Annotated in this window: 46 protein-coding genes (2 of these 46 only partly in view); 22 read left to right on the forward strand and 24 right to left on the reverse strand. The window is 67.5% G+C overall.

Annotated features, from left to right (window positions below; all coding sequences use genetic code 11):
• Positions 1-222, forward strand: the 3' portion of a protein-coding gene (locus tag AC1PMG_RS05525; protein ID WP_481110930.1) for a sensor histidine kinase. It extends 1,113 nt beyond the left edge of the window; only the last 222 of its 1,335 coding nucleotides appear in the window; the start codon falls outside the window, past its left edge; it ends in the stop codon at positions 220-222.
• A 107-nt stretch (positions 223-329) separates the two neighbouring features.
• On the opposite strand, the gene coaE is transcribed toward AC1PMG_RS05525, so the two are convergent.
• Genes coaE through AC1PMG_RS05540 form a run of 3 tightly spaced genes read right to left on the reverse strand, consistent with a single transcriptional unit; the run spans position 330 to position 3,102 of the window.
• On the reverse strand, positions 330-959 hold the full coding sequence (coaE, locus tag AC1PMG_RS05530) for a dephospho-CoA kinase (protein WP_481110931.1): 630 nt from the start codon (positions 957-959) through the stop codon (positions 330-332).
• Between the two features lie 13 nt (positions 960-972).
• Positions 973-1,836 carry a prepilin peptidase gene (locus AC1PMG_RS05535; protein ID WP_481110932.1) on the reverse strand — a complete coding sequence of 288 codons (864 nt, stop codon included), beginning with the start codon at positions 1,834-1,836 and terminating at the stop codon, positions 973-975.
• 6 nt (positions 1,837-1,842) lie between these two features.
• On the reverse strand, positions 1,843-3,102 hold the full coding sequence (locus AC1PMG_RS05540; protein ID WP_481111614.1) for a type II secretion system F family protein: 1,260 nt from the start codon (positions 3,100-3,102) through the stop codon (positions 1,843-1,845).
• 372 nt (positions 3,103-3,474) lie between these two features.
• Between AC1PMG_RS05540 and AC1PMG_RS05545 the strand changes: the two genes are divergently transcribed.
• Genes AC1PMG_RS05545 through AC1PMG_RS05555 form a run of 3 tightly spaced genes read left to right on the forward strand, consistent with a single transcriptional unit; the run spans position 3,475 to position 6,282 of the window.
• Positions 3,475-3,867 carry a pilin gene (locus AC1PMG_RS05545; protein WP_481110933.1) on the forward strand — a complete coding sequence of 131 codons (393 nt, stop codon included), beginning with the start codon at positions 3,475-3,477 and terminating at the stop codon, positions 3,865-3,867.
• An 18-nt stretch (positions 3,868-3,885) separates the two neighbouring features.
• Positions 3,886-4,383, forward strand: a complete 498-nt coding sequence (locus AC1PMG_RS05550) for a pilin (RefSeq protein ID WP_481110934.1) — start codon at positions 3,886-3,888, stop codon at positions 4,381-4,383.
• A gap of 51 nt (positions 4,384-4,434) precedes the next feature.
• Entirely contained in the window at positions 4,435-6,282 is a 1,848-nt protein-coding gene (locus tag AC1PMG_RS05555) for a hypothetical protein (RefSeq protein WP_481110935.1), read from the forward strand.
• Positions 6,283-6,303: 21 nt separating this feature from the next.
• On the opposite strand, the gene AC1PMG_RS05560 is transcribed toward AC1PMG_RS05555, so the two are convergent.
• The 4 genes from AC1PMG_RS05560 to AC1PMG_RS05575 form a co-directional block, all read right to left on the reverse strand.
• A complete protein-coding gene (locus AC1PMG_RS05560) occupies positions 6,304-7,431 on the reverse strand; it encodes a glycosyltransferase (RefSeq protein ID WP_481110936.1) in 1,128 nt (375 codons plus the stop codon).
• A gap of 68 nt (positions 7,432-7,499) precedes the next feature.
• Positions 7,500-8,450 (reverse strand): lysylphosphatidylglycerol synthase domain-containing protein, encoded by a 951-nt coding sequence (locus AC1PMG_RS05565; RefSeq protein ID WP_481110937.1) that lies wholly within the window; start codon positions 8,448-8,450, stop codon positions 7,500-7,502.
• A complete protein-coding gene (locus AC1PMG_RS05570; RefSeq protein WP_481110938.1) occupies positions 8,447-9,235 on the reverse strand; it encodes a class I SAM-dependent methyltransferase in 789 nt (262 codons plus the stop codon). The genes AC1PMG_RS05565 and AC1PMG_RS05570 overlap by 4 nt, the downstream gene beginning before the upstream one ends.
• A 22-nt stretch (positions 9,236-9,257) precedes the next feature.
• Positions 9,258-10,115 carry a glycosyltransferase family 2 protein gene (locus tag AC1PMG_RS05575; protein WP_148828470.1) on the reverse strand — a complete coding sequence of 286 codons (858 nt, stop codon included), beginning with the start codon at positions 10,113-10,115 and terminating at the stop codon, positions 9,258-9,260.
• 130 nt (positions 10,116-10,245) lie between these two features.
• Between AC1PMG_RS05575 and pilB the strand changes: the two genes are divergently transcribed.
• Positions 10,246-11,979 carry a type IV-A pilus assembly ATPase PilB gene (gene pilB / locus AC1PMG_RS05580; protein ID WP_481110939.1) on the forward strand — a complete coding sequence of 578 codons (1,734 nt, stop codon included), beginning with the start codon at positions 10,246-10,248 and terminating at the stop codon, positions 11,977-11,979.
• A gap of 151 nt (positions 11,980-12,130) precedes the next feature.
• On the opposite strand, the gene AC1PMG_RS05585 is transcribed toward pilB, so the two are convergent.
• Entirely contained in the window at positions 12,131-13,519 is a 1,389-nt protein-coding gene (locus AC1PMG_RS05585) for a sigma-54-dependent transcriptional regulator (RefSeq protein ID WP_481110940.1), read from the reverse strand.
• Positions 13,520-13,601: 82 nt separating this feature from the next.
• Complete coding sequence (locus AC1PMG_RS05590; protein WP_342074112.1) at positions 13,602-15,215, reverse strand: sensor histidine kinase; 1,614 nt, start codon at positions 15,213-15,215, stop codon at positions 13,602-13,604.
• Positions 15,216-15,603: 388 nt separating this feature from the next.
• Between AC1PMG_RS05590 and sucC the strand changes: the two genes are divergently transcribed.
• The 4 genes from sucC to AC1PMG_RS05610 all read left to right on the forward strand — a co-directional run bounded on the left by sucC (position 15,604) and on the right by AC1PMG_RS05610 (position 22,514).
• Positions 15,604-16,773 carry an ADP-forming succinate--CoA ligase subunit beta gene (gene sucC, locus AC1PMG_RS05595; RefSeq protein ID WP_010342227.1) on the forward strand — a complete coding sequence of 390 codons (1,170 nt, stop codon included), beginning with the start codon at positions 15,604-15,606 and terminating at the stop codon, positions 16,771-16,773.
• Positions 16,774-16,795: 22 nt separating this feature from the next.
• The gene (sucD, locus tag AC1PMG_RS05600) at positions 16,796-17,671 is read left to right on the forward strand and encodes a succinate--CoA ligase subunit alpha (protein WP_010342226.1); all 876 of its coding nucleotides are present in this window, start codon (positions 16,796-16,798) and stop codon (positions 17,669-17,671) included.
• 339 nt (positions 17,672-18,010) lie between these two features.
• Complete coding sequence (locus AC1PMG_RS05605) at positions 18,011-20,107, forward strand: pyrroloquinoline quinone-dependent dehydrogenase (RefSeq protein WP_481110941.1); 2,097 nt, start codon at positions 18,011-18,013, stop codon at positions 20,105-20,107.
• 769 nt (positions 20,108-20,876) lie between these two features.
• Complete coding sequence (locus AC1PMG_RS05610) at positions 20,877-22,514, forward strand: NAD+ synthase (RefSeq protein ID WP_481110942.1); 1,638 nt, start codon at positions 20,877-20,879, stop codon at positions 22,512-22,514.
• A gap of 175 nt (positions 22,515-22,689) precedes the next feature.
• On the opposite strand, the gene egtD is transcribed toward AC1PMG_RS05610, so the two are convergent.
• The gene (gene egtD / locus AC1PMG_RS05615) at positions 22,690-23,673 is read right to left on the reverse strand and encodes an L-histidine N(alpha)-methyltransferase (RefSeq protein ID WP_481110943.1); all 984 of its coding nucleotides are present in this window, start codon (positions 23,671-23,673) and stop codon (positions 22,690-22,692) included.
• A complete protein-coding gene (egtB, locus tag AC1PMG_RS05620) occupies positions 23,670-24,959 on the reverse strand; it encodes an ergothioneine biosynthesis protein EgtB (protein ID WP_481110944.1) in 1,290 nt (429 codons plus the stop codon). Before egtB ends, egtD begins: the two co-directional genes overlap by 4 nt.
• Positions 24,960-25,029: 70 nt before the next feature.
• Between egtB and AC1PMG_RS05625 the strand changes: the two genes are divergently transcribed.
• Positions 25,030-26,238 (forward strand): aminotransferase class V-fold PLP-dependent enzyme, encoded by a 1,209-nt coding sequence (locus tag AC1PMG_RS05625; protein ID WP_481111615.1) that lies wholly within the window; start codon positions 25,030-25,032, stop codon positions 26,236-26,238.
• 232 nt (positions 26,239-26,470) lie between these two features.
• Here the strand turns inward: AC1PMG_RS05625 and AC1PMG_RS05630 are convergent, their stop codons facing one another.
• From AC1PMG_RS05630 to AC1PMG_RS05645, 4 genes are all read right to left on the reverse strand, one after another.
• Positions 26,471-27,973, reverse strand: coding sequence for an ABC transporter permease/substrate-binding protein (locus tag AC1PMG_RS05630; protein WP_481110945.1), 1,503 nt, complete (start codon positions 27,971-27,973; stop codon positions 26,471-26,473).
• Positions 27,970-28,707, reverse strand: a complete 738-nt coding sequence (locus tag AC1PMG_RS05635; RefSeq protein ID WP_481110946.1) for an ATP-binding cassette domain-containing protein — start codon at positions 28,705-28,707, stop codon at positions 27,970-27,972. Before AC1PMG_RS05635 ends, AC1PMG_RS05630 begins: the two co-directional genes overlap by 4 nt.
• Before the next feature lie 52 nt (positions 28,708-28,759).
• Positions 28,760-29,716, reverse strand: a complete 957-nt coding sequence (locus AC1PMG_RS05640; protein ID WP_481110947.1) for a hypothetical protein — start codon at positions 29,714-29,716, stop codon at positions 28,760-28,762.
• A 327-nt stretch (positions 29,717-30,043) separates the two neighbouring features.
• Positions 30,044-30,919 carry an outer membrane protein assembly factor BamD gene (locus tag AC1PMG_RS05645; protein ID WP_017910377.1) on the reverse strand — a complete coding sequence of 292 codons (876 nt, stop codon included), beginning with the start codon at positions 30,917-30,919 and terminating at the stop codon, positions 30,044-30,046.
• A 116-nt stretch (positions 30,920-31,035) separates the two neighbouring features.
• Here AC1PMG_RS05645 and rluD point away from each other — a divergent pair, with 116 nt between their 5' ends.
• From rluD to AC1PMG_RS05670, 5 genes are all read left to right on the forward strand, one after another.
• Positions 31,036-32,043, forward strand: coding sequence for a 23S rRNA pseudouridine(1911/1915/1917) synthase RluD (gene rluD, locus AC1PMG_RS05650; protein WP_342074103.1), 1,008 nt, complete (start codon positions 31,036-31,038; stop codon positions 32,041-32,043).
• 112 nt (positions 32,044-32,155) lie between these two features.
• On the forward strand, positions 32,156-32,929 hold the full coding sequence (pgeF, locus tag AC1PMG_RS05655) for a peptidoglycan editing factor PgeF (RefSeq protein ID WP_481110948.1): 774 nt from the start codon (positions 32,156-32,158) through the stop codon (positions 32,927-32,929).
• A complete protein-coding gene (locus AC1PMG_RS05660; RefSeq protein ID WP_481110949.1) occupies positions 32,914-33,456 on the forward strand; it encodes a DUF4166 domain-containing protein in 543 nt (180 codons plus the stop codon). The genes pgeF and AC1PMG_RS05660 overlap by 16 nt, the downstream gene beginning before the upstream one ends.
• Complete coding sequence (locus AC1PMG_RS05665) at positions 33,443-33,886, forward strand: thiol-disulfide oxidoreductase DCC family protein (RefSeq protein ID WP_267119353.1); 444 nt, start codon at positions 33,443-33,445, stop codon at positions 33,884-33,886. The genes AC1PMG_RS05660 and AC1PMG_RS05665 overlap by 14 nt, the downstream gene beginning before the upstream one ends.
• A gap of 248 nt (positions 33,887-34,134) precedes the next feature.
• Positions 34,135-34,887: a hypothetical protein gene (locus tag AC1PMG_RS05670; protein WP_342074099.1), complete on the forward strand. Its 753-nt coding sequence runs from the start codon at positions 34,135-34,137 to the stop codon at positions 34,885-34,887.
• Positions 34,888-34,923: 36 nt separating this feature from the next.
• Here AC1PMG_RS05670 and AC1PMG_RS05675 read toward each other — a convergent pair whose 3' ends face one another.
• From AC1PMG_RS05675 to AC1PMG_RS05700, 6 genes are all read right to left on the reverse strand, one after another.
• Entirely contained in the window at positions 34,924-36,777 is a 1,854-nt protein-coding gene (locus tag AC1PMG_RS05675; protein WP_481110950.1) for a methyl-accepting chemotaxis protein, read from the reverse strand.
• Between the two features lie 315 nt (positions 36,778-37,092).
• On the reverse strand, positions 37,093-39,564 hold the full coding sequence (locus AC1PMG_RS05680; protein WP_481110951.1) for a membrane-bound PQQ-dependent dehydrogenase, glucose/quinate/shikimate family: 2,472 nt from the start codon (positions 39,562-39,564) through the stop codon (positions 37,093-37,095).
• Positions 39,565-39,868: 304 nt separating this feature from the next.
• Positions 39,869-41,239, reverse strand: coding sequence for an alpha,alpha-trehalose-phosphate synthase (UDP-forming) (gene otsA, locus AC1PMG_RS05685; RefSeq protein ID WP_017916188.1), 1,371 nt, complete (start codon positions 41,237-41,239; stop codon positions 39,869-39,871).
• Positions 41,236-43,017 carry a glycoside hydrolase family 15 protein gene (locus tag AC1PMG_RS05690; protein WP_342074097.1) on the reverse strand — a complete coding sequence of 594 codons (1,782 nt, stop codon included), beginning with the start codon at positions 43,015-43,017 and terminating at the stop codon, positions 41,236-41,238. The genes otsA and AC1PMG_RS05690 overlap by 4 nt, the downstream gene beginning before the upstream one ends.
• Positions 43,018-43,093: 76 nt before the next feature.
• Complete coding sequence (gene otsB / locus AC1PMG_RS05695) at positions 43,094-43,846, reverse strand: trehalose-phosphatase (RefSeq protein ID WP_481110952.1); 753 nt, start codon at positions 43,844-43,846, stop codon at positions 43,094-43,096.
• A gap of 327 nt (positions 43,847-44,173) precedes the next feature.
• Positions 44,174-46,612, reverse strand: coding sequence for a TonB-dependent receptor plug domain-containing protein (locus AC1PMG_RS05700; protein ID WP_481110953.1), 2,439 nt, complete (start codon positions 46,610-46,612; stop codon positions 44,174-44,176).
• 244 nt (positions 46,613-46,856) lie between these two features.
• Between AC1PMG_RS05700 and AC1PMG_RS05705 the strand changes: the two genes are divergently transcribed.
• From AC1PMG_RS05705 to AC1PMG_RS05725, 5 genes are all read left to right on the forward strand, one after another.
• Positions 46,857-47,336 carry a DUF3574 domain-containing protein gene (locus AC1PMG_RS05705; RefSeq protein ID WP_481110954.1) on the forward strand — a complete coding sequence of 160 codons (480 nt, stop codon included), beginning with the start codon at positions 46,857-46,859 and terminating at the stop codon, positions 47,334-47,336.
• Positions 47,337-47,406: 70 nt separating this feature from the next.
• Positions 47,407-47,775 (forward strand): GNAT family N-acetyltransferase, encoded by a 369-nt coding sequence (locus tag AC1PMG_RS05710; protein ID WP_481110955.1) that lies wholly within the window; start codon positions 47,407-47,409, stop codon positions 47,773-47,775.
• 190 nt (positions 47,776-47,965) lie between these two features.
• Positions 47,966-49,564: a hypothetical protein gene (locus tag AC1PMG_RS05715; protein ID WP_481110956.1), complete on the forward strand. Its 1,599-nt coding sequence runs from the start codon at positions 47,966-47,968 to the stop codon at positions 49,562-49,564.
• A 54-nt stretch (positions 49,565-49,618) separates the two neighbouring features.
• Complete coding sequence (locus AC1PMG_RS05720) at positions 49,619-50,824, forward strand: lysozyme inhibitor LprI family protein (RefSeq protein WP_481110957.1); 1,206 nt, start codon at positions 49,619-49,621, stop codon at positions 50,822-50,824.
• A 139-nt stretch (positions 50,825-50,963) separates the two neighbouring features.
• Positions 50,964-51,797 carry a DUF3014 domain-containing protein gene (locus tag AC1PMG_RS05725; RefSeq protein WP_481110958.1) on the forward strand — a complete coding sequence of 278 codons (834 nt, stop codon included), beginning with the start codon at positions 50,964-50,966 and terminating at the stop codon, positions 51,795-51,797.
• A gap of 124 nt (positions 51,798-51,921) precedes the next feature.
• On the opposite strand, the gene AC1PMG_RS05730 is transcribed toward AC1PMG_RS05725, so the two are convergent.
• Complete coding sequence (locus AC1PMG_RS05730) at positions 51,922-52,893, reverse strand: IS110 family RNA-guided transposase (RefSeq protein ID WP_481109034.1); 972 nt, start codon at positions 52,891-52,893, stop codon at positions 51,922-51,924.
• A 407-nt stretch (positions 52,894-53,300) separates the two neighbouring features.
• A complete protein-coding gene (locus tag AC1PMG_RS05735; protein WP_481110959.1) occupies positions 53,301-54,005 on the reverse strand; it encodes a glutathione S-transferase in 705 nt (234 codons plus the stop codon).
• 218 nt (positions 54,006-54,223) lie between these two features.
• Between AC1PMG_RS05735 and clpB the strand changes: the two genes are divergently transcribed.
• Both clpB and AC1PMG_RS05745 read left to right on the forward strand, forming a co-directional pair.
• A complete protein-coding gene (gene clpB, locus AC1PMG_RS05740) occupies positions 54,224-56,809 on the forward strand; it encodes an ATP-dependent chaperone ClpB (RefSeq protein WP_481110960.1) in 2,586 nt (861 codons plus the stop codon).
• Positions 56,809-57,459 carry an HAD-IA family hydrolase gene (locus tag AC1PMG_RS05745; RefSeq protein ID WP_295964641.1) on the forward strand — a complete coding sequence of 217 codons (651 nt, stop codon included), beginning with the start codon at positions 56,809-56,811 and terminating at the stop codon, positions 57,457-57,459. The genes clpB and AC1PMG_RS05745 overlap by 1 nt, the downstream gene beginning before the upstream one ends.
• A gap of 65 nt (positions 57,460-57,524) precedes the next feature.
• On the opposite strand, the gene AC1PMG_RS05750 is transcribed toward AC1PMG_RS05745, so the two are convergent.
• Positions 57,525-57,671, reverse strand: partial view of a hypothetical protein gene (locus AC1PMG_RS05750; protein ID WP_043091771.1) — the end only. 606 nt of this gene lie beyond the right edge of the window; only the last 147 of its 753 coding nucleotides appear in the window; its start codon lies beyond the right edge, outside the window — the gene reads right to left on this strand; the stop codon is at positions 57,525-57,527.

Raw genomic sequence — 57,671 nt, forward strand, 5'->3', positions numbered from 1 at the left:
GACGCGGTGCAGGTGATCGATTCCGGCCCGGGTCTGAGCGAGGAGGACGCGGCCAAGCTGTTCCAGCGCGGTTATCGCGGCACCCACGCCGGCCATTCCCAGGGCGGCGGCATCGGCCTGTCGATCGTCAGCCGCCTCTGCGATCTCTATGGCTGGCAGGTCAACGTGCGTCCGGGCGCCACCAAGGGCGTGGTGGCGACGCTGTGGTTCAAGCCGGCCTGAGGCTGGCGCCGACGCTTCGGCCATCACTTGGAGCGGCTTCAGCCGCGACCGGGCGTTCCCGGTAAGGATTGATCGCGGCTGATCCCAGAGGGAACAAGGGCGACGACCTACAAAGACGCTGACGCCTTTGCCGCAGCCAGCGCACGGTACTGCGTGTCCAGCTTCTCCACCGCTTCCTGCAGTGCCGTCGCGGCGCCGTCGTTGACCACCACGTCGTCGGCGATGGCCAGACGCTCTGCGGGGGTGGCCTGGGCCGCCAACATGCGCTGCGCCAGGTCGGCGGTGATGCCGTCGCGTTGCATCAGGCGTGCACGCTGCAGCGCCTCCGGGGCGTCGATCACCAGGATCCGGTCGAGCCAGGGATAGGCGGTGCGTGCACCGACCTCGGTCAACAAGGGGATGGCGGCGATCGCGTAGGGTCCGGCGGCCGCGCGACACTGTTCCTGCAGCAACCGGCGAATGGCCGGATGGGTGATCGCTTCCAGGTTGCGGCGTGCCGTTGCGTCCTCGAAGATCCGCTGGCGCAAGGCGGCGCGGTCGAGTTGTCCATCGTCCTGCAGGATCTGCGGCCCGAACCGCGCCACGATCTGTGCCAGGGCCGGATGGCCGGGCGCGACCACCGCACGCGCGGCGAGGTCGGCATCGGCGACGACGATGCCCTTGGCCTCGAAGCGGCGGCTCAGTTCGCTCTTGCCGGAGGCGACGCCTCCGGTCAGGCCGACGACGAAATCAGTCAAGCCTTGGGCTCCGTCAGCGTAGTCCCGACCAGCGCATGTAGGTCTCCACGATCTCCGTGCCCCAGAAGAAGGTGATCCAGCCGGCGATCGTCAGATAGGGGCCGAACGGGATCGGCGTGGCGCGGTCGCGGCCCTTGGCCGCCAGCCACAGCGAGCCCAGGATCGCGCCGACCAGCGAGGAGATCAGGATGGTCGGCAGGATGCCCTTCAAGCCGCACCAGGCGCCGATCGCGGCCAGCAGCTTGAAATCGCCATGGCCCATGCCTTCCTTGCCGGTGATCTGCTTGAACAGCCACCACACCGACCATAGCGAGAAGTAGCCAACCGCAGCGCCGAGCAGGGCGGGTTTGGCCGGCATGTACAGGTTGTCCATGCTGCCGATCAGGCCGAGCCACATCAGCGGCAGGGTCAACTGGTCCGGCAGCAGGCGGGTACGCAGGTCGATGCCGGACAGCGCCACCAGGAAACAGCTGAACACGATCGCGCCGAAGCCCTGCCAGCCGAAGCCGAAGCGCCACACGCTGGCGACCACCAGCAGGCTGGTGAGCAGTTCCACCAGCGGGTACTGCGGCGAGATCGGCGCATGGCAGTAGCGGCACTTGCCGCGCAGCGCCAGCCAGCTGAACAGCGGGATATTCTCGAACCAGGCCAGCTTGTGCTTGCAGTGCGGACAGTGCGACGGCTCCACCACGATGCCGGGCGGCGGCGGATCGTAGATGTCCGGCAGCTCTAGGATCTCGCGCGAATCGCGCTTCCACTGCCATTCCATGCGCTTGGGCATGCGCAGGATGACCACGTTGAGGAAGCTGCCCACCAGCAGGCCGAGCCCGGCCGCGGCCGGGAAGCCCAGGCCGGGGTGTTGATCGAGAAATGCCATTAATGCTTATCCAACGACGGAGGCCAGCTTGAAGATCGGCAGGTACATGCCGATGACCATGCCGCCGACGATGGTGCCGATGAACACCATGATCAACGGCTCGATCAGGCTGCTCAAGGCATCGACCGCATTGTTCACTTCCTGCTCGAAGTATTCGGCGACCTTGAACAGCATGGCGTCCAGCGCGCCGGCTTCTTCGCCGATGGCGGTCATCTGGATGACCATGTGCGGGAACAGATTGGTCTGCTTCATCGCCACATTGACCGGGTAGCCTACCGCCACGTCGTCGCGCATGCGCAGTACAGCCGTCTCGTAGACGCTATTTCCGGTGGCGCCTGCGACGATGTCCAGGGCCTCCACCAGCGGTACGCCGGCGCGGAAGGTGACCCCCAACGTGCGCGAGAAGCGCGCCACTGAACTGTTGTGCATGATCTGACCGATGATTGGCACCTTGAGCACCAGTCGATCCATTCCATGCTGCATCGCAGGCGAGCGTTTGTAGGCGAAGATGAAGCCGCCGATGCTGCCGATCAGCCCAATCAGCATGACTAGCCAATAGGACACCATGAAGCGCGAAGCTTCCACGATCATCTGAGTGAAGGCGGGAAGCTCCGCGCCGAAACCCTTGAACACGTCCTCGAACTGCGGCACCACCCAGACCAGCAGGATGGAGCTCACGATCAGGGCCACAGCCATCACCATGGCTGGATAGAACAAGGCCTTCTTGATCTTGCCCTTCAGTGCCTCGATGTTCTCCTTATAAGTGGCGACCGTCTCCAGCACCGTCTCGAGCACGCCGGCGCCTTCGCCGGCCTTGACCAGATTGCGGTACAACTCGTCGAACTGAACCGGATGCTTGCTGACCGCTTCATAGAGCGAGGAGCCGCCCTCGATATCGGTGCGGATCTGATCGACCATCTTCTTCATCCGCGGGTTCTTGTGCCCGCTGGCGATGATTTCCAGTGCGCCCACGATCGGGACGCCCGACTTCATCATCGTCGCCATCTGGCGGCTGAAGAAGGCGATGTCCTTCGGGGTGATCTTCTTGCCTGCCGCGCCGAACAGCGGTTTGGGCTTGGGTTTGACGACCGATGGCGTGATGCCCTGGCGGCGCAGTTCTGCGCGTAACAGGTTGGCGTTCTTGGCGGTCTGCTCGCCCTTCATCTTGATGCCGCGCTTGTCGGTACCTTCCCAGACGAAGGGCATCTGTTGACTGGTATTGCGCGCGACCGACTCTTTCTTGACTGCGCTGCGAGTTGCGGACATCAGGTGGTCTCCCCCGTCCGGCCATCCCCAGGCGGACATGCCGAGCATGGTATCGGTTTCCTTGGCGTCTGGCACCCGGAGGCGCTGCATCTGCACGATCCTTCGTCCATCGATGTGACCCTGGGCGTCACTTTTTGCCGAAATTTGGCAGAGGGTCCATTCTGTCGCAAATTGCCGATTTATCTGCCTTTTGCCGCGCCTGATAGGGCATGATGCGCCACGAGGCCTGAAGCAGGATGGCGTGGGAAGTTGGCACGTATTCTGCTTGTATTACCTCGCACGTGGCGCTTCGCCGCGGCGCTCGGGGAGTAGATCCGCGGGCGAGTGCCTACATCACCACACCACTTCACATTCCATCTCTAGGGGCATGTTATGAAGAAACAGCAGGGCTTTACCCTGATCGAACTGATGATCGTGGTTGCGATCATCGCCATCCTGGCGGCCATCGCGCTGCCTATGTACCAGGACTACGTGGCCAAGTCGCAGGCCACCGCTGGTCTGGCCGAAATCACCCCGGGCAAGACGCAGTTCGAAGTCAAGAAGAACGACGGAAGCACCCTTTCCACGGCAGCTCAGATCGGGTTGCAGGCCAGCACTTCGCGTTGTGCCATTACGGTGAGCAATACCACCATTGCATGCAAGCTGAAGGGTAATGCAAGTAAGATTCAGGATAAGGTCATCACCCTGACCCGTGCTGACAGCGGTACCTGGACCTGCAGTGGCGGTGCCCTGGACGCGAAGTACAAGCCGACCGGTTGCACCTAATAGCATTAGGCACGGTTGATGGAAAAGCCCCGCTCTATGCGGGGTTTTTCTTGGGTCGAAATTGGATTTCGAATCTTCTGGAGCAACCATTCCATGAAGAAACAGCATGGTTTCTCCTTGGTGGAGCTTATGGTAGTTGTCGCCATCGTTGCTATCCTGGCCGCGATTGCGCTTCCGCTTTACCAAGGGTATGTGGCGCGTGCGCAAGTGGCGAGCGCGCTGGATGAAATCACCATCGGCAAGGTGGGCTACGAGACGCTCATCAGTCAGGGGGCGGAAGATTCGAGTTACACCAACGATCGGCTAGGGGTGCATACCGCTACCGTGCGTTGTAGCCAAATTGGCGTGTACGCTCCGTCGGGCGGTTCCGCCGTGCCTGCGATTTCCTGCAGCATGGTCGGTTCCAGGGGGGTGGACGGTGAGGTCATCAGATGGGATATGGCTAACGATGATGTGTGGAGCTGCAGCACGACCGTCGATGCACGATATGCACCCGTCGGATGTAAGGTCATCTAGTTCGTGGCGCAGAGTTGTGTCTGACGTTTCTTCGTATCGAGGTCATGCCGAGTGAAGTCGCGCTTTTTCTTTTTATGCGCTTTGTGCGCCGCGATGATGGCTTGTGCCGTCTTCATTCCGGGGGTAGGCGGTGGTTTTCTATTCGACGATTTTCAAGCGGTTGTATTGAATCCGCAGATTCATTTAGAGCACTTGACGATCGAAGGTCTTGTTGCAGCATGCAAGGCTTACGGCGGTCCCTACGGTCGGCCTGTTGCGACGCTGAGTCTGGCGTTAAGCTACTGGTTGCACGGAATGGATGCGTCGGCCTTCAAGGTCGGGAACCTTGCTATTCATTTCATCAACATCGTGCTGTTGAGCTACTTGCTGCGTAGCTTGCTTCAATTGGCTTGGCCTTCTCTCCAGGAAAAATCCAGGGATCGGTATTCTCTCGTGATCGCCTTGGCTTGGGGATTGCATCCTCTCCAAGTATCGGCGGTGCTATACGTCGTGCAGCGTATGGAGCTGCTGGGATATACGTTTACTTTTCTATCCCTTCTTGCATACGTTCATGCCAGAAATAAGCAGATCCTTGGGGGGCGATCTTGGCCGCTGTTTGTGATAAGTGGCTTGGCTTGCTTGCTCGGGCTGTTGTCCAAAGAAAATGCAGTGCAGTTGCCGCTCTATACGTTGGTATTGGAAGTGGTGCTATTGCGTTTTAAGGCGGGTCGCAGCGCTGCTTCCTCTTTTCTCAAGTTGAGCTATGCAATTGTTTTTTTTGTTGGCGTATCGGCATTTGCATGGTTTGTGTTGTCGCGCGCCGCAGATCAATTTATTGTGCGTGACTTCGGGATGTGGGAGCGCGTGATCAGTCAATTTCGCGTACTGCCTATGTATCTTTACTGGGTGATCTGGCCATCGCCAAGTAACTTGAGCTTCTATCACGATGACTTTTTGCCGTCCCAAGGATTGCTTGCTCCATGGACCACGCTTGCGGGTCTGGCGCTGTTGACATCTTTTGTCGCTTCGGCTGTTTTGGCTCGCAAACGCTTTCCGCTCATATCCCTTGCCATTCTTTTCTTCTTTGCATCGCATGCAATTACCAGTGGGCCGCTTCCTTTGGAGTTGGTTTTCGAGCATCGCAATTACTTTGCGTTGCTTTCTCCGCTTCTGGTGATCGCATCTTTTGTGCGATGGGGAGTCGAGTCGGGACAGCGCTTGGTGGTGTCTGCGCTGGTCGTAGCCTTGTTGATTGGTTTTGGCTTCGCATCTGTTTTGCGTAGCGCTATCTGGGGGAATCCTGAACTCTTCGCCAACTCAGCTACCATCGACAACAAGAATTCCGCCCGCGCTGCGTATGAGTTGGCAACAATCTACTTGCAGAAGTCGGGAGGGGACGCTAATTCGCCTTCCTACATGTTGGCAATGGCTGAATTGGAAAGAGCGGCGATGTTGCCTCGTTCGTCTCCGCTTCCGGAGCAGGCAATCATTGTGACCAAGATAAAGCTCGGGCAGCCGGTGGAATCGGAATGGTGGGTTCGTATGATAGGGAAGTTCAAGCATCAGGCCCTGAGTCCTCAGGCATTTAGTGCTTTCTATACGTTGCAAAGTGAGCGCATGGATGGTGTGGAAATACCTGACGACAAATTAAAAGAGATCAGCGAGACATATGTCGCGCGCCAGCCAAATTCTTTTGAGGCGCATATCCTGTATGCAGATTATGCCGGAAGGGTGTTGCGCAATTTTGATTTGGCCGCTCGTGAGTACTGTGTTGCGATAAAGTTGAAAAAAGATGATCCTGGCTATGGATTGCGTTTGACTTCTTCGCTCGTCAAGCAAGGGCGAATTGGTGAGGCCAAAGCTTTGTCTCCATGCGTTCTGTCGGCTCAACCTGCAGGGAACGTATCAGTTGGTCGTTAGGGAATTGCCGGGAGTTGATTTCTAGGCTTCCATGGTGCTGAGGATATGTTTCCAGCTTGATGTGATGCTTGCCTCTCCTAGATGCTGGACGTAATAGGATCGCGCTTTTCCGCCCAATTCCGATCGAAGTTGGGAATCCTCTGCTAGCGATAAGATTCCGTTCGCAATGTCCACGGCTGTTGCACGGACAGTATGGGCTGGGAGGGGGGGGCAGCCTTCGGGAAGGCTATAAAACTCCTGCGTCACGACAGGCTTACCAGCGGCAAGTGCTATATATATCTTAAAAGGCAGTACGCGGGATGCCTTGTCTCTTCCGCCGAAGACGCCTAGGCAGATGTCTGACTCAACGATATGTCGTTTGATATCATGGAGCGCCATCCAGGTGCGTAGCCATTTCACCCGGGGATGGTTCATTAGATAAGTTTCTGCTGCTTCTGCAGCTTGCCCATCTCCAATAAGTAGAAATTCGAGATTGGTGCGATCGCGTAGTAGCTCGATTGCCTGCGCGATTTTTGTCGTGCCTTGCAAGGGAACGAAGGTTCCAAAGAATAGCACTCGAATGGGCGCGTCTTTTTGCCGGCTGTGGACCATTTCCATGTCTGTAGTTATATCTTCGGGCATGGCGAGCGGCAGGGCGTGTATGCGGTGACGCTCTACGTTAAATGTTGCAGCCACGTGGTCGGCGTTTTTACTGGTATCGACGATCAATCCGGTGGCACATTTCAAAGCGCGTGATTCGAATCTGAGTGCCAGGTTCGACAGCCATCCTCCACGTGTCCCACCTAGTCCCCGATCCTGATAGATCGTGTCCCAGATCGTGATGTATGCATCACATATGCATCGTGGCCTTATGGCTCGAGGAATCCAGGAGAGTAGCCATAGTAAAAGCGCGCCTGGGTACGGAATGTAGACCATGTCGTTGCGCCGAGTGTGTGCTAATATCTTGAGAGCAGATTTCGCGTTCCGAACCGCCAGTTTGCCTAAGGCGACAGCTGCTTGCCAGCGGGGCAGTTTCGTCAGTTTCCAAAGGTGGAACTCTTCGGGAAGCCAATGGCAGAGATCCATGACCTCTATGTCCGCATTTCGAAGAATGCGCACAGTGTTCCACGCGTTGGGATAGCCGCTGCCGCGAAGTGCGGCTCCGCCCACGATCAGTCTTCGTGGGGGCGCGCCGGTACCGGGCCATGTCTTGTTTTTGCTCGATGGCGCGCGAGGGTTCACTGGATTCGGTTCTCTTCGTGCACAGAACGAGTCGTCGCTAGTGACAGCAGGAAGACAAGAATATCTCCCAGAATACTGGCAACTCTGGTCAGGAGTACGAGCAGCAGGATCTTTTCCTGATTGTGCTGGTTTTCAAGGATGAGCAGCATGATGCCTTCACGTGCGCCCAATCCTGCTGGTGCACCCGGAGCAAGGAAGCCAAGAGTCCAGGAAAGCGCGAAGGCCGCAATCGCCATGGCAAGGTCAACATCTGCTCCAAGGCTCCAGGACAGCAACCATATTCCGATTCCAACGGCCAGAAAGTTGGTCATATAGGCTGAGAGCGCAGCTAATGCGACCTTTGGTCCTGGCAAGCCGCCGGCTCGTCCAAGGATTCTCAATATCCATAGCTTGCTTCGTTCGAGTGATGCCGCGGAGAAGTCGAGGCAGAGCAGCCCAGCACCCGCAAAAGCGGCGAAAGACAGGGCATAGAGGGTCTTGGCGTGCCCGTGTGAGACGAGCGCTTGCGCTCCGTTCGGCGATAGTGCCAGTGCGGCTGTGCCCACGCAGAGGCTTGCGGCAACGGTGAGGAGTGCTTCCTGACCGGCGCTGACGACGTAGACTTTCGCGGTGATGCCTTGCTTCATGGATAGCGCGGCACGGGACACATGTTGAGCAATATTGCCTGGAATGTACTTGGCTAGTTGGGTTAGGCCGATGATGCTTGTGAGCAGAATTGCCGAATACACCTGGCCCTGTCTTACAAGTAGCTGCTTCCAGGCAAAGCCTGTCAATGGGTAGATCAGACAGTAGCAGAGGGCAGCGGCAAGGGTGGCAAACATCACTTCCCGGTTCGACAGCGCGCAGCGGATTTCCTGGATGCCAAGATGCGTCGCAGCAAACCACAGGACATAAAGCGTCAGTGCCGCCGCGACCAGCCTGGATGCCCACCGCCAAAGGGAGTTCATCGCTTCCTAGCGGCGATCAGGTAGCCACTGCCCCAGTCCGTGTTGCGCGCAAGCGATTGCATCGCCATTGCCGTGCGCAAGCCCAGACGGCCTGGCAATGACGAGATCAGCGTGGCCAGGCGAGAATAGCCTCGCCGATCGATGCCGCTGGCGTGCGTTGCTGCCATCTTTGACAGGTCACCACGCTCCTCAATCATTCTCCGATAACTGAATTCCCCAATCCATTCGGTCAGGTTTGCGGCAGGGAAGCCGTAGCATTCGAAATGTACACAGTCCAGTTGCTGAGATTCGAGCAGGCGCGTGAGGCCAACGCGATCGTACCGGCGCCAATGGCCGGCCCATTCATCACCGGCGCCCCAGCGTTGGGGATGCGCTGGTACAGATAGGACCATAGTGCCACCCGGGGCTAGCCATTGGTTCCATTCCTCCAGGGCTGCACCATCGTGCTCGATGTGCTCGAGTACGTCGAAAGCGCAGACGACCGTGAATTTTTCGGCCCAGCTTTCGTCAGCCTTTTCTTCTATCGTATGTCGTTCTTGATCGAGTGTCGCAATCGTTCTCGCTATCGCAAGTGCTGATTCTGAACTCTCCAGCCCAGTTGTCTGAAATCCGAGCCGATCGAAGTCACATAGCAGGGCGCCAGCGCCGCACCCCACTTCCAACAGATTTCCTCGCGGCAAGTCCTTTACGATATCGAGAACTCTCGCTCTCCGGAGCAAATAGCGGATGGGCGGGGTCCATCCTGCTTCGGGGGCAAAAATGCCCAGCGATGTCGAATAAATCATGGCTTCTGCTTTGGAGAGAGCGTCAATGGTCGCGGCGGTAGGTCAAATTGGTGATTTGCTCTGAGATCAGTCCGATCAAAAAAACGATTACTGCTGCGCTGAACAGCAGCGTGCTCATGTTGGTGAAGCGGTGCATCGTTGCGAACGTGTAGCCGTAGTAAGCCAGTCCAGTGACGAAGAAGGCGACGGAGACCGGAACGAACAACTTCAGTGGCGAGTACAGCGTGGCGATCTTGAAGATAATGAGCAGGAACCGGATGCCGTCTTTCAATGGCCGGATATGGCTTCCCGTCCCGACGCGCTTTGCTACCGGAATAGGGACATATGCAACGGGATAGGCGCTTCGGAAGAAGGCCATGGTGCTTGTGGTGGGGTAGCTGAAGCCGTTGGGAAGCAGATGCAGGAACTCGCGAAATCGTTCTGCGCGGACGGCACGGAAGCCCGAGGTGAGATCCTTGACCTGGAAGCCTGTCATGCGGCTCGCCAGCCAGTTGTAGAAACGGTTGGCGAAGCCGCGATGAATGCTGGCCTGCCCGCTACGGTCACGTGCCCCAACGACCATGTCGTAACCCGCATCGAGCATCGTCAGGAGCTTGGGGATGTCTTGGGGGTCGTGTTGTCCATCCGCATCCATGAATACCAGGATGTCGCCGGTTGCTGCGCGCGCACCACGTTTGATTGCGGCGCCATTGCCCATGGAGTAGGGGCTGCCAAGTACCCGTGCGCCGTGATCTCGTGCAACTTGGGCGGTCGCATCGGTGGAACCGTCATCGACGACGATGACCTCCGCTTCCGGCAGGCAGTCGCGCAGCTTTGGCAGCGTGCGTGCCAATCCTGCGACCTCGTTCTTGGCCGGAAGAATAATGCTGATTCTGTCCATTGATCGGTCCCCTTTCCCGCTCGCTATGTTAGTCCTGGTCATCGCAGGCTTCATGCCGGCGAGGCGGTAACATTAGAGGCATCTTGCCGGATATGCAGTATCTTTGCCGCCAGGCATGGAGAACTCGGACATGAACGTAGCTGTATCGGCCAATCTTGTCGGCATCACCGGGATCGCCCGCCGCCTCGTGCAGGACGGCGCGCTGGACGAAGCCGCGGCGCGGACCGCGATGGCCCAGGCGGGCGAGGCCAAGGTGCCGCTGCCGCAGTGGTTTTCCGAGAAGAAGCTGGTCACCGCCGCGCAGCTGGCCGCCGCCAATGCGGTGGAGTTCGGCATGCCGTTGATGGATGTCTCGGTCTTCGATGCCAGCCAGAACGCAATGAAGCTGGTCAGCGAGGAGTTGCTGCAGAAGTACCAGGTACTGCCGCTGTTCAAGCGCGGCGGCCGCCTGTTCGTCGGCATCAGCAACCCGACCCAGACCCGGGCGCTGGACGACATCAAGTTCCACACCAACCTGACGGTGGAGCCGATCCTGGTCGACGAGGATCAGATCCGCCGCACCCTGGAGCAGTGGCAGGCCAGCAACGACGCGCTCGGCAGTGCCTTGGGCGACGACGAGGGCATGGACAACCTCGATGTCGGCGGCGGCGACGAGGACATGGGCAGCGGTGGCGACACCGGCATCGACGCCAAGGGGGAGGACACCCCGGTCGTCAAGTTCGTGAACAAGGTGCTGGTCGATGCGATCCGTCGCGGCGCGTCCGACATCCACTTCGAGCCCTACGAGGACGACTACCGGGTGCGCCTGCGCATCGACGGCCTGCTCAAGAGCGTGGCCAAGGCGCCGGTCAAGCTCAACCAGCGCATCGCCGCGCGCCTGAAGGTGATGGCGCAGCTGGACATCGCCGAGAAGCGAGTCCCGCAGGACGGCCGCATCAAGCTCAACCTGTCCAAGAACAAGCAGATCGACTTTCGCGTCAGTACCCTGCCCACGCTGTTCGGCGAGAAGATCGTGCTGCGTATCCTCGATGGCAGCGCGGCCAAGCTGGGCATCGACAAGCTCGGCTACGAGCCCGAGCAGCAGAAGCTGTTCCTGGATGCGATCCACAAGCCGTACGGCATGGTCCTGGTCACCGGTCCCACCGGCTCGGGCAAGACGGTGTCGCTGTACACCGCGCTGGGCATCCTCAACGACGACACCCGCAACATTTCCACCGCCGAGGATCCGGTCGAAATCCGCCTGCCCGGGGTCAACCAGGTGCAGCAGAACAACAAGCGCGGCATGACCTTCGCGGCGGCGCTGCGCTCGTTCCTGCGCCAGGATCCGGACATCATCATGGTCGGCGAAATCCGCGACCTGGAGACCGCCGAGATCGCGATCAAGGCCGCGCAGACCGGCCATATGGTGCTGTCCACCCTGCACACCAACGACGCGCCGCAGACCATCGCGCGCCTGATGAACATGGGCATCGCGCCCTACAACATCACCAGTTCGGTGACCCTGGTCATCGCCCAGCGCCTGGCCCGTCGCCTGTGCAACAACTGCAAGCGTCCGGCCCAACTGCCGGAAAATGCCTTGCTGGCCGAGGGCTTCACCGAGGCGGAAATCGCCGCCGGCATCCAGTTGTACGAGGCGGTCGGTTGCGACGAGTGCACCGAGGGCTACAAGGGCCGCACCGGCATCTACCAGGTGATGCCGATGAACGACGAGATCGCCGCGATCGTGCTGCAGGGCGGCAATGCGATGGACATCGCCAGCGCCGCGCAGAAGATCGGGGTCAAGGACCTGCGCCAGTCGGCCCTGCTCAAGGCCCGCAACGGCATCACCAGCCTGGCCGAGATCAATCGGGTGACGAAGGATTGAGGGGCGGGGATTCGGGATTCGGGATTGGCAACAGCGGCACAGCGGCCTACGCCGCCGTCTGTCGCCTAGGCACTTCGCCGAGTGATCGGGGCTCGGAATCCGCTCTTCGCTCTTACGAATCCCCAATCCCGATTCCCCAATCCCGGCTCCTCTACTCCATCCCCAGCTTCTTCAGCTTGTAGCGCAGCGCGCGAAAGGTGATGCCCAGCTGCGCGGCGGTGCGGGTCTTGTTCCAGCGGTTCTCTTCCAGCGCCTTCTGGATCGCGGCGCGTTCGAGCTGCTCGATGTAGGACGGCAGGGCGGAGGAGCTCGGGTCGATGTCGACCACGCCGCGCGGCAGTGCGGGAGCGGCCTCGGCGGCGCTGCGGGCATGGTTGCCGGGTTGCGGCAGGCGCAGGTCGGCGGCGCTGATCTGGTCGTCCTCGGCCATTGCCAGGGCGCGTTCGAGGATGTTTTCCAGTTCGCGCACGTTGCCGGGGAAGGCGTAGCTGCTCAGGGCGTCCAGGGCAGAGGGCGACAGCAGCGGGGTGGGCCGGCCGTGGCTCTTGGCCAGCCGCGCCAGGATCGCCGCGGCCAGTTGCGGCAGATCGCCGCCGCGCTCGCGCAGCGGCGGCACGCGCAGCTCGATCACGTTGATGCGGTAGTACAGGTCGTGGCGGAAGCGGCCCTCGGCGACCAGGTCGGCCAGGTCCTTGTGGGTGGCCGAGAGGATGCGCACGTCCACCGGTACCTCGGTAGCGGCGCCGACCGGGCGCACCGATTTTTCCTGGATCGCGCGCAGCAGCTTGACCTGCATCGGCAGCGGCAGCTCGGCGACCTCGTCGAGGAACAGGGTGCCGCCGTGCGCGGCCTGGAACAGGCCGGCCTGGTCGGCGTGGGCGCCGGTGAAGCTGCCCTTCTTGTGGCCGAAGAACTCGCTTTCCATCAGTTCGGCCGGGATCGCGCCGCAGTTCACCGGGACGAAGGGGCCGGCGGAGCGGGCGCCCTGTTCGTGGATGGTGCGCGCGACCAGTTCCTTGCCCACGCCGGATTCGCCGAGGATGTAGACCGGCGCCTGGTTGCGCGCGACCTTGGCGATGGTGTTGCGCAGGGCGTCCATCGCCGCCGAGGCGCCGAGCAGGCGGCTGGCCTGTTCCGGGGCAGGCTGCGGCGGCGCGGCGCGGCTTTCGTTGTTGAGTTCCAGCGCATGCTTGACCAGGCCGCGCAGCACCTGGATGTCCACCGGCTTGCTGACGAAGTCGAAGGCGCCGGCCTTCAGCGCCTCCACCGCCAGGTCCATGCTGCCGAAGGCGGTGATCATCGCCACCGGCGTGCGCGGGTAGTGTTTGGCGATCTCGCTGACCAGCTCGATGCCGTTGCCGTCGGGCAGGCGCATGTCGGTGATGCACAGATCGTAGGGATTGCTCGCCAGCAGTTCGCGCGCTTCGGCGAGGTTGGCGGCGGTGCTGATGCGCAGCCCCATCCGGCCCAGGGTCAGGACCAGCAACTCGCGGATGTCGCGCTCGTCGTCGACGACCAGGGCGCTTCGGGTTTCGTTCATGTGCAGGGAAGATAACGTAGGAACCGGGGCATGCGCCAATTTACCGGCGCCGGCCGCGCGCTGGCGGAGCGATTCTCACCTGTCAGCCGCTGAGCATGGCGTGCGGGCCGGGCAGGGCGACGCGGAAGCAGGCGCCGCCGGCCGGTACCGGCACGTACTCCAGCCGCGCCTGGTTGGCCCGACACAACTCGCGGGCGATGTACAGGCCCAGCCCGGTGCCGTGCTCGGAGGTGGTGAAGAACGGCCGGAACAGCTGTGCCGCCACTGCCTCGGGGATGCCCGGGCCGCGGTCCATGACGTCGACGATGGCGTTGCGCTCCTGCAGCGCCACGCGCAGGCGCACCCGCGCCGGCTCCTCCATCACCCGCCCGTACTTGAGCGCGTTGTGTACCAGCGCGCTGAGGATCTGGTGCAGGTGTTTGGGATCGACCAGCGCGTGCACCGGCTGCGGGGCGAGGATGGCCTCGAGGCTGTCGGTCTCGATCGACAGGGTCTGCCGATACTCCAGGACGAAGCGGCGCACGAACGCGCCCAGGTCCAGGTTCTCCGGATTGGAGCGCTCGCGCCGGGCCAGGCCGAGCACGCTCTCGACGATGCCGTTGGTGCGCTGGCACTGCTGGTGGATGATCTGCAGCAGACGGCGGTCGGCATCGCCGATCGCCGGCGATTCCTCCAGCAGCTGCGAGGCGTAGTTGATCGCGGCCAGCGGGTTGCGGATCTCGTGGGCCAGGCTGGCCGAGAAGCGGCCCAGCGCCGACAGCGTCAGCGATTCGGCGCGCCGCGAGACCACCGTGGCATCGTCGAGGAACACCAGGGTCAGGTCGCCTTCGGCCAGCAGCCGGGCGAAGCGCGGCTGCACCTCCGGCTGGTCCGGCGACAGCTGCAGCGGGCTTTCGTCCTGGTTCCAGCCGTTGCGCCAGCGCTGCAGGCGCCGGGCCAGTTCCGGCGCGGCGCTGGCCAGGTCCAGCCGGCCGCTGCCGCTGTTGCCGTCGGTATCGCCGAGCAGGGCCGACGCGGCCTCGTTGGCCAGTGTCACCCGGTTCTGCGCGTCCACCACCAGCACCCCGGTGCGCATGCGGCGGATGATCAGTTCGTTGATTTCGTAGAGATTGGCCACCTCGGCGCCGCGGCGCTCGGCCAGGCGCTGGCTGGTGCGCGCGCGCTGGCCGATCCGGTTGCAGATGTAGGCCACCGCCAGGTAGCTGGTGGCGAACATCGCCAGTTCGGCCAGGCTGCGGGTGTTGTCGGCGCCGTCCAGCACGCTCCAGACGTATTCGGCCAGCGTCGCCGCCGAGGCGGTCAGGGCGATGGCGATGCCGCCGCGCAGGCGCAGCAGCATCGCCGCAGCGGCGACGTTGAACAGCAGCATCATCGCGATGCCGGCACTGGCCGCGGGCAGGGCATGCGCGGCCAGGGTCGCGGCGACGATGTCGGCCAAGGCGCTGAAACCGACGATGGGCGCCAGGTGCGCCTCGTTGCGCCCCCACATCAGCAGCGCCAGCGCCACCGCCAGGTAGGCGGTGGACAAGGTGGCGGCCAGTTGCGGGTAGCGCGGTTCGCCCACCAGCACGCCGAGCGGGCTGAACACCAGGGCGGCGATCAGCCCGGCCACCAGCACCCGGTACAGCGCGAAGAAGTACAGCTCGCGGCGCGGAATGGACTCGATGCGATCGATGAGCGAGGCGCTGGTGGGCAAGCCGGACTCCGGGCGGACAGCGGACGGCGCGAGTATAGGGGCGGCGCCGTCTACGCGGAGGGCGAACGGGGCGGTGGCGACCTGGGCCGTCACCGCCAACGGCGGGGAAACCGCGATTGTCGTCGCCGGCGGTCCGGCGCCGGATCGGGGCAAGGGCCAATGGACAAGGTCGCGGGATGAGGGCAGCAAGGCGTGGGCAGCCGGGTGCCCGCTCCACCCGGTGGCGCCACCACGGACATCGCCGGAGGCCTCGGCCGGGTCAGGCCGCCGGCGCTTTTGCGCCGCCGCCCTCGGTCGGCGACAATAGGCGTCCCGTCCGTACCGCTCCCGGCCGCCACTCAGGGCCCGGATCGCTGCGGGACGGCCGTTCCTTTTCCCACGGTGACGCATGAATTTCCACGAATATCAGGCAAAACAACTGCTTGCCGAGTACGGCATCCCGGTCCCGGCCGGCAAGGTCGCGGCGACTCCGGAAGAAGCGGTTGAAGCCGCCAAGTCGCTTGGCGCTGGCCCTTGGATGGTCAAGGCGCAGATCCACGCAGGCGGCCGCGGCAAGGCTGGCGGCGTCAAGTTCTGCAAGACCACCGACGATGTGAAGGCCGTTGCCGAGAAGCTGCTCGGCACCAAGATGGCCACCTACCAGACCGCCGGCGTCGAGCTGCCGATCAACCTGGTGCTGGTGACCACCGCCGGTGAGATTGTCAAGGAGCTGTACCTGTCGGTGCTGGTCGACCGCGGCACCCGCACCATCAGCTACATCGCATCGAGCGAAGGCGGCATGGAGATCGAACAGGTCGCCGCCGAGACCCCGGACAAGATCCACACGCTCAACGTCGACTTCGTCGAGGGCGTGCAGGGTTACCACGGCCGCGACATCGGCTTCAAGATGGGCCTGACCGCCAAGCAGGCCGGCCAGTTCGCCAGCATCATGGTCAACCTGTACCGCATCTTCAACGAGAAGGACCTGGCGCTGGTGGAAATCAATCCGCTGGCCATCCTGGACGACGGCAACCTCTACGCGCTGGACGGCAAGTTCAACAGCGACGACAACGCCAACTTCCGCCACAAGGAACTGGTCGCCATGCGCGACAAGTCCCAGGAAGACGAGACCGAAGTGACCGCTTCGGAGCTGGACATCAACTACGTCACCATGGACGGCAACATCGGCTGCATGGTCAATGGCGCCGGCCTGGCCATGGCGACCATGGACGTGATCAAGCTCAACGGCGGCGAGCCGGCGAACTTCCTGGACGTGGGCGGCGGCGCCAACAAGCAGCGCGTGATCGAGGCGTTCAAGCTGATCCTGTCCTCGGACAAGGTCGAAGGCATCTTCGTCAACATCTTCGGCGGCATCGTCCGCTGCGACATGATCGCCGAGGGCATCATCGCGGCGGTCAAGGAAGTGGGCGTCAAGGTTCCGGTCGTGGTGCGCCTGGAAGGCACCAACGTGGAAGAAGGCAAGCAGCTGCTGCGCGACAGCGGCATGGCCATCATCCCGGCCGACAACATCAACGACGGCGCCAAGAAGGTCGTTGAAGCTGTCAAGAACGCCGCCTGATCCACGACACCAAGGAACTCCAATGTCTGTTTTGATCAACAAGAACACCAAGGTGATCGTGCAGGGCTTCACCGGCCAGCAGGGCACCTTCCACGCCACTCAGATGATCGAGTACGGCACCCAGGTCGTCGGCGGTGTCACGCCAGGCAAGGGCGGCACCACCCACATCGACCTGCCGGTGTTCAACACCGTAGCCGATGCCGTGCAGAGCACGGGCGCCGACGCCTCGGTGATCTACGTGCCGCCGCCGTTCGCGGCCGACGCGATCCTGGAAGCGGCTGCGGCCGGCATCAAGGTCATCGTCTGCATCACCGAAGGCATCCCGGTGCTGGACATGCTGCGCGTCAAGAACGTGCTGACCCGCTCGCATCCGGACACCGTGCTGATCGGGCCGAACTGCCCCGGCGTGATCACCCCGGGCGAGTGCAAGATCGGCATCATGCCGGGCCACATCCACAAGCCGGGCAAGATCGGCATCGTCTCGCGTTCGGGCACGCTGACCTACGAAGCGGTCAAGCAGACCACCGAAGTCGGTCTGGGCCAGTCCACCTGCATCGGCATCGGCGGCGACCCGATCAACGGCCTGAACTTCGTCGACTGCCTCAAGCTGTTCAACGAGGATCCGCAGACCGAAGGCATCATCATGGTCGGCGAAATCGGCGGCGACGCCGAGGAAGCCGGTGCCGAGTACATCGCCAAGCACGTCAAGAAGCCGGTGGTCGGCTTCATCGCCGGTGCCTCGGCGCCGGCCGGCAAGCGCATGGGCCACGCCGGTGCCATCGCCTCGGGCGGCAAGGGCACGGCCGAGGGCAAGTTCGCGGCGATGGAAGCCGCTGGCGTCAAGACCGTCCGCTCGCCGGGCGACCTGGGTGCGGCGATCGCCTCGCTGGTGAAGTAAGCCGTCAGCGCTGCGGCAGCGACCCGCCTTCGGGGGCGTCGTTGTCGCCGCCGCTGTCCGCAAAGGCCTCGCGCGAGCGAGGCCTTTTGCGTTTCGAGGATCCGGTGCGCGGCACTGTCGCGGCGTGCCCGGCGCGACGGGACGGATCGGGTAACGACGCAATGCGGCCCACCAACCTTTGCGCAATCAAGCAGTTGCGCCATCCCAGTGGTCGCCATTCGTCCCTGCGGCCCCGCCATTGGTCCCCTGGCCGGGTGGTGCCGTCCCTGCGTTGCCGACACGGTCCGGCACGGTGCCGACACTGGCGCCACTTTCTTCGGCAGCAACAGGAGTGGATGCGTGATCAGGCGATGGCGGGCAGCGGTATGCGGGGCGGGCATGGCGATGGGCATCGGCGGCATCTGCGCGGCGGCGCCGGGCGACTGGGCCAGCTACGCCGGTGCGCCCGGCGGCGGGCAGTACTCGCCGCTGACCCAGATCACGCCGGACAACATCGGCCGGCTGCGCATCGCCTGGTCGTTCCGCACCGGCGAACTCGGTGCGGGCCTGCCCGATCCGGAACGGCGCCGCTTCGAGGCCAATCCGCTGGTGCTGGGTGGGCGCATGTACCTGACCACCGGGACCGGCATCGCCTTCGCCCTGGATGCGGCGAGCGGCCGCGAACTGTGGTCGTTCGATGCCAAGGTCGCGCGCAACAAGCACTACAGCGACCCGGCCTCGCGCGGGGTGAGTTTCTGGCGCGACACCCAGGCCGCGGCGGGCGCATGCCGCGAGCGCATCGTGTACGGCACCCTGGATGCGCGGCTGATCGCACTGGATGCAGCCGATGGACGGCCCTGCGCCGGGTTCGGCAGGGACGGCACGATCGACCTCCACGCCGGGGTCGATGTGCACGACAGCGCCAGCGATGCCTGGTCCAACTATGCGGTGACCTCGCCGCCGGTGGTGGCCGGCGACGTGCTGGTGGTCGGCAGCTCGATCGGCGACAACCGCGGGCATGCGTTGGAGCAGGGCGTGGTGCGCGGCTACGACGCGCGCAGCGGCCGCGAACTGTGGCGCTGGGATCCGGTGCCGCGCGATCCGGCCAAGGCCACCGCCGCCGGCTGGCAGCCGGAACAGGCGGCCACGGTCGGCGGCGGCAATGCCTGGGCGCCGCTGTCGGTGGATCCGGCGCTGGGTCTGGTGTACGTACCGACCGGCTCGGCCAGCCCCGACTATTACGGCGGCGAGCGCCTGGGCGACAACCGCGACACCGACTCGCTGGTGGCGCTGGACCTTCACAGCGGGCGCCGGGTGTGGGCGCAGCAGCTGGTGCATCACGATCTGTGGGACTACGACCTGGCCTCGCAGCCGGTGCTGACCACGGTGCAGACTGCGCAGGGACCGCGCGCGGCAGTGCTGCAGGCAACCAAGACCGGCTTCCTGTTCGCCTTCGACCGCCGCGACGGCACGCCGCTGTTCCCGATCAGCGAGGTGCCGGTGCCGGCGTCCGACGTGCCGGGCGAACGCACCTCGCCGACCCAGCCGATGCCCGAGCCGGCGCTGCGGCTGGCGCGGCATACGCCGCTGACTGCCGCCGACGCCTGGGGGGCGACGCCCGGTGCGCGCCGCGAATGCGCAGCGCTGATCGCCGGGCTGCGCTCGGAAGGCCTGTTCACCCCGCCCAGCGTGCGCGGCACGATCGCGCTGCCGGGTTGGGCCGGTGGCGTGAACTGGGGCGGCATCGCGGTGGATCCGCAGCGCCAGCTGGCGATCATGCCGGTGTCGGACCTGCCGATGCAGGTGGCGCTGATCCCGCGCGAGCAATTCAGCAAGGCCGAGCGCGCGCGCCATCCGGACCAGCAGTTCAACGACATGGAAGGCACGCCGTACTACATGCGCCGCGGCATGTTGAGCTCGTCCGGTGGCATTCCCTGCGTCAAGCCACCGTGGGGACGGTTGGTGGCGGTGGACCTGCGCACGCGCAAGATCGCCTGGGAGCGCCCGCTCGGCACCCTGGAAGAGAAACTGCCGTGGCTGCCGCTGGACGTGGGCACGCCGCTGCTCGGCGGCGCGGTGACCACCGCCAGTGGCCTGACCTTCATCGCCGCGGCCGCCGACGCGCGCCTGCGCGCGCTCGACAGCGCCACCGGCAAGACCCTGTGGGAGGCCAAGCTGCCCGCCGGTGGCCAGGCCACGCCTTCGGTTTACGCGGTGAACGGCAAGCAGTACGTGGTGATCGCAGCGGGTGGACGTGAGGGCATGGGCACGATGGGCGACTACGTGGTCGCCTATACGCTCGACGGCGAGGGCAATGAAGTGGTGTTCCAGCACGGCGTCGGCGTGCGCATGGCGGTGCTGGGTCTCGCCGCGCTGGGGCTGTGCGCGGGAGTGGTGGTGTTGCTGCGGCGCTGGCGCCGGCGGCGCCGCGCACGGGCTGGTGCTGGCGCGCGCTGAAGCACAGGGTGGTGGGTGGCCGGCGCTTCGGGGTTGATTGCAGTCTGGACTGAAGTCCCTCCCACAGTGACTGGCCGGCATGCCGTCTTCCGTTGCTGTGTCGTGTTCCTTTGGGAGGGGCTTCAGCCGCGACGCGGATGCTGCAGTCCGTGGCGCATCATTGGGGCCGCTTCTGCCGGTGTGGTTGCACTGCATCCTTGCTTCCCGGTGCAGCCCGGGCAGCGCAGTCTGGGGATCGAAGGCGAACCCAGGCCGGCGCTGACCGACGACCCGCGGCGATCCCTTCGACAAGCAGGCACACGCTTTCGTAGGAGCGGCTTCAGCCGCGACGGGCATTCTTGGTAACGCTTATCGCGGCTGAAGCCGCTCCTACGAGGGGCACGACATGTCGCGCTAAGCCGCGGCAAAAGCACCTTGTTCGAGGTGCCCTGAAGTTCTTCGACAGTGCATCAGCCAGCACTCGGCCTGCCGCTCCTTGTGGGAGCGACTTCAGTCGCGACGCAGGGGGGCCTGACTAAGCGGCTTTCTCGGGCGCGCGCAGCAGAGCGAGCGTCCTGCGGCATCTCCGCGGCTGCCGCCATGTGCGCACCAAGCTGCGGCCTGCCCGGGCTACATGCCTACACTCCAACGTGGCGGCACGCGCATCATCGGCCGCAACCCGGCACAGCGCTACACTGGGCATGGCGGCACGCGATGCGTCGGCGCCGCGGCAGGTGCGATGCGCTCGCGTGGCGCCTGCGGTCTCCCACCCGTTCCTGCAAGGTTGCCTATGTCCGCTTCCCTCCGCCTCGCCATGGCCCAGTTCGATTTCCCGGTTGGCGCCGTGGCCCAGAACACCGACCGGATCATCGCGTTGATCGAGGAGGCGCGCGACGAGTACGGCGCCGACGTGGTGCTGTTCCCGGAACTGGCGGTCAGCGGCTATCCGCCGGAAGACCTGCTGCTGCGGCCGGGGTTCCTGGCCGACTGCGAGCGCGCGGTGCAGCGCATCGCCGCGCAGGTGCACGGCATCGTCGCGGTGGTCGGCTGGCCGCAGAGCGCCGGCAGCGTGGTCTACAACGCCGCCAGCGTGCTGCGCGGCGGCCGCATCGAACTTACCTACCGCAAGCGCGAACTGCCCAACTACGCGGTGTTCGACGAGCGCCGCTATTTCGACGTGGACCCGGACGGCGAGAACTGCGTGTTCGACATCAAGGGCACGCCGGTTGGCCTGGTGATCTGCGAGGACCTGTGGTTCCCGGAGCCGCTGGCGGCGACCGTGCGGGCGGGCGCGGAGCTGGTGCTGGTGCCCAACGCCTCGCCCTACGAGCGTGGCAAGCACGCGCAGCGCGATGCCTTGCTGGCCGAACGCAGTCGCGAGAGCGGCGCGGCGCTGGCCTATCTCAACGTGGTCGGCGGCCAGGATGCGCTGGTGTTCGACGGCGCTTCGGTGGTGGCCGACGGCGACGGCACCGTGCATCCGGCCGCGGCCGCCTTCACCGACCAGTGGCTGGTGGTGGACTACGACACCGCCGCGCGCCGCTTCGCGCCGCTGCGCTGGATCGACGACGGCGACGAAAGCATGGACGCGCTGGCCTGGCGCGCGGTGGTGCGCGGGCTGCAGGACTACTGCGCCAAGAATCGTTTTTCCAAGGTGTGGCTGGGCCTGTCCGGCGGCATCGATTCGGCACTGGTGCTGGCGATGGCGGTGGACGCGCTGGGTGCGGACAACGTCACCGCGGTGCGGCTGCCGTCGCGCTATACCGCCGACCTGTCCAACGACCTGGCCGCGGATCAATGCCGCACCTTGGGCGTGAAGCTGGAGACGGTGGCGATCGAGCCGGCGTTCGAGGGCCTGCTGAGCGCGCTCGGCCCGCTGTTCGCCGGCACCGAGCCCGACGTCACCGAGGAGAACCTGCAGTCGCGCAGCCGCGGCGTGATCCTGATGGCGCTGGCCAACAAGTTCGGCGGCCTGTTGCTCACCACCGGCAACAAGAGCGAGTACGCGGTCGGCTACGCCACCATCTACGGCGACATGTGCGGCGGCTACGCGCCGCTGAAGGACCTGTACAAGACCGAGGTGTTCGGCCTGGCGAAATGGCGCAACACGGTCGGAGGTGCGCCGGTGATCCCGCCGGCGGTGATCGCGCGACCGCCCTCGGCGGAACTGCGGGCCAACCAGACCGACCAGGATTCGCTGCCGCCGTACGACGTGCTCGACGGCATCCTCTATCGCTACGTCGACCAGGAGGAATCGCGCGACGAGATCGTCGCTGCCGGCTACGCCGCCGAGGTGGTCGACCGGGTGGTGCGGCTGGTGCGCATCAGCGAATGGAAACGCCACCAGGCCGCACCGGGACCGAAGGTGTCGCGCCGCGCGTTCGGCCGCGAGCGTCGCTATCCGATCAGCAATGGGTATCAGGCTTAGCGCACGATCGAGCGGACGAGAGAGGAGCGATGCTTGTCCGCTTTTCGGGGATCATGCGATCAGGCGTTCTCGGTAAAGCCCGGTCGCGGCTAAAGCCGCTCCTAAGAGGGATACGGCCGTCTCAAGCATGCTCGCTTTTGCGAATCCCCAATCCCGATTCCCCAATCCCGGCTCTTCAGACCACCTGCAACAACCGCAACCCAAACGCATCGTCCTGCGCATTCCAGCCGTGGCTGACGCGCAGGCCGGCCTCGGCGGCCATCGCCGCGAAGCTCTGGTCGGTGTACTTGTGGCTGTACTCGACCTGCATCGCCTCGCCCTCGGCGAAATCGAAGCGCCGCCCGGCCACGGTCACCTGCTGCGCGCACTGGCTGACCAGGAAGGTCTCGATGCGCTCGCGCGCTTCCGAATAAACGGCTCGATGGCGGAACTGCGCCAGGTCGAAGTCGCTGCCGATCTCGCGGTTGAGCCGGCGCAGCAGGTTCAGGGTGAATTCGGCGGTGACCCCGGCGGCGTCGTTATAGGCCGCCTCCAGCAGCGCTGTGTCCTTCACCAAGTCGATGCCGATCAGCGCGCAGCCGTCAGCACCCATGGTCTGGCGCATCGAGCGCAGCAGGGCGATGCCATCCTCGCGGGTGAAGTTGCCCAGGGTCGAGCCGGGGAAGAACACCAGGGTGCGGCGCGCGCCGCGCTGCGGCGCCGGCAGCGCCACCGGCGCGGTGAAGTCGGCGCACACCGGCAGCATCTGGATGTGCGGGAAGCGCTCGGCCAGCCGCGTGGTGCTGGACATCAGCATGTCGCGGGAAATCTCGATCGGCGTGTAGGCCACCGGCATGCGCAGGCCGTCCAGCAGCAACTGGGTCTTGCGGCCGCTGCCGCTGCCCAGCTCCACCACGTGCGCACCGGTGCCCACCGCCTGCGCGATCGACGGCATCCGCGCTTCCAGCAAATCCAGCTCGGTGCGGGTCAGGTAGTACTCGGGCTGGCGGGTGATCGCCTCGAACAGGCGCGAGCCCTCAGCGTCGTAGAAATATTTGGACGGTAGCTGCTTGGGGCTGCACGACAGGCCGGCGATCGCATCGGCGGTGATGTCGTCCGCCTGCGGATGCAGGTCGGTCAGGGCGGCCTCGGTCAGGGCGCGGGCGGTTGCGGCATTCATGCGGAATCCTTGGCCAGGCGCACGCCGGCGAACTGCCACCGCGCATCGGAGGGGAAGAAGTTGCGGTAGCTGGCGCGGATGTGATCGTGCGGCGTGGCGCAACTGCCGCCGCGCAACACCCATTGCGCATTCATGAACTTGCCGTTGTATTCGCCCAGCGTGCCCGACCACGGGCGGAAGCCGGGGTAGGGCAGGTAGGCGCTGCCGGTCCATTCCCAGACATCGCCGAACAACTGCTGCAGGCCGGTATCGGCCGGCGCCGTCGACTGCGGATGCAGTGCATCGCTCTCGACGAAGTTGCCGGCGATGGCGACGCCGGTAGCCGCCTGTTCCCACTCCGCCTCGGTCGGCAGGCGCGCGCCGGCCCAGCGCGCGAAAGCATCGGCCTCGAACAGGCTGAGATGGCACACCGGCGCATGCGGATCGCGTTCGCGCCAGCCGCCGAGGGTGAATTCGCGCGCGCCGTCGGCATGCCAGTACAGCGGGCGCTGCCAATCCTCGGCGCACCGCTGCGCCCAGCCGTCGCTGAGCCATAGGCCGACCGTGCGATAGCCGCCGTCGGCGATGAACTCGGCGTACTCGGCGTTGCTCACCGGGCGGCTGGCCAGCGCATGCGCCGGCACCAGCACGCGATGCCGCGGCGATTCGTTGTCGTAGGCGAAGCCGGCATGCGCCGGCCACGGTGCGGCACCGATCTCGCTGATCTGTTCGTCGCGCTGCAGCCAGCGCAGCGCAGACGCCGGCGCGTGCTGGGTCGCCAGATCCGCGCGATACGCCGGACCCAGCGGATTGCGCCAGAACGCGTGCTTGATGTCGGTCAGCAGCAGTTCCTGATGCTGCTGTTCGTGCTGCAGGCCCAACTCCAGGATCTGCAGGGTCTGCGGCGCAAGCGCGCCGGCCTGCAACTGCGCCAGTACGCGGGTTTCGATCTCGCTGCGGTAGTCCAGCACCTGCGCCAGCGAGGGCCGCGACAGCAGGCCGCGATGCGGCCGCGCATGTGCTGGGCCGATGCTCTGGTAGTAGCTGTTGAACAGGTAGTCGCACTGTGGATCGTGGGGGCGGTACGCCGGATCGGCGCCGAGCACGAACCGCTCGAAGAACCAGGTGGTGTGCGCCAGATGCCATTTGGCCGGGCTGGCGTCGTCCATGCTCTGCACCATCGCGTCTTCTTCGCTCAGCGGTGCGGCGAGATGACGGCTGCGTGCGCGCACGCGGCGCAGGCGGTCCGCCAGCGTCGCGACGGATGCGATGGGCGAGGGCGGTGACGCCGGAGAGATCGCTTGCATCGATGCAGTCTTAGCGCAGCGGCGTGAACGGACCGTCACGCGTCGCGGACCGTGGCGTTACCCTAGACACATGTCTACGAGCGCCTCGCACTACGCTGCCGGTCCGGCTTCCGCCGGCGACTTGGTCGACCTCGATGCCGCGGCGGAGGCGTTCGCGTTGCCGCCCGGCGTGCGCTATCTGGACACCGCCAGCAAGGGACCGCGCCTGCACCGAGCACTGATCGCGGGGCAGGCGGCGCTGGCCGATGCGATCGCGCCGTGGACGCTGTCCTTCGATGCGTGGCGCGCGCAGATCGAAGACCTACGCGTGCTCGCGGCAGCCACGGTGTTCTCTGGCGACAGCGAGGGCGTGGCGATGGTGCCGTCGGCCGCCTATGGCCTGGCCATCGCGGCGCGGCAGGTGCCGTTGGCGCCTGGCGATGCGGTCCTGCTGCTCGATGGCCAGTTTCCATCGAATTTGCTGGCGTGGCAGCAACGCTGTGCCGAAAGCGGCGCGCATCTTGCGGTGGTGCGGCGCGCTCCTGGGCAGGACTGGACCGCGGCGGTCCTGGCGACGCTGGATGCGGAGCCGCGCGTGCGCGTGGCGACCCTGCCCAACGCTTACTGGCGCGACGGCAGCCTGCTGGATCTGGACCGGATCGCGCCGCGCGTGCATGCGGTCGGCGCGATGCTGGTGCTGGACCTGAGCCAGAGCCTGGGCGTGCTGTCGGTACGGCTGGACGCCTGGCGGCCGGACTTCGTGGTCTCGGTCGGCCACAAATGGCTGCTCGGGCCGATGGGCCTGGCATGGCTGTGGGCCTCACCGCACTGGCGCGCGCACGGCGTGCCGTTCGAGCAGCACTGGCAGGCGCGCGACCCGGGGGCGGATTGGCAGTTCCCGGCCGAGGCGCCGCCCCCGTACCGCAGCGGCGCGCGCCGCTTCGATGCCGGCGGCGTCGCCGATCCGCTGCGCCTGGCGATGGCAAGCGCGGCGCTGCAGCAAGTGCAGCAGTGGCAGCCGGCGCGCATCGCGCAACGGCTTGGCGCACTTGGTGCGGCATTCGACGCGGAGTTGCACGCGCTGGGCGCGGGCGACTGGACGGTGCCTGGGCATGCGCCGCACCTGTACGCGCTGCGCCCACCGGCATCGGCGATGCCAGTGTTGCTGCCCTGGCTGCAGCACGCGCAAGTCATCTGCACGCATCGCCATGGCGCCCTGCGCATTGCGCCGTATCTGCAGTTGACGCCAGAGGCGATGCGCGGCCTGGCGCAAGAGATGGTGGCTGCGGTGCGTGCTTGAACGCACGTGCGTGCGGTCGTTGTCTGTCTTCGGTTTCGATGGGGAAGGCAGTCGAGTACCGGTCCGCATCGTCGATCCTGTTGGGTGCATGGCTTCGTTGGTCGCGGCTGAAGCCGCTCCTACGAGAGAAGCGGCAGGTACCGGTAGGCGCGGCTTAGCCGCGACCCGATGCCGCTGTGATGCGTTCGCGCGGGTGCCGATTGCCGATGGCTGATCGCACCTCTGACGCCCGTTACCGCCGCGCCGCCAGGCGCAATCCACGTGGGGTCAGCACCCGTTCCAGCAGCTCGAACAGGCCCTGCACCAGCAGCGCCAGCAGCGCGGCCGGCACCGCGCCTTCCAGGATCAAACCGAGGTCATCCAGGCGGATGCCGGTGAGGATCGGCTGGCCGTAGCCGCCGGCGCCGATCAGCGCGCCCAGGGTCGCGGTGCCGACGTTGATCACCGCCGCGGTCTTGATGCCGGCGAGGAGGGTGCGCAGTGCCAGCGGCAGTTCGATCCGCCACAGCCGGGTGCCTGGCGGCAGTCCCAACGCAGCGGCGGTCTCGCGCAGTTCGCGCGGGATGCCGGTGATGCCGGCGTGCGTGTTGCGCACGATCGGCAGCAGGCTGTAAAGGAACAGCGCGGCGATCGCGGGTTTGGCGCCGATACCGAACAGCGGGATCATGAACACGAACACCGCCAGCGACGGCAGCGTCTGCAGCACGCCGGTCAGCGCCAGCACCGCCTGGCCGAGTCGTGGCCGGTGCGCCGCCAGGATGCCCAGCGGCAGCGCCACCAGCAGGGCCAGGCCCAGCGACAGCCCGACCAGCGCCAGGTGCTCGCGGGTGCGTTGCAGCAGCCGTTGCAGGCGTCCGTCCTCGGCCGGCGCGGCGATGCCCAGCCAGTGTGCGGCGATGGCGCTTTCGGCACGCTTGTCGAGCTTGGCCTCGGCGTTGAGCCGCTGCATGGTCGCCGCGTCGATGCGTCCGCCCAGTCCCCGCAGCGCCTGCACGAAGCGCGGCGCGCGCTGTGCCAGGTCGGCGCGGTACAGGAACACCGCCGCGTAGCGCGGGAAGTAGTGCTTGTCGTCCTGCAGCACCAGCAGGTCGTGCGCGGGGATCTCGGCGTCGGTGCTGTACAGGTCGGTGAGGTCGATCGCGCCGCTGTCCAGCGCGCGGTAGGCGAGGTCGTGGTCCAGGCCGGTGGGCGTCTGTGGCAGTCCGTAGGCGTCGCGCACGCCGGGCCAGCCGTCGGCGCGCGAGACGAATTCGTTGCTCAGCCCGAATTTCAGTGTCGGATGCGCGTCCAGGTCCGACAGGCGCACGATGCCCAGCGCCTGCGCGCGTTGCCGGCGCATGCCGAACGCATAGGTGTTGTCGAAGCCCAGCGGCGCGCTCATCGCCAGGCCGCGCTGCGCCAGCGCCTTGCGCAACGTGTCGTCGTCGGCGCCCGGCAGTTGCAGCAGTTCGGCGGCCAGGGTGCCGGTGTACTCGGCATAGGCGTCGATCGAACCCTGCTCCAGCGCGCGCCACAGGATGCGGGTGCCGCCGAGCTGGCGCCGGTGCTCGACCTCGACCCCGGCCTGGCGCCCGGCGCCGGCGGCGATCTCGCCCAGCACCACCGCTTCGGTGAAGTTCTTCGAGCCGACCACGACCTTGGCGTCTGCGGCAGCGGCTGGCAGACCCAGCAGGCTGGCAAGGCTGCCCAAGGCGACCGCTGCGATCGCGCGCCAGCGCGCGCCCGGCGAGGTCATCGCGCCTCCTCCAGGGTGCGCTGCGCCCGCAGGAACTGGCTCACGAACGGGTCGGCCGGCGCCTCCAGCAAGGTGCGTGCACTGCCTTCCTGCAGCACGCGGCCGCCGCGCATCAGCACCAGGGTATCGCCCAGGTAGGCGGCCTCGGCGACGTCGTGGGTCACCAGCACCACGGTCTTGCCGAGCAGCGCGAACAGCTCGCGCATCTGCGTCTGCAGTTCGTGGCGCACGATCGGGTCGAGCGCGCCCAGCGGTTCGTCCAGCAGCAACACCGGCGGATCCAGCAACAGGGCGCGGATCAGTCCGACGCGCTGGCGCTGGCCGCCGGACAGTTCGGCCGGGTAGCGCGCCAGCAGCGCTTCCGGCAGGCGGCACAACTCGGCCAGCTCATGCAGGCGCGCTTCGATGCGCGGCCGCGGCCAGCCGAGCGTGCGCGCCAGCAGCGCGGCGTTGTCGCGGGCGCTCAGGTGCGGGAACAGGCCGCCTTCCTGGATCACGTAGCCGATGCGCCGGCGCTGCGCCAGCAAGGTGGCGCGACGCAGCGGCTCCCCCTGGAAGCGCACCTCGCCACTATCCGGCCACTCCAGCCCCAGCAGCAGCCGCAGCACGCTGGACTTGCCGGCGCCGCTGGGACCGATCAACGCGGTGGTGCGGCCCGGGGCGATGCGAAGATCGACCTGGTCCAGCGCCAGCATGTCGCCGTAGCGGTGGGTGACCCGATGCAGTTCGAACATCGAAGCAGCATAGCCGCAGGCGGCGACCACGCCATGCGAAGACGCCGCGGCTTCAGCGGGCGGCGTCGGTCAGCAGGTCCAGCGTCGGTTTCGGCCGGCCCAGGTCGTACATCAGGCCGAAATGGGCCTCCGCGCCCTGCTGGTCCGGCTGGTCGAGCAATTCGTAGAGATTGATCTCGGCGACCACGTCGGCGTAGTCGCTGCGCAGCGTCTGCAGCAGGTCCGCCACGCTGTCGTAGCAGGCGCCGTCGCCGGAATGGCCGCCATCGGTGTTGCCGGTGTACACCTCGGCGCAGTTGAGCTCGTTGACGTACACCTTGGTGCCGTATTTCTGCGCAGCGGCGCGCAGCTGCCCCAGGTACAGATCCATCCAGTAGCCGTGTTCGCCGTGGAAGGCGTAGTAGTGGAAGCTGATGCGGTCGAAGTCGAAGCCGGCGGCCTTGGCCTGGTCCAGGAACCACAGCGAGCCGTTGCGGTCGCCGGGGCAGCGCGCGTTGGCCGAATGGTCGTCGCTGTTGCAGGCGGTGATGTTGATGGTGAATTGCAGGCCGGCGCCCAGCTCGTCGGAGGCCTGCTTCATGCCGCGGTACATGGTGGTCATCGCCGCGATCCGCGCCGGGGCGGCGGCACGGTCCAGGTCCTGCTCGTTGCCGATCTCCCAGACCTTGATGTCGTTGGCATAGCGGCGCGCCAGCGCGTAGCCGATCTCCTGCGACATCGGATACACCATGGGCCGCAGCGCGATGTTGTACTGGCGCGAGAGCTGCACCAGCCGGTCGAGCACGGTGAAGTTGCGCGGGTCCACGTCGAACCGGTAGCTGCGCAGGTTGCGCTGGTCGAGCAGGCGGAACACCGCCTCGCTCTGGCTGAGGGGGTAGGCCTGGCGACCGTCGTGGCCGTTGACCCCGTACACGATGGCAGGTGCCGCGGCGGCGGGGGCGGCAGCGACGACGAGGACGAGGAGGGCAGCGAACAGGCGCAGCAGCGGGCGCAGCAAGGACAGAGACATGGCGTTCCCGGCGGAAGCGGCCCGGGGCGGGCACGGGGCCAGCCTAGCAAGCCCGGCCACGGGCATCGGCGCCAATTCCCGGGACTGCGGTGCGGGTCGCACTCCGCCGGGATTGGTCTGGAGGCGCGCCATGCTGGGCGGCTAGTGGGTGGGACTGGCGCTGCCTGGCGATGCGCGCAGCCTTGGGTGGTTGCTGGTGTCGTCATGGCCGCCCGCAGCAGCCGCGCGCAGGTGCGCCAGCGGACCGCCGAGGCCGATCGGCGTTGCCCGGAAACGCGACAGGGGCCTTGCGGCCCCTGTCGGTGTGCATCCTGCCGGCGCGGTGGATCAGCGCTGCATCTGCGAATTGGACTGCCCGGTGGCGGCGGACTTCTCGCCGGCGAACGGATTGAGCTTGCGGATCATCCACGGGTACTTCGGCCAGTTGCCGGTCAGCCACGGATGCTGCGGGTCGTTGAGCTCGAGCACGCGGCGCGCGTCGGCGGCCAGGGTCTTGTTGCCCAGGTGGGTATAGGCATCGGCCAGCACCGCCACCGCGTCGTTCTGGTAGGCGCTCTGCGGGTAGGTCTCCAGCAGGTAGGTGGCGCGCGAGGCGGCCGACACCCAGGCGTCGCGGCGCAGGTAGTACAGCGCGTTGTCCAGCTCGTGCTGGGCGAACACGTTGCGCAGGGCGATCATGCGCGCGCGCGCGTCGGCGGCGTAGCGGCTGTTCGGGTAGCGCTCGGCGACGGTGTTGAAGTCGGCGTAGGCCTGCTGCGGGGTGGACAGGTCGCGGCGGCTGGGGTCCAGCGACCACACCCGGCGCAGGAACACCGTGTCGCGGTTGGAGTTGGACAGCCCGCGCAGGTAGTACATGTAGGCGATGTTGCGCTGGGTCGGGTAGGTGCGGATGAAGCGGTCGATGGTCGACACCGCGTCGTCGTGCTTGCCGGCCTTGTACTGGGCGTAGGCGCTTTCGATCATCGCCTGCTCGGTGTAGTTGCCGTACGGGTACTGCGCGATCAGCCGCTTGAAGCTGCTCTCGGCGCCGGCCCAGTTGCCGCTCTCCATCTGCGCATGCGCCTTCTGGTAGAGCTGCTCGACCGGCATCCCTTCTTCGGGGTTCTTCTTCTGACGGTGGCAACCCGTCGCCACGACCAGCGTGACCAGCAGCAGGGCGATGAAACGGACGTGCGCGGACAGCGGGACGGAGCGTCGGATCATGGGTTCGGGCGCGGCAGGGCAGGAATACGAAGGGGCGATGATAGCCTAGTGGCCTGTCCTGCGACTGACTATGGCCGCCGCGACCCCCTTTTTCCGACCCAAGCCGTGCCCCTGCCATGCCCCATACCCCCCCGGATCTCCCCGAGGACGCCGTCAGCGACGGCCCGCGCCAGGCGCGCGTCCCCGATCACGCCGCCGGCCGCCGCTTCGACGCGGTGCTGGCCGAACTGTTCCCCGAATACTCGCGTTCGCGCCTGGCCGAATGGATCAAGTCCGGCGACGCCCTGCTCGACGGCGCCCCGGCGCGGCCGCGCGATGCGCTGCGCGGCGGCGAGATCGCCAGCCTGCACGCGGTGCTGGACACCCAGACCCACGCCCTGCCCGAGGACATCCCGCTGGAGGTGCTGTACGAGGACGACCAGGTCATCGTGCTGAACAAGCCGGCCGGGCTGGTGGTGCACCCGGGCGCCGGCAACCCCAGCGGCACCCTGGTCAATGCCTTGCTGTACCGCGACCCGGGGCTGTCGGCGCTGCCGCGCGCCGGCATCGTGCACCGCCTGGACAAGGACACCAGCGGCGCCATGGTGGTGGCGCGGACCCTGCAGGCGCACACCTCGCTGGTGGCGCAGCTGTCCGCGCGCGACGTGCACCGGCAATACCTGGCGGTGGTGGTCGGGGCGCTGGTCTCCGGCGGCACCGCCAATGCGCCGATCGACCGCCATCCGCGCGACCGCCTGCGCATGGCGGTGCGCGAGGACGGCCGCGACGCGGTCACCCATTACCGGCTGCGCGAGCGCTTCCGTGCGCATACGGCCCTGGAATGCCGCCTGGAGACCGGCCGCACCCACCAGATCCGCGTGCACATGGCGCACCTGAAGCACCCCATCGTCGGCGACCCGCTGTACGGCGGCCCGCTGAAGCTGCCCAAGGGCGCCAGCGAGGAGCTGATCGGCGAACTGCGCGGCTTCAAGCGCCAGGCGCTGCACGCCGAGACCCTGGAGTTCAAGCATCCCACGAGCGGCGAGCCGGTCCGCGCCACCGCGGCGGTGCCGGCCGACCTGCAGCAACTGATGGCCTCCCTCCGCGTGGATGCGCAGGCGGCGGCCGAGCGGGCGCGGCGCTGAGCATGGCTGGGGTGCCGGTCTCCCGCGCCGTGGCGCGCGGCTGCGTTTCGCGCGGCGGCCGGCGACGCCAGGCTGGCGACATGTCGGCCGATGTCGGGCGAGGGCGCGGCCGATGAGCGACTTCGCCCTGCCGGCCGACTGGCCGGCACCGCCGCGGGTCCACGCCCTGACCACCCTGCGCACCGGCGCCGGCGCCTCGCAGCCGCCGTTCGACCGTTTCAACCTCGGCAACCGCAGTGCCGCCGACGGCGACGACCCGGCCACGGTGCAGCGCAACCGCGATGAGTTGGCCGCGCGACTGGCGCTGCCGACGCCGCCGCATTGGCTGCGGCAGGTGCACGGCGTGCAGGTGCTGCGTTTCGACGGGCCGCCGCAGGGCACCGGCATCGACGCCGAGCCGACCGCCGATGCCGCGGTCACCGCCGAACCGGGCGTGGTGCTGGCGATCCTGACCGCCGACTGCCTGCCGGTGGTGTTCGCCGCCCGCGACGGCAGCGAGGTCGGCGCCGCGCACGCCGGCTGGCAGGGGCTGGCCGGCGGCGTGCTGGAGGCCACCGTGGCCGCGCTGCGCACGCCGCCCACGCAGTTGCAGGCCTGGCTGGGGCCGGCGGCCGGACCGCAGCACTACGAGATCGGCGCCGAGGTGCGCGAGGCGTTCCTGCGCCACGATCCGGCAGCCGCGGCCGCGTTCGTGGACACCCGGCCCGGCCACTGGCGGGTGGACCTGTACGCACTGGCGCGGCAACGCCTGGTCGCGGCCGGCATGGCCCCGGAGCAGATCCATGGCGGCGGCCTGTGCACCATCGCCGATGCGCAGCGCTTCTATTCCTACCGGCGCGACCGCCGCAGCGGGCGCATGGCGACCCTGGCGTGGATCGCGCCCTGACGCCGCCGCTGTTCGCGCAGGTGCTGGGACCGGCGTTCGCGCAATTGCCGCCGGTACTGCGCGCGCTGCACACGCCGTCGTCGCAGTCGCGCTATGTCGGCCAGGCCATTGTCCAGCGCGGCCGCCATCCGTTGCTGCCGCTGTGCGCGTGGCTGGTGCGGCTGCCGCGCACCGGGCCGGCGACGCCGGTGGAGGTGGTGTTTCGCGCCGATGCCCACGGCGAGCGCTGGGAGCGCCGGTTCGGGACGCATGCCATGCCCTCGCGGCTGTGGCTGCATCGCGGCCGCCTGCGCGAGCGGTTGGGTGCGGTGGTGTTCGAATTCGCCCTGCGGATCGACGGTGCCGGCATCGAATGGCGCGCGGCACGGGCCTGGGCCTTCGGCGTGCTGCCGCTGCCGCGGCGCTGGCTGGCCGGCGTGCACTGCCGCGAAGACCAGCGCGACGGCCGCTACGCGTTCGTGATCGCGGTGACGCTGCCGTGGATCGGCCCGTTCATCCGCTACGAGGGCTGGCTTGCGCCGGCCTGAGCCACCGCCGGGTACGGCGCCCGCAGCGTCGGACGACACGGCCATCGTCGTGTTCGACGGGGTCTGCGCGCTGTGCAGCCGCTGGGTGCGGTTCCTGCTGCGCCACGACCGCCGCGGCCGCTACCGCTTCGCGGCGATGCAGTCGCCGCGCGGCAGCGCGCTGTTGCGCGAGCACGGCCTGGATCCGGCCGATCCGCTGTCGTTCCTGCTGCTGACACGGCACGGCGCATTGACCGATTCGGACGCGGCGATCGCGGTGATCGCCGGGCTTGGCGGGGTGTGGCGCAGTGTCGCGTCGCTGCGCCTGCTGCCGCGGCGTTGGCGCGATGCCGGCTACCGCGTGCTGGCGCGCAACCGCCATCGCTGGTTCGGGACCACGGCGCAGTGTTTCCTGCCGGAGCCGCAACAGCGCTCACGCTTTCTGGAGTGAGCACGACGCGCGCGGCGCGTCCGATCGGCTGTTTCCTTGCGCGAACCAGCGCCGCGGGTTCACAAGTGCCTGCGGTGGCCGTTCTTGACGGACGGGCCACACACGCGATCGGACCGGCAACGATGGAGATGCCTCTGCTGCTTCTGCTGGCAAGCCGCTGGCAGCGGCGTCCGTCAGCCTCCTTGGCAGATAGCACCGTGGTGCCCCCCGTTTCCACGCTCCCACACCCGCCCGAGAGGAGTTCCGCTATGCCCAGTCCTACGCCTGCGCGGCTGATCCATCCAAGCAATCGCGTGTTCGGCACGATCGATATCAAGAACTACAGATTCGTCGGCGAGCAGTTGCCCAGTACCTACTACATGAGCGGAACGGGCCCGTTCATCCGCTTGCGGCCATTGCATCGATCCGGTTTCGCCATCTACGAAAGGCCGACGCGCGTGGTGGGGCTCTATGTGGGCGACTGGGACCGGGACGACACCTTCGCGCAGAACATCCAGAATGTGGCGCTGTATCGCGAACTCGGCGCAAATGCAGCCGACATCGCCGCCAGCATCGAACGCCTGAAACTGGTCGCGCGACGCACCGACGAGATCATTCAGCAGAATACCGCTCAGCCACTGGAGTTGAACGACGCCGTCGTCTTCGTCAACGAGGGCGCCTTGGCCGGAACAGTGTGGGGCGGCGACAAGCAAAAGACCGGCAACGTGTACAAGCCGTTGAAGGTGGTCGATGCAACCGGCCCCAGCAAGAAGGCCCATGCCGGTCATGCCTTCGCCACGCGCGAGGCGGTGGAGCGGTTCTATGCCGATTACTACCCGCATGTGCTGGGGCAATTGATGCTGCTCGGGCAGGCCCAGCAATCCTTCGTTTCGCAAGCGCCCAATGGCGATGACGTCGTGACGGTGATCAATACCGACACCGGGTACTTTCCTCAGAGCGAGTTTCCCACCCGCGCCAGCCAGTTGCAGTTCCTGCTCCAGCAATTCATGAGCTTTGCCTGATCCTGGACGAGGCGGGCGGTCGTCGCGTGCGTCGCCTCAGGACGTACGGCGCAGCAGTGGGGTGACATTGCTGCCGCCCGGCCGCCCTTGTCCCGTCTCGATCCGGAACACCGCGACCGCGGCAGCCAGGCCGCCGGCCTGCTCCTCCATGCTGCGCGCGGCGGCGGTGGCTTCCTCGACCAGGGCGGCGTTGCGCTGGGTCACTTCGTCCAGTTGCGCCACGGTGCGGTTGACCTGTTCGATGCCGCTGGACTGCTCGCCGCTGGCGGCGCTGATCTCGCCGATCAGGCCGGTCACTCGCTGCACCGAACCGACGATCTCGTGCATGGTGGCGCCGGCGCGGTTGACCAGGGCGGCGCCTTCGCCGACGGTGCGCGTGGACGCCTCGATCAGGTCCTTGATCTCCTTGGCCGCATCGGCCGAGCGCTGCGCCAGCGACCGCACTTCCGAGGCGACCACGGCGAACCCGCGGCCCTGTTCGCCGGCGCGCGCCGCTTCCACCGCGGCGTTGAGCGCCAGGATGTTGGTCTGGAAGGCGATGCCGTCGATCACGCCGATGATCTCGCCGATGCGCTGCGAGGACGTGCTGATCGCACGCATCGTCGCCACCACCTCGTCCATCACCTGGCCGCCGGAACGGGCGACCTCGCCGGTGTTCTGCACCAGGCCGTTGGCCTGCTGCGCGTTGTCGGCGTTCTGCTTCACCGCCGAGGTCAACTCTTCCATCGAGCTGGCGGTCTCCTCCAGGCTCGCCGCCTGCTGTTCGGTGCGGTCGGACAGGTCGGTATTGCCTGCGGCGATCTCCGAGGCGGCGCGGCGGATCGTGTCGGCCGACTCCTGGATCCCGACGATGATTTCGGTGAGCTTGGCGACGGTGCGGTTGGTGTCCTCGCGCAAGCGCGCGAACACGCCCTGCGCCTGGCCGTCGACGCGGTGGGTGAGGTCGCCTTCGGCCAGCGCCGTCAGCGCCCCGGCCAGTTCCGCCAGGTTGCTCTCCACCCCATCGGAGATGCGGTTGACGCCTTCGGCCAGCGACTTGAGGACGCCGTCCATCGCCGCGGTCTCGATGCGCTGGCTGAAGTCGCCGTGCGCGGCGGCCTCGATCACCGTGGCCAGCGCCTGTTCGGCGGCGACCTGCGCGGTCACCTCTTCCCATTGCGCGATGGTGCCCAGGCGGTGGCCGTCGGCGTCATTGATCGGGCTGTACACGAAATCGATCTGGCGGCCGAAGAACGGCGCGCGCACGCGCTTGGAGCCGGTCAGCGCGCGCATGCGATCGATCGCCGCCTGGCTGTCCGGATAGATGTCGCCGATGCTGCCGCCGACGAACTGTTCGGCGCGGAATTCGGGGCGGAAGCGCTGCACGTCCGGTTCGATGGTGCGCAGCATCTGCAGCAGCTTGCGGTTGGCGAAATGCACGCGGCCATCGTCGTCGGCGATGCGCACCATGGTGTCGAGATCGTCCAGCGCCTGGATCACGAAACGGCCGTGGCGCAGTTCGGCCTCGGTCTGCGCCTGGCGTGCCGCCAGCGCCTGTTGCGCGTTCTGCAGCGCGCGCAGCAGCGCCACCTCGGCCGTGTCCCCGAGCACCTCCACACGCTGCTCGAAGCGGCCTTCGCCCAGTGCCTGCAGCGCCTGCGTGGCGTGTTCCAGGGCGCGTGGCGCGCTGCGTCTGCCGAGCCAGGCCAGTGCCGCGGCTGCGGCCACGGCGACCAGCAGCGCCGGCAGCAATCGCGGCAGTGCCGATCCGTTGGCTCCCACCGTGCGACCGACGTGCAACGCATAGCCGGCCAGCGCCAGCAGGACCAGGACATGGGACAGGGCAAGCAGCGCCGAACGCGGGCGCAGCCAGGAGGCGGTGGGGTGGAGAACGGCGGTTGGCGAGGGCATGGTCTGCACCGGCTGGGAAACAACGGGCAACGCCGCGAGGGCGATGCAATCGCGCGGGGGTTCATCCAGTATCGGCGCATCACCGCGCCGGCTTGATCGCCTTCACCTGCCGTTCGTCGGAAACTTTATATGGCCTGAACGCACGCGGTTTAGCGCTAAAGGCGTGATGGTGTGCTGCAGCGCAGCAGGTGATTGACTCTTGGCCGCGCGCAGGAGGTGACTCGGGCGGCGGGCCCGGAAAATCAGCGCCAGGGCGGCGATACGCCACCGGCCGCATGCGTGCGGCCGGTGGCGGGGTAAGGTTGCGTTGCCGACTTACTTCGCCGACGTCGCTGCGTCGGGCAGGGTCCAGGCGATCACGCTGTCGCCGGCCTTGGTCTCCATGCGGTCGTGGCCGCCGATCGCGGCGACGATGTACTGCTTGCCATCGACGGTGTAGCTCAGCGGCGCGGCCTGCGGGCCGGCCGGCACGCGCACTTCCCACAGCAGCTTGCCGGTCTGGGTGTCGTAGCCGCGCAGGAAGTTGTCCAGCGCCGCGCCGATGAAGGTCACGCCGCCAGCGGTGGCCAGCGAGCCGCTGTTGTTGGGCGTGCCCAGTTCGAACTTCATCTTCGAGGGAATGCCCATCGGGCCCTGGTCGTAGCCGGTGCCCAGCGGACGCCGCCAGATCACCTGCTGGGTGCGCAGGTCCACGCCGGAGATGTAGCCCCACGGCGGCGCCACGCACGGGGTGTTGAGCGGCGACATCCACGGCTCCTTGCGCGCGCCGTAGGGCAGGCCTTCCTGGGCCATGTAGCCGGGTGTCTTGCTCTTGCCGTTGAACACCGACACCACGCCCAGCGCCTGCATTTCCTTTCGCGGATACACGTGCTCGGTGTAGGGCAGGCGATTACTGTTCATCACCATGATGCCGCGCTGCAGGTCCACCGACACGCCGCCCCAGTTGATGCCGCCGTGGTTGCCGGTGAAGGCCAGCGAACCGCCCAGGCTGGGCGGGGTGAACATGCCCTCGTAGCGCAGCCGCTTGAACTGGATGCGGCAGGCCAACTGGTCGAACGGGGTGATGCCCCAGGCATCGGATTCGACGATGGTCTCGTAGTCCTTGCTCGGCGCGCCCACGGTATTGGGCATGCCCGGCGACACCGGCTGGGTCTTGGCGGTCCAGTCGCCGTGGTCGGTGCCCTGCGGCACCGGGATCTGCTGCACCGGCATGATCGGCGCGCCGGTTTCGCGGTCGAGCACGAACACCTGGCCGGACTTGGTGGCCTGGATCACCGCCGGGCGGGTGCCGCCGCCGGGCACCGGGAAATCCACCAGGTTCGGCTGCGGGCCGATGTCGTAGTCCCACAGGTCGTGGTTGATGGTGCGGAAGTGCCAGCGTTCCTTGCCGGTGGCCGCATCCAGCGCGACCAGCGAGGCGGTGTACTCCTCTTCCTGCGGGGTGCGCTGCTTGCCGAAGAAATCGCCGGAGGCGTTGCCGGTGGGCAGGTAGACCAGGCCCAACTGGTCGTCGGCGGCCATCAGCGACCACACGTTCGGGGTCGAGCGGGTGTAGGTCTGGCCGGCGGGCGGGGCCGCGTCGATGGCCGGGTTGCCCAGGTCCCAGGCCCAACGCAGCTGCCCGCTGATCGCGTCGAAGGCGCGCACCACGCCGGACGGCGCGTCGCGTTCCTGGCCGTCGCGGATCTGCCCGGTGGGCTGGATCACCACGCCGCGCATCACCACCGGCGGCGAGGTGGGGCCGACGAAGCCGGGCTTGGTGTTGCCGGTGTCCTTGTTCAGATCGACATAGCCGTGCGTGCCGAAGCTGTCGCAGAGCTTGCCGGTCATCGCATCGAGCGCGCCGAGGCGGCCGTCCACCATCGGCCAGAAGATGCGCTTGGCGCATTCGGCGACCGGCGTGGTCGCCTCGAAGTAGGACACGCCGCGGCAGGTGGTGGCGGCGACGCCGGCCATGGCCTTGGGATTGGTCTGCGGATCGAAGCGCCAACGCTCCTTGCCGGTGGTGGCCTCCACTGCGATCACCTTCTGCGTGGGCGTGCAGATGTAGACCAGGTCGCCGACCTTCAGCGGGGTGTTCTGGAATGCGTAGCCGAGCTTGGAGCCGGCCGGCTTGAGGTCGCCGGTGTGGAATTCCCAGGCGATCTTCAGGTCCTTGACGTTGTCCGGGGTGATCTGTGCGCCGGGGCTGTAGTGGTTGGACAGGTTGGACCCGGCATAGGCGGTCCAGTTGCCGGCATCGTGGTTGCCGGCGACGTTGCGGTCGGGGCTGTCCACGGTCGCGCGGCTGAAGGCGGCCTGCGGACGCTGCGCGGCGAGGCCGGGGTCGGCCAGTTCCACCGTGCGCGGGAACAGCAGCGGCACGAACACCAGCGCCGCGCCGAGCACCGGCAGCACGCCGGCGACCAGCAGGTAGCCGATGCCGGACACGGGCGCCAGACGCCAGCGCGCGACCTTCCAGAACGGCAACAGCAGCAGGCCCAGCACCGAGATCATCGCCAGGCGCGGGATCAGCGCCCAGCCGTCCAGGCCGACCTCGGCCAGAGCCCAGGCGATGGTCGCGGCCAGGGTGACGCCGAACAGCCACAGGCCGATGCGGCGCCCGAGCGCGAGCAGCACGCCGGACGCGGCCAGCGCCACGCCGGCGAGCAGGTAGTACCAGGAGCCGCCGACGGCGGCGAGTTGCCCGCCCATGACGGCGAGGGCGACGCCGATCACGGCGATGAGGAGGGCATAGCCGGCGAACAGCCAGCGGCCGGCTCCATTCGGTGGGGGAGAAACGGTCATGAGCGAAACATCCGACGAGGATCCCTGGCGCGTGGCGCGAATGGCGGCGATGCAGGCGATCGTGGGGGGAGAGGCGAGCGCGGGGTCGCGAGGACGGCGCGCATCGCAAGGCAGCGACCGCGCTGCCGCGTTCTCGGAAAGCGCGGAACCGGCGCGGCGCGTGCGGCCTATTTTAGGCGGCGCAGGTCGTCGGGCCGTGATGGCACGCGGAACACTGCGTCATGCGCTGCAGGGAGACGGCGCATGGCGCGATCGTGCGGCGCGCAGGCGCTGCGCGACGCGTGGTGCAACGCGTGTGCCGCGGCTAGCGCACGCTCTCCAGCGCCTGCAGATAGCGCTGGCGCCATGCGTTGATGTCGTGCTTGCGCAGGTGGTCCATCATCGCCTGCCAGCGTTCGATGCGCTTGGCCTTGGGCAACGACGCGCCGGTGGCGATGGCATCGGCGACGCCGTCCAGGTCGTGCGGGTTGACCAGCAGCGCTTCCTTCAGCTCGTCGGCGGCGCCGGCCAGCAGCGACAGCACCAGCACGCCGGGATTCTCCGGGTCCTGCGCGGCCACGTACTCCTTGGCCACCAGGTTCATGCCGTCGCGCAGCGGCGTCACCAGGCCGACCTGTGCGGCGCGGTAGAAGCCGGTCAGGGTGGCGTGGGTGAAGTTGCGGTTGACGTAGCGCAGCGGGGTCCAGTCCGGCTCGGCGTGGCCGCCGTTGATGTGCCCGGCGATCTGCTCGAGCTGGTTGCGCAACTGCTTGTATTCGGTGACGTCGCCGCGCGAGACCGGGGCGATCTGCAGGTAGGTGAGGCTGCCGCGCTGGTCGGCATGCCGTTCCAGATAGCGCTCGAAGCCGAGGAAGCGTTCCGGCAGGCCCTTGGAGTAGTCCAGCCGGTCCACGCCGATCGCCAGCTGGCGATCGCGCAGGCTGCTGCGCAGGTCGCGTACCGCCGGCTTGGACATCGCCGCGCGCGCCTGCTGCGCGATCAGTTCGGTGTCGATGCCGATCGGAAACATGGCCGCGCGGAACCTGCGCCCGCCCGGCGCTTCCAGCACGCCGTCCTTGATCACCTTGCCGCCGCCGAACAGGCGCACGTAGGCCTGGAAGCGGTCGACGTCGCGGCGCGTCTGGAAGCCGATCAGGTCGTAGGCGTAGAAGCCGGAGAACAGCCGCGCATGGTCCGGCAGCGCCTGGATCAGGTCGGCGGAGGGGAACGGCACGTGCAGGAAGAAGCCGATGCGGCAGCCGATGCCGCGCTCGCGCAGCAGCGAGGCCAGCGGGATCAGGTGATAGTCGTGGATCCACACCGTGTCGTCCTCGCGCAGCAGCGGCGCGAGCTTGTCGGCGAACATGGCGTTGACCCGGCGGTAGCCCTCGCGCGTGGCGCGGTCGTAGTCGACCAGGTCCAGGCGGAAGTGCAGTAGCGGCCACAGCGTGCGGTTGGCGAAGCCGTTGTAGTACGCGTCCAGGTCGGCGCGATTCAGATCCATGGTGACGAAGCGGATATCGCCCTGGGTCTGCTCGTGCATGGCGCCGCTGTCGCCGCGCACGGTCTTGCCGCTCCAGCCGAACCACACGCCGCCGCGCTCCTTCAGCGCCGCCAGCAAGCCCACCGCCAGGCCGCCGGCGCGGTTCTCGCCGGGCAAGGCCACGCGGTTCGATACCACCACCAGTCTGCTCATGATGCCTCCTGCCAACTACGCGACAAGCGCATGGCGGCGATGATCAGGCCGACATGCGAATAGGTCTGCGGGAAATTGCCCCAGGCCTCGCCGTTGTCGAAGGCCAGATCCTCCGACAGCAGGCCCAGGTGATTGCGCCGGGCGAGGATGCGCTCGAACAGCTCGCGCGCTTCCTCCTTGCGGCCGATCGCGGCCAAGGCGTCGATGTACCAGAACGTGCAGATGGTGAAGCTGGTCTCCGGTTCGCCGAAGTCGTCCGGCGCCACGTAGCGGTACAGCGCATCGCCATGCTTCAGGTCGCGGCCGATCGCCTCGACCGTGGCGATGAAGCGCGGATCGTCCGGGGCGATGAAGCCGATGTCGGCCAGCAACAGCAGCGACGCGTCCAGCCGGTGGCCGTTGAAGGTGTCGGTGAAGTGGCCCAGCTCGGTGCTCCAGGCCTCGGCCAGCACGCGTGCGTGGATGCGCTCGGCGCGGTCGCGCCAGTGCGCCACGCGTTCGTCCAGGCCCAGCCGCGCGGCGATCTTGGCCAGGCGGTCGCAGGCGGCCCAGCACATCGCGCTGGTGTAGGTGTGCACCTCGGCGCGGCCGCGGAACTCCCACAGGCCGGCATCGGGCACGTCGTGCAGTTCGAACGCGCGCTCGCCCAGCGGCTCCAGGCGCAGGAAGGTGTGGGTGTCGCCGGGATCCTTCAGGCGCAGGTCGAAGAACAGCTGGGTGGAGGCCAGCACCACGCTGCCGTACACGTCGTGCTGCTTCTGGATCCAGGCCAGGTTGCCGCGCCGCACCGGGCCCATGCCGCGGTAGCCGGCCAGCGACTCGACCTCGTGTTCCTCCAGCGCCGCCTCGAAGCCGATGCCGTACAGCGGCTGCAGGCTGCCGTCGGTGGTGGCGATGTTGAAGATGTAGCCGAGGAATTGCTCCATCGTGCGGGTGGCGCCGAGCCGGTTCAGCGCGCGTACCACGAAGGCGGCATCGCGCAGCCAGCAGTAGCGGTAGTCCCAGTTGCGCGGGGTGTCCGGCGCTTCCGGGATGGAGGTGGTCATCGCCGCGATGATCGCGCCGCTGTCCTCGTACTGGCACAGCTTCAGGGTGATCGCACTGCGGATCACCGCGTCCTGCCAATCCAGCGGCACCGACAGGTAGCGCACCCACTCGCGCCAGTATTCCTCGGTGCGTTCCTGCGCTTCCTGGATGTAGCCGGTCAGCGAGCGGGTCAGCGATTCGTCCACGCCCAGCATCAGGTTGACCGGGTGGTTGAGCACGAACGGCAGTTCGTCGCGGATGAAGCGCACCGGCACGTCGGTGGTCAGGCGCAGGGTGAAGTCCGGCAGCAGCCAGCGCACGTGGTTGCTGCCCCAGGTGCTCTCCGGCTGGCGCGCGCCCCAGTCGGCCAGCGGCCTGGCCAGCACGCGGATGCGCGGGTTGCCGGCCAGCGGCCGCACCTGGCGGATGATGCTGACCGGGCGATAGAAGCGGCCGTGGTTGCGCCAGCGCGGCGCGAAGTCGATCACCTCCACCGCGCCGCCATGGGCGTCGCGCAGCACGGTGCGCAGGATCGCGGTGTTGGCCAGGTAGTGCTGATCGCTGTCGACGAAGTCTTCCAGCTCGATGCTGAAATCGCCGCCGGGGTGCGCGCGCGGGGAGAGCAGGGCGCAGAACGCCGGATCGCCGTCGAAGGCCGGCAGGCAGCTCCACACCACGCTGGCCCGTTTGTCGATCAGGGCGCCGAAGCTGCCGTTGCCGATGACGCCGAGGTCGAGATTGGGGGAACTCATGGAGCGGTCGGGTCCTTGTGCGGAAGCAGTGGGGGAAGCGGCCACGGGGCGCAGGTGGGCGGGCGTGGTGACGGCCTCATCCGGCGTTATCGCGCAGCCAGGCGTGTACGCCGCGTGGATCGGGCAGCGCATAGGTGGCGACGCTGTCGGCGCGGGTGCCGACCAGCACGCTCCAGCCGCCGGCCCGGTTGGCCGCGGCGAAGCCGAATTCGTCGGTGAGATCGTCGCCGACGAACACCGGGCGGCGCCCGCGGAACGGCGGTTGCTGCAGCAGCGTGGTCAGCGCCACGCCCTTGTCGCTGCCTTCGGGCACGAACTCGACCACGTGGTCGCCGGGCTGCAGACGGTAGCCGGGCAGGTCGGCGAGCTGTGCGTGCGCGAACCCCAGCACCGCCTCGGCCGCGCTCGGCGCCGCACGCCAGTGCAGGGCCACGCTGGCGCCCTTGTCCTCGACCAGCACACCCGGATGCGCCTGGCGCAGGTGTGCGGCACGCGCATGCAGCGCATGCAGAAACTCGGAGGTATCGGCGGGCATCGCCGCCTGCGCGTCGGCGTCGCTGCGCAGCTCGTGACCGTGCAGGCCGGCGGCGGGCAGCCGCAGCGGTGCGAACAAGGCGTCCAGTTGCGTCAGCGGACGTCCGCTGACCAGCGCCACCGCGCCACCGAGGCGCTGGTGCAGGCGGCCGATCGCCTCACGCACCTCGGGCAACAACTGCACCTGGTCGGGACGTTCGGCAAAGGCGATGAGGGTGCCGTCCACGTCCAGGAACAATGCGCAGGCATCGTCCAGACGCGGCGGCGGCGGTCGGAGGGGGAGCGCGTCTGCCATTCCGCCATCATGAACGGGATGGCGTTAGCGTCAGGTGGATTGGGGCGGGATTCGGGATTCGGGAGTGGGGATTCGCAAAAGCGAGCGCCTGGCGGCTGCGGCTGTCCGCCCATGCCGGGATTGGAAGAGTGGGGATTCCGGATTGGCTAGCGCTCTGCGAGCGCCGACGCACCGCCCTTGCCAATCCCTAATCCCGACTCCCGAATCCCGGCCGTCTGCACATGCCGGGATGGGGAGCGGGGATTCGAGATTGGGCAACGCTCTGCGAATGCCGACACGCCGCTCTTGCGAATCCCCAATCCCGACTCCCCAATCCCGTCACCTCAGTCAGAAGGTGTACCGCACCCGCCCATAGTAGTAAGCGCCGTTGCTGCCGATCGGCGACAGCACGTCGTAGGGCAGGTTGCCGAAGTAGGCGATGTCGGGCTTGGAGCGGTCGGCGTAGGCGTCGGTGAGGTTCTGGCCGCCCACCGCCACGCTCCACTGCGGGGTGAGGTGGTATTCGACCTCGGCGTCGAGTTGCCACTTGGCGCTGTAGGTCTGTTCCGGGGCGAAGCCGCCGCCGAAGTCGAACACGCGGGTGGCGCTGCCGTAGCGGGTGACGCGGGTCTGCAGCGACCAGCGCGCGTCGCTCCAGTTCGCCGCCAGCTGTGCTCGGGTGCGCGGGGTCGCCTCGGTCAGGGTGTTGCGCTCTTCCACGCCGAACAACACGTAGTCCGGATTCAGCGCCAGCAACTGCGCCGGCGTGGCCACCACGTTCTCCAGCTCGGTCTTGGCGTAGCTCCAGGTGCCGGTCAACTGCAGTTGGCCCTGGCCCAGCGCCTGCCACCAGTTGCTGACCAGTTCGGCACCGCGGGTGCGGGTGTCGGCGGCGTTGACGAAGAAGCTGGCGCTCTGCAGGCCGGTGATGCCGAAGCGCTGCGCGACGAAGTCGGTCAGGGCGTCGCCGTCGATGCTTTCCGACAGCGCGATGCGCTTGTCGATGTCGATCTGGAACAGGTCCAGCGACAGGTCGAAGTGGCTGCCGACGCGGCTGGTGAAGCCCAGGCTGTAGTTGCGCGACTTTTCCGGCTGCAGCGTGCGGGCGCCCAGCGCCTGCGCGATCGGGTTGTCGACCGAAAGCAGGCGGCCCTGCAGCAACTGGCCGTTGGCGTTGTAGCCCGTGGAGCTGGCCTCGTAGCCGATCTGGCTCAGCGACGGCGCGCGGAAGTTGTTGGAGATGGCGCCGCGCAGGGCGAATGCCGGGACGAACTCGTAGCGCGCGGCCAGCTTGCCGGTCAGTTCGCCGCCGAAGTCCTGGTAGTGCTCGTAGCGCGCGGCCAGGTCGGTGGAGAGCTTGTCGCCGAACTGGCTGGACACGCTGGCGTAGACGCTGGCGACGTTGCGCGACAGGTCGGCCGCATCCTGCGGGGTCAGGCCGCCGCCGGCCTGGGCGCCGGTGGGGCGATCGGTGTAGGGGCCGGCGGCGTAGCTGGCCGGGTCGCCCGGACGGGTGCGGTAGTGCTCGCGGCGCAGCTCCACGCCGGTGCCCACGGTGTGGGTGGCGCCGGCGGCGTCGAAGCTGCGGCTCAGGTCGAGGTTGGCCACGCCCTGCTCGAAGGCGTAGTCGCCGGTCTTGAAGCGGGTCGGGCTGCCCGGGCCCAGCGAGGCGTTGAGCGAGTGCTTGAGCCGGTAGGTGAAGTCGTTGCGGCCATAGTCGAGGCTGGCGTCGTAGGCCCATTCGCCCCATTGCCCGCGCGCACCGAGCACCGCCTGCAGGTCGCGGTTCTCGCCCAGCGACACCGGGCGGTAGCCCTGCGGATACACCTGCGTCCAGTTGGCGGCGCCGTCGGGGTAGCGGAAGTAGTTGGCGCCCTGCGTGTCGCGCTGGTTGTAGGTACCGAAGGCATAGACCTCGCTGCCCTGGCCGAACGGCAGCTTGCCGTTGATCCAGGCGTTGAGATCCTTGCTGGCGCCGTCGCCGAGTTCATAGTTGCGCTTGCCGGCCAGGGCCAGGTTGGCCGGGGTCTGTTCCTCGAACGGCGGGATCTGGTCGAAGCCGGCGCGGTTGGTGGCCTCGTGGTTCTTCAGCTCCAGGCCGACCTTGAAGAAGCCGCCATCCTCGCCCAGCCGCGTGCCGACCTTGCCGCTGGCATAGCCGGTCTGGCCGTCGGTGAGGGTGCGGTGGATCGGCTTGACGTCGGTGTGGTTGGCGCCGTAGCTGGCCTCCAGCGCGCCGCTGTCCGGGTCGTCGTCGAGGATCACGTTGATCACCCCGGCCACCGCGTCGGAGCCGTACTGCGCGCCGGCGCCGTCGCGCAGCACTTCGATGCGCTTGATCGCGCTGATCGGGATGGCGTTGAAGTCCACCGGCGTGGTGCCCTTGCCGATCTTGCTGTCGGTGTTGACCAGCGCCGAGGTGTGGCGGCGCTTGCCGTTGACCAGCACCAGCACCTGGTCGGGCGAGAGCCCGCGCAGCTGTGCGGCGCGCACGTGGTCGGCACCGCCGGAGTTGGACTGGCGCGGGAAGTTGAAGGACGGCAGCAGCGCCTGCAGCGCGCTGCCGAGTTCGCCGTTGACCACGCCGGCCTTGCGGATGTCCTCGGCGCTGAGCACGTCCACCGGGGCGGTGGATTCGAGCACGGTGCGGCCGCTGGCGCGGGTGCCGGTGACGATCACCGTGTCCAGATTGGTCGCGGTGGCCGGAGCGGCGTCCTGGGCGAACGCGGGGGCCGCCAGGGCCAGGGCGATGGCCAGGCTCAGCGGCCTGACGAACGGGGACGACATGGGGGTTCTCTCCTGAAACGATGACCATCAAGACCGGCCGCGCCGGCCATGGCGGCGACTGGGGTCGGCAAAGGTTGCTGCATCCATCCGGATGAAGCGATATATTAGCCCGACGTTAAGGCGATGTGCGAGCCGCGTGTTCGGTGCCGTGGGGCATGAGCTCATGCCCTGGGGTTATCCGGGCACGTCCTGCGTCTGGCCTACGATCGCCTGTCCCATTTCCGTTCCGACCGAGACCTTGCCGATGCTGCTGCGTGCCCCGTTGATCGCCGTCCTCCTGGCCCTGAGCGCCTGCGCCAGCATCGCCCCGTCCGCGCCCACCGCGCCGAGCAAGGTCAGCGCGACCATGCAGGGCGATGCGGCGCGGCCGGCGCAGGCCAGCGGCTGGGTGCGCAGCGAGCTGTACTTCGGCGTGGGCGAGGAGAGCGGCCCGGCCGACCGCCCGCAGGCCGAGCCGATCAGCGAGGCGCGCTGGCGCGCGTTCCTGGACAAGGAGGTCACGCCGCGCTTTCCCGACGGCCTGACCGTGTTCGACGCCTACGGCCAGTGGCTGTTCCGCGGCGCCAAGGAGCCGAACCGGCTCAACACCAAGGTCCTGGTGATCCTGCACGAGGACACCCCGCAGCGCCGCGCCGACATCGAGGCGATCCGGCTGGCGTGGAAGCAGGCCACCGGGCACCAGTCGGTGCTGTGGGCGCGGCAGGCGGTGGACGTGTCGTTTTGACCGCGGGGATTGGGGAGTGGGGAGTGGGGATTCGCAAGGGCGGGGTGCTGCCGTGACGGTAGGGCCGTTCGTGATTCGGCCCGGTGATCTCGACGATCCGGCGGTGCGTGGGTTGCTGGAGTACCACGTGCAGCAGATGCAGGCGCAGTCGCCGCCGGAAAGCGTGTATGCGCTGGATGTTTCCGGTCTGCGGCGCACCGACGTGCGGGTGTGGAGCGTATGGCGCGACGATGCGCTGGCCGCGGTCGGTGCGCTGCGGGTGCTTGGCGAGGGCGGCGGCGAGCTGAAGTCGATGCGCACGCACCCGGCGTTCCTGCGTCAGGGCGCGGCCGCGGCCCTGCTCGAACATCTGATCGCGGTCGCCCGCGCCGACGGCCTGCAGCGCCTGAGCCTGGAGACCGGCAGCGGCGCGGCGTTCGAGCCGGCGCTGGCGTTGTAGCGCCGGCGCGGCTTCCGCAACGGGCCGGCGTTCGGCGAGTACGTGCCGAGCGCTTTCAACCAGTTCCTGCATCTGCCGCTGTCGCCTTAGCGGCGCGCCGTCGCCGGAAAACGGCATCCTGCGCGTGCACCGATCCGACGGTGCCGCTTCCCCTTACCATCCCTCGACCCCCAACGCCGCCACTGCCCGCATGTCCACTCCCGCTCCTGTCTCGCCGCGTCCGCGTTGGTTCGTCGCCGGCGACCTCAACGGCTTCTTCGGCCTGGTGGTCGACAACCTGTCGATCCTCGGCTTCATCACCCTGGCGCTGGTGGGAATCTTCCAGTTCCCCGCCGAGGTCATCTACACCCGGATGATTCCCGGTACCGCTTTCGGCGTGCTGGTCGGCAACCTGCTGTACACCTGGATGGCGCGGCGGCTGGCCGCGCGCAGCGGGCGCAGCGACGTCACCGCGATGCCGCTGGGGCTGGATGCGCCGACCAGCATCGGCATGGCCCTGTTGGTGCTCGGCCCGGCGTTCGTGCGCTACAAGCAGCAGGGCCTGGACCCGCAGGCCGCGGCGCTGGCCACCTGGCATCTGGGCATGGCGTCCCTGGTGGTGATGGGCGTACTGAAGACGGTGCTGTCGTTCTTCGGCGATGCGGTCACCCGCGCGCTGCCACGCGCCGCGCTGCTCGGCTCCATCGCCGGCATCGCCATCGTGCTGATGGGCTTCCTGCCGCTGCTGGAGGCGCTGCGCACGCCGCTGGTCGGGCTGGTGGTGCTGGGCCTGTTGCTGTACGTGCTGATCGCCAAGGGGCGGCTGCCGTGGCGCCTGCCGGGGGTGCCGCTGGCGCTGGCGTTGGGTACCGGCCTGTACTACTGGGCCAATGCCGCGGGGATCGGCATTCCCGGCCACCAGGCGCCGCAGTGGATCGCGCCGCAACTGGTGCTGCCGTGGCCGAGCCTGGGGTTCGTCACCGGCCTGCCCGACACGGTGCCGCTGCTGCCGCTGCTGCTGCCGTTCGGCCTGCTGATGGTGGTGGGCGGCATCAACGTCAGCGAAAGCGCACGCGCCGCCGGCGACGACTACCGCACCCGCGACATCCTGCTGGTCGAGGCCGGCGCGACCCTGATCGCCGGTGTCTGCGGCGGCGTCGCGCAGACCACGCCGTACATCGGCCAACCGGCCTACAAGCACATGGGGGCGCGCAGCGGCTACACCTTGCTCACCGGTTTGTTCATTGGCCTGGGCGGCATGTTCGGGCTGGTCGCCGGCCTGGTGCAGTGGCTGCCGATGGCGGTGCTGGCGCCGATCATCGTCTACGTCGCCATCGACATCACCACCCAGGCCTTCCAGGCCACGCCCAAGCGCCACGCTGGTGCCATGGTGTTGGGCTTCCTGCCGTCGGTGGCCTACCTGCTGGCGATCAAGGCGCCGGGCTGGATCGCCCCGGAGCAGTTGGCGAAACTCACCAGCACCCTGGACGGCCACGGCCTGCCGGAACTGGCGGTGATCCTGACCCTGGGCAACGGCTTCATCATCACCGCGATGCTGTGGATCGCCACGGTGGCGGCGATGGTCGACGGCCGCCTGCGCCGTGCCGCCGTGTTCCTGCTGGTGGCGGCCGGGCTGACCCTGTTCGGGCTGATCCACTCGGTGGACCCGCGCGGCGGCCTGTACCTGCCGTGGACGCTGAGCGGCGTGCCGAAGCTGATCGCCTGGCAGTTCGTCGGCGGCTACCTGGTGCTGGCCGCGCTGCTCGGCCTGCTGTCGTTGCAGAAGCCGCGCGCGGTGCTGCTGGACTGACGGCGGCGCGACAATCGGTGCCGGGATCGCAACGATGCACGAGAGGAGGAAGGCATGAACGCTCGCCCTGGCCTGCGCATGAGCGCGCTGGCACTGCTGCTGGCGCTGGGCTGGATGCCCGAGGCCGGCGCGGTGTCGTTCGACTGCAGCAATGCATCCACGGCGGTGGAGCGGCTGTTGTGCACGGACAAGCGGTTGGACGCCACGGAGGAATGGCTGGCCCTGCGCTATGCGGCGCTGCGCGACGTGGTCCCGGCGGCGCAGCGGCCTGGCGTGCGCAATGCGCAGCGCGACTGGCTGGCGCAGCGTCAGAGCTGCCTGGCCGAGACCGATCCCGGTGCCTGCCTGAAACAGCGAATGGAGGCGCGGGTGCGCGCGTTGGACGCCGAATTCGCGCCGCAGGCGGCGCGCTTCGACCGCATCGTCGCCAGCATTCCCACCGCGCCGGCCGCGGCGGCGGCGCAGCTGCGCGCCTACGATGGCGGTCTGGCCTCGGCCTGGCTGGTGTACCTGCATCGCTTCGTGCCGGCGGCCGGGGTGCAGGCGGCCGAAGCGCGTGCCCGGTTTGCGTCCGCAAGCACCGCGCTGAGGCAGCAGGACGGGGTGTCCGCCGGGTTGCTCGACACGTCCGAGCCGACCAGCCGACAGGCCGGGGAAGCGCGCGACCTGACGTTGTTGCGGCTGTGGATCGAACGCAGCGGCTATACGCCGGATGCGGCCACGCAGCCGAATCCGCGTCCCTACGTGCATTGTTTTGTGTTCGCCGCGCAGGGCGAGGCGGCCTACGACGCCATGGGCCCGCTGTACGGTTCCAGCCGCGATCTTTCCGCACCGATCTGCCGGCCGTTGCCCGGCCTGTTCGATCAACCCGCATGGACGCGATTGCAGCAGGCGTTCGGCAGCCTGGTGGATCGCGTGTCCGACGACGCCGGCACGATGCGCTACGCGGATTTCGCCGCATGGCGGGTGCTGTCGTTGCAGGCCACGGTATCGCCGCTGTTGTTGCTGAAGCGGCCCAAGGGCGCGGAGCCGCCCGGCGATCCGGCCGCCGCCATCGCCGCGTGGCACGACGCGAGCCTGTGGCCGCAGGCCGATCGCAAGGCGGCATTGGCGGCCCTGCAGCCGGCGCGGACTGCCACGGCGCAATGGATGATCGCGCACAAGGCGATGCCGGCGTCGCAGGCCGACCGCGTCGCGGCCGCGCTGGTCGCCGATTGGGTCGGCGCGCGCATCGCCTTTGCCGAGGGCCCGCAGGGGTGATGGTGGCGGGCGCGGCGCTACCGGGGCGCTGGCGCCTCGCGCAAGGCGTGCATCGAGACTGAACGCCGGCCGTCCCGCGCTGGAACCGGTGCGCATCGCGGCGGTCACACCTCCATTGTCCGATGGAGATGTGCCTCCCATGCAGCCGCGTCACTCGTTCTGGCCGTGGATCCTGGTCGCCGTGCTGGTGGCCGCCGCCGCGGCCTGGTTGTTCCGCGACAACATCGCCGCGCTGTGGCCCGCCGCTGCGCCCGCACCTGCCGCGGTCGCGCCGCCACCCCCCGCGGCCGCGCCGACAACGCCTGACGCGCCTGCCGCGGCGGCAACGCCCCCGCCGATCCAGCACCCCATCGATGCCGCGGAAGCCGCCGACGCGGCGATTCCGGCCCTGGCCGCCAGCGACGATGCCGCCTGGGCGGCACTGCGCACGCTGGCAGGCGGCGACGCACCGCTGGCGCTGCTGCTGCGCGACCACCTGATCCAGCGCCTGGTGACCATGGTCGACAACCTGACCCAGCGCCGCGTCACGGCCCGCTCCCTGGCGCTCAAGCAGGTGCCGGGCGAGTTGCAGGTGAGCACCGATGCCAACGGCACCAGCGTCATCGCCGACGCCAACGCACAGCGCTATGCGCTCTACGTGGAGGCGTTCACCCGCGCCGATCCGGGCACAGCGGTGGCGGCCTATCGGCGCTTCTATCCGCTGTTCCAGCAGGCCTATGTGGAGTTGGGCTATCCGCAGGGCTACTTCAACGATCGCCTGGTGCAGGTGATCGACCACCTGCTGCAGACCCCGACGCCGACCGCGCCGCTGGCGGTGGAGGTCGATCCGGTGCGCGGCAAGTACCGTTTCGTCGATCCGGCGCTGGAGTCGCTGTCGATCGGGCAGAAGGCGCTGCTGCGCATGGGTCCGACCCAGGCCGCCGCGGTCAAGGCGCAATTGCGTGCGGTGCGCGAGGCCCTGACGCGGACCTGAGCGATAGAGTGAGCCACGAGGCGCGTGCCTCGTAGTGCGGCCGCGTCTTCGGGCTCGGTCCCGCGTTTGCGCGCCGGCATACGCTGCAGCGATTTTTGGTTTTTCGTAGATACCGTCTTACCCCCTAGCAGGCAAGGCCCCTTTTCGGATCGAACGCCGTGCCCGATTTGAGAACGCCGTAGGCCAGGTGCAGGAGCTTGCGCATGGCGGCGCACACGATCTGCTTGCCGGCTTTGCCGCGTTCGCTCAGCCGCTGTTTCAGCGCCCGGATGATCGGGTTGTGGGTCATGGCCACCAGGGCCGGCATGAACAGGCCCGCGCGCAGGCGGGACGAGCCGGTACGCGAGATGCAGACGTGGCCTTTGCGCTCGCCCGACTCCTGCAGGCACGGATTCAGGCCCGCGAAGGCGGTCACCGCCGAGGCATCGGCGAAGCGCCTCACATCGCCAAGCTCGGCCAGCATCAAGGCCGCGCTGGTGTCGGCAATGCCCTGGATGCTCACCAGCAGCTCGCGCTGCCCACGCAAGGTCGGATCCTGGTCGATATGGTCATCGATGGCCTGCTCGATCTGGGCGATGTGGTGTTGCAGATCGGCCAGATGGACCTGGATCGAGTCCTTCACCTGGGCCGGAGCGACGTCCAGCCGGTTGCGCTCCATCTGCAGCATCTGTTGCAGATCCTGGCGCCGGCGCACCAGCGCTTTAAGCTGCTTGAGCGCCGGCGGATCAGGGGACCAACGGCGTAACTGCTCGCGGTGACGCAGGGCATAGCTGGCGATCAGCTTGGCATCGCTGCGATCGGTCTTGACCCGGCTGAGTTGGCTGCGTGCGTACGCGGCCGTCTGTGCCGGGTTGAGCACGCACACCCGATAGCCTCGTGCGTGGAGGAACTCGGCCAGCGCCTGGTGGTAGGTGCCGGTGGCCTCCATGGCGATCCAGCTATCGGACTGGGCATGCGTCTGCAGCCATGCCTGCAGGGCCTGGAAGCCCTTGGCATCGTTGGACAACTTGGCCTTGGTACGGTGCTTGCCATTGGTCAGCTCGATGGCCACATCGAAACTGCGTTTGGCGACGTCGATGCCGATGACGGGAGACATGCGCGATTCCTCCATCGTGTCAGGGTCATGATCGGCGCTGGGCCCAGTCCTGCCTTGTCGATGCGAGTTCACGCCCGGGGGGGCGGACTCTGGATACCGTTCGGACACCCAAGGGCCAGCATGTGGAGGGCGGAGCCGATCTACGATGCAAGCTCGAAGCTTTAGGAGCGACTGGACCTCCCACACCTCCTCCGATGATCAGTCGGAAGACATGACGCCTGTTTAGGGGCGACATGTCCAGATACAAGGAGCGGCTTTAGCCGCGACAGGCGTCACCGATAATGCCTGTCGCGGCTAAAGCCGCTCCTACAGCCGCGATGCTTCTATTGCGTCATCCCGTCGGTGCTGCGGTTTGACGGCTGCTTTCCGACGGCCGCCGCGCGCCGATGACAACGCTGCAATCCTACTCAGCCATCCAACTCCGGGTAATGCCGGAAGATGCCGTTCTCGTTGAACGGCAGGCGCCGCGGCGAGGCCAGGTAGGCGGCGATGCCCGGGCGCTCGCAGACGCGCTGCTGCAGCGCGCGCAGCCGCGGGAGCTTCGGCGAGAGTTTTTTCATCGCCTGCGGGAACGCGTAGTCCAGCCCGCTCATCAGCTGGAACAGCGACAGGTCCACGTAGGAATGCTCGCGCAGCGCGTGGCGCCCGCCACCCTGGTCCAGCACCTGCTCGAAATAGCCGAGGAACTTCGGCAGCCGCTGCTTGCGCAGGTCCTCGGCGCGGCGCCGCGCTTCGGCTTGCTGGTCTTGGTAGTACAGCGCGCTGGCGATGGGATGGTGGCTGTCGTGGACCTCGGTCACCAGGTCGGCGATGGTCAACTGCAGTTGCAGGGCCTGCAGTCGCCGCGATTCGCTGTCCGGCACCAGGCCCAGCGGCGGGCCGAGGTAGTGCAGGATGTTGGCGACCTGGGCGATCACCAGCCGGCCGGCCTTGAGAAACGGCGGCGCGAACGGGCGTGCGCCGGCATGGGCGCCGTCGAGGAAGGGCTGCAGCGCCGCGTCGCCCTGCTCGCGGGCCACGTCGCGATAGCCGGCGCCGGCATCCTCCAGCGCCAGCCGCACGAACTCGCCGCGGCCCTGCATGCCGGTCCAGTAGTAGAGCTCGTAGTGCATGGCGGGGCCTGTGCGTGGGGACGGGAGCGCCGAGGGTAGCCGCCGTTGCGGTAGCGGCGTGTGACTGGCGGGTGCCAAAGTGCGGCGAACGGCACACCGGGTCGCGTTGCTCCTGCGTAGCGTATACAGACGTCGCGGACGGCCTTGAAACACGGGCGGACAGCCGCATTTTGCTGGCATGCCGGCACGGCCGGCCCTTTCATTCAGAGGACTTCCCGATGCGGATGGACAAGCTCACCTCGCGCTTCCAGCAGGCCCTGGCCGACGCGCAGTCGCTGGCCGTGGGCCGCGACCACACCATCATCGAGCCGGTGCACGTGTTCGTCGCGCTGCTCGACCAGGCCGGCGGCAGCACGCGGCCGTTGCTGGCGCAGGCCGGCGTCAACGTGCCGGTGCTGCGCGAGCGGCTCGGCGAGGCGCTGGAGAAGCTGCCCAAGGTCAGCGGCCAGCCCGGCAACCTGTCGATGGGCAACGACCTCAGCCGCCTGCTCAACCAGACCGACAAGCTGGCCCAGCAGCACAACGACCAATTCATCGCCAGCGAGTGGTTCGTGCTGGCCGCCGCCGACGACAGCGGTGCGCTGGGCCTGGCGCTGCGCGCGGCCGGTGCCGACAAGAAGAAGCTCGAGGCTGCCATCGACAAGCTGCGCGGCGGCGAGACCGTGCAGTCGGAGAACGCCGAGGAACAGCGCCAGGCGCTGGAGAAGTACACCATCGACCTCACCGCGCGCGCCGAGAGCGGCAAGCTCGATCCGGTGATCGGCCGCGACGAGGAAATCCGCCGCACCGTGCAGGTGCTGCAGCGGCGCACCAAGAACAACCCGGTGCTGATCGGCGAGCCCGGCGTCGGCAAGACCGCCATCGTCGAGGGCCTGGCCCAGCGCATCGTCAACGGCGAAGTGCCCGAAGGCCTGCGCGGCAAGCGCGTGCTGTCGCTGGACATGGGCGCGCTGATCGCCGGCGCCAAGTTCCGCGGCGAGTTCGAGGAGCGGCTCAAGGGCGTGCTCAACGATCTGTCCAAGAACGAGGGCCAGATCATCCTGTTCATCGACGAACTGCACACCATGGTCGGTGCCGGCAAGGCCGACGGCGCCATGGACGCGGGCAACATGCTCAAGCCGGCGCTGGCGCGCGGCGAGTTGCACTGCATCGGCGCCACCACCTTGGACGAGTACCGCAAGTACATCGAGAAGGACGCGGCGCTGGAGCGGCGCTTCCAGAAGGTGTTCGTCGGCGAGCCGAGCGTGGAGGACACCATCGCCATCCTGCGCGGGCTCAAGGAGCGCTACGCGGTGCACCACGGGGTGGAGATCACCGATCCGGCGATCGTCGCCGCGGCCACCCTGTCCAACCGCTACATCACCGACCGCCAGTTGCCGGACAAGGCAATAGACCTGATGGACGAGGCGGCCAGCCGCATCCGCATGGAGATCGACTCCAAGCCGGAGGAACTGGACCGCCTGGAGCGGCGCCTGATCCAGCTCAAGATCCAGCGCGAGATGCTGAAGAAGGAGAAGGACGAGGCTTCGCGGCAGCGCCTGGCCGACCTGGAGAGCGACATCGACAAGCTCGAGCGCGAGTTCTCCGATCTGGACGAGGTGTGGAAGTCGGAGAAGGCGGCGCTACAGGGCGCGACCAAGATCAAGGAGCAGATCGAGCAGGCGCGCGTGGAGCTGGAAGCGGCGCAGCGGCGCCAGGACTACGCCAAGATGAGCGAGATCCAGTACGGCCTGCTGCCGAACCTGGAGAAGCAGCTGGCCGCGGCCAACGAGGCCGAACAGCACGACTTCAAGCTGGTGCAGGACCGCGTCACCGCCGAGGAGATCGCCGAGGTGGTGTCGCGCTGGACCGGTATCCCGGTCAACAAGATGCTCGAGGGCGAGCGCGACAAGCTGCTGCGCATGGAGGACGAACTGCACCAGCGCGTGGTCGGCCAGGAAGAGGCGATCAAGGTGGTGTCCGACGCGGTGCGCCGCTCGCGCGCCGGCCTGTCCGATCCGAACCGGCCCAGTGGCTCGTTCCTGTTCCTGGGCCCCACCGGCGTCGGCAAGACCGAGCTGTGCAAGGCGTTGGCCGAGTTCCTGTTCGACAGCAGCGACGCGATGATCCGCATCGACATGAGCGAGTTCATGGAGAAGCACTCTGTGGCGCGGCTGATCGGTGCGCCTCCGGGCTATGTCGGCTATGAGGAAGGCGGCTACCTGACCGAGGCGGTGCGGCGCCGGCCGTATTCGCTGATCCTGCTCGACGAGGTCGAGAAGGCGCACAGCGACGTGTTCAACATCCTGCTGCAGGTGCTCGACGACGGTCGCCTCACCGATGGCCAGGGCCGCACCGTGGACTTCCGCAACACGGTCATCGTGATGACCTCCAACCTCGGTTCGCACCAGATCCAGGAGCTGAGCGGCGACGGCAGCGCCGAGGCCTACACGCAGATGAAGGCGGCGGTGATGGGCGTGGTGCAGGCGCACTTCCGCCCGGAGTTCATCAACCGCCTGGACGACATCGTGGTGTTCCATCCGCTGGACAAGGCGCAGATCAAGTCGATCGCGCGCATCCAGCTGCACGGCCTGGAAAAGCGCCTGGCCGAGCGCGGGCTGAAGATCGAACTGAGCGACCGCGCGCTGGAGCTGCTGGGCAACGTCGGCTTCGACCCGGTGTACGGTGCGCGCCCGCTGAAGCGCGCGATCCAGGCGCAACTGGAGAACCCGCTGGCGCAGCAGATCCTGTCCGGCCAGTTCCTCAGCGGCGACACCATCAAGGTCGAGGCCGAGGGCGGCAAGCTGGTGTTCGAGAAGGCCTGATGGGGCCCGTCGCGCAGGCGCGTTCCGCTGTGTCGGCGGCGCGCGCCCTGCTGGTGGACATGGACGGCGTGCTGCGGCTGTGGCCCGACGACGATGCGGCGCTGGAGCGCGCGCACGGCGTGCCGCCGGGCAGCCTGCGCGCGGTGGCGTTCGCGCCGGCGCTGCTGGAGCCGGCGATTCGCGGTGCGACGCGCGATGCGCAATGGCGGGCCGCGGTGGCCGCGCGCCTCGCTGCGCTCGCGCCCGAGGCCGATGTCGCGGCCTTGGTCGCCGCTTGGTCCGCGCCGACGGCGGCGCGGCTCAACCCGCCAGTGCTGGCGCTGCTGCGGCAGGTGCGCCAGCGCATGCCCGTGGTGCTGCTGAGCAACGCCACCTCGCGCCTGTCGCACGATCTGCAGGCGCTCGGCATCGCCGACGCGTTCGATGCGGTGGTGAATTCCAGCGAGGTCGGTGCGATCAAACCCGAGCCGGCGATCTTCCTGCATGCACTGGCACAACTCGGGATGGCCGCGGACGAGGTGTTGTTCGTCGATGACACGGCGGTCCATGTCGAGGCCGCACGTGCCCTGGGCCTGCGCGCCGAGCGCTATGTGGATGCAGAAGCCTTGCGTGCCTGGCTGCTCGTCCATGGCGCGCTCGGCGACGACTGAGCTTGCATGCCGGGACTGGATCGGCGCGCCAGGGTCGGCGTTCCCGCCTGCGGCAGTGCGTGCGCCTACTTCTCCAGGGACAGCGTGATGCCTGCTACGCAGGCCGCCTCGGGGTGTGCGCGTTGCGCGGCGAACGTACCTTGCAGGGTGGCCCCCACGGCAAGCTTGTCGCGCTGGAAACTGGCGCCGACGCCAAAGTCGGTATCGGCGTA

The sequence above is a fragment of the Xanthomonas sp. NCPPB 2250 genome (genome assembly GCF_056725265.1).

Excerpts from the sequence above, each read along its gene's own strand:
- AC1PMG_RS05640 (WP_481110947.1), bottom strand. The coding sequence starts at position 29,716 with ATGTCTCTGTCCTTGCTGCGCCCGCTGCTGCGCCTGTTCGCTGCCCTC.
- AC1PMG_RS05730 (WP_481109034.1), bottom strand. The coding sequence starts at position 52,893 with ATGTCTCCCGTCATCGGCATCGACGTCGCCAAACGCAGTTTCGATGTG.
- AC1PMG_RS05625 (WP_481111615.1), top strand. The coding sequence starts at position 25,030 with ATGTCTACGAGCGCCTCGCACTACGCTGCCGGTCCGGCTTCCGCCGGC.
- AC1PMG_RS05670 (WP_342074099.1), top strand. The coding sequence starts at position 34,135 with ATGCCCAGTCCTACGCCTGCGCGGCTGATCCATCCAAGCAATCGCGTG.
- AC1PMG_RS05635 (WP_481110946.1), bottom strand. The coding sequence starts at position 28,707 with ATGTTCGAACTGCATCGGGTCACCCACCGCTACGGCGACATGCTGGCG.
- AC1PMG_RS05735 (WP_481110959.1), bottom strand. The coding sequence starts at position 54,005 with ATGCACTACGAGCTCTACTACTGGACCGGCATGCAGGGCCGCGGCGAG.
- AC1PMG_RS05545 (WP_481110933.1), top strand. The coding sequence starts at position 3,475 with ATGAAGAAACAGCAGGGCTTTACCCTGATCGAACTGATGATCGTGGTT.
- AC1PMG_RS05705 (WP_481110954.1), top strand. The coding sequence starts at position 46,857 with ATGCTGCTGCGTGCCCCGTTGATCGCCGTCCTCCTGGCCCTGAGCGCC.
- pgeF (WP_481110948.1), top strand. The coding sequence starts at position 32,156 with ATGAGCGACTTCGCCCTGCCGGCCGACTGGCCGGCACCGCCGCGGGTC.
- clpB (WP_481110960.1), top strand. The coding sequence starts at position 54,224 with ATGCGGATGGACAAGCTCACCTCGCGCTTCCAGCAGGCCCTGGCCGAC.
- AC1PMG_RS05550 (WP_481110934.1), top strand. The coding sequence starts at position 3,886 with ATGGAAAAGCCCCGCTCTATGCGGGGTTTTTCTTGGGTCGAAATTGGA.
- otsB (WP_481110952.1), bottom strand. The coding sequence starts at position 43,846 with ATGGCAGACGCGCTCCCCCTCCGACCGCCGCCGCCGCGTCTGGACGAT.
- AC1PMG_RS05675 (WP_481110950.1), bottom strand. The coding sequence starts at position 36,777 with ATGCCCTCGCCAACCGCCGTTCTCCACCCCACCGCCTCCTGGCTGCGC.
- sucD (WP_010342226.1), top strand. The coding sequence starts at position 16,796 with ATGTCTGTTTTGATCAACAAGAACACCAAGGTGATCGTGCAGGGCTTC.
- AC1PMG_RS05575 (WP_148828470.1), bottom strand. The coding sequence starts at position 10,115 with ATGGACAGAATCAGCATTATTCTTCCGGCCAAGAACGAGGTCGCAGGA.
- AC1PMG_RS05715 (WP_481110956.1), top strand. The coding sequence starts at position 47,966 with ATGTCCACTCCCGCTCCTGTCTCGCCGCGTCCGCGTTGGTTCGTCGCC.
- pilB (WP_481110939.1), top strand. The coding sequence starts at position 10,246 with ATGAACGTAGCTGTATCGGCCAATCTTGTCGGCATCACCGGGATCGCC.
- rluD (WP_342074103.1), top strand. The coding sequence starts at position 31,036 with ATGCCCCATACCCCCCCGGATCTCCCCGAGGACGCCGTCAGCGACGGC.
- AC1PMG_RS05565 (WP_481110937.1), bottom strand. The coding sequence starts at position 8,450 with ATGAACTCCCTTTGGCGGTGGGCATCCAGGCTGGTCGCGGCGGCACTG.
- AC1PMG_RS05585 (WP_481110940.1), bottom strand. The coding sequence starts at position 13,519 with ATGAACGAAACCCGAAGCGCCCTGGTCGTCGACGACGAGCGCGACATC.
- AC1PMG_RS05680 (WP_481110951.1), bottom strand. The coding sequence starts at position 39,564 with ATGACCGTTTCTCCCCCACCGAATGGAGCCGGCCGCTGGCTGTTCGCC.
- AC1PMG_RS05535 (WP_481110932.1), bottom strand. The coding sequence starts at position 1,836 with ATGGCATTTCTCGATCAACACCCCGGCCTGGGCTTCCCGGCCGCGGCC.
- AC1PMG_RS05745 (WP_295964641.1), top strand. The coding sequence starts at position 56,809 with ATGGGGCCCGTCGCGCAGGCGCGTTCCGCTGTGTCGGCGGCGCGCGCC.
- egtD (WP_481110943.1), bottom strand. The coding sequence starts at position 23,673 with ATGAATGCCGCAACCGCCCGCGCCCTGACCGAGGCCGCCCTGACCGAC.
- sucC (WP_010342227.1), top strand. The coding sequence starts at position 15,604 with ATGAATTTCCACGAATATCAGGCAAAACAACTGCTTGCCGAGTACGGC.
- egtB (WP_481110944.1), bottom strand. The coding sequence starts at position 24,959 with ATGCAAGCGATCTCTCCGGCGTCACCGCCCTCGCCCATCGCATCCGTC.
- AC1PMG_RS05690 (WP_342074097.1), bottom strand. The coding sequence starts at position 43,017 with ATGAGTTCCCCCAATCTCGACCTCGGCGTCATCGGCAACGGCAGCTTC.
- AC1PMG_RS05540 (WP_481111614.1), bottom strand. The coding sequence starts at position 3,102 with ATGTCCGCAACTCGCAGCGCAGTCAAGAAAGAGTCGGTCGCGCGCAAT.
- AC1PMG_RS05720 (WP_481110957.1), top strand. The coding sequence starts at position 49,619 with ATGAACGCTCGCCCTGGCCTGCGCATGAGCGCGCTGGCACTGCTGCTG.
- AC1PMG_RS05700 (WP_481110953.1), bottom strand. The coding sequence starts at position 46,612 with ATGTCGTCCCCGTTCGTCAGGCCGCTGAGCCTGGCCATCGCCCTGGCC.
- AC1PMG_RS05725 (WP_481110958.1), top strand. The coding sequence starts at position 50,964 with ATGCAGCCGCGTCACTCGTTCTGGCCGTGGATCCTGGTCGCCGTGCTG.
- AC1PMG_RS05610 (WP_481110942.1), top strand. The coding sequence starts at position 20,877 with ATGTCCGCTTCCCTCCGCCTCGCCATGGCCCAGTTCGATTTCCCGGTT.
- AC1PMG_RS05570 (WP_481110938.1), bottom strand. The coding sequence starts at position 9,235 with ATGATTTATTCGACATCGCTGGGCATTTTTGCCCCCGAAGCAGGATGG.
- AC1PMG_RS05630 (WP_481110945.1), bottom strand. The coding sequence starts at position 27,973 with ATGACCTCGCCGGGCGCGCGCTGGCGCGCGATCGCAGCGGTCGCCTTG.
- otsA (WP_017916188.1), bottom strand. The coding sequence starts at position 41,239 with ATGAGCAGACTGGTGGTGGTATCGAACCGCGTGGCCTTGCCCGGCGAG.
- AC1PMG_RS05645 (WP_017910377.1), bottom strand. The coding sequence starts at position 30,919 with ATGATCCGACGCTCCGTCCCGCTGTCCGCGCACGTCCGTTTCATCGCC.